The following is a 56,662-nucleotide window of genomic DNA, read 5'->3' as shown; positions in this document are numbered from 1 at the left end:
CAAGCGCTGGAACGAAGCGACCGGAAGTTGATCCGCAAGGGAAACCTGGAGGACCACGCCATGTCGGCCGCAGCCTTTACTGGTACCAGTGTCATGGACATCGACGCCGCGAAGGTTCGCGGCGCCGGCTCCAACGTCCATTTCGACAAGGTCAGCGTCGCCTATGGCGCACATGTCGTCCTGCATCCGCTGACCCTGGATATCGCGCCGGGCGAAATCCTGGCGATGATCGGCCCGTCCGGCTCCGGCAAGACCACCGCCCTGCGCGCCGTGGCCGGCTTCGTGCGGCCTGCAAGTGGTCGCATCCGCATCGGCGCCACCGATGTGACCGACCTGCCGCCTTATGAACGCGGCCTCGGCATGGTGGTGCAGAACTACGCACTGTTTCCGCATATGCGGGTCGAGGACAACGTCGCCTTCGGCCTCAGAGCGCAAGGCGCCGACAAGGCGCTGATCGGCGAACGGATCAAGGATGCGCTCGGCACGGTCGGCATGTCGGCCTACGCCAGGCGTTATCCGCGCGAGCTTTCGGGCGGCCAGCAGCAGCGCGTCGCGATTGCACGCGCTCTGGCGGTGCGGCCGCGCGTGCTCCTGCTCGACGAGCCGCTTTCGGCGCTCGACGCGCAGATCCGCCGCAACATGGTCGAGGAGATTGCCCGGCTGCACCACAGCCTGCCGGGCCTGACGATCCTCTATGTCACCCATGACCAGACCGAGGCGCTGACGCTGGCCGACAAGATCGCCATCATGCGCGACGGCAGGGTCTGCTCGCATGGACCGACGACCGAACTCTACCGCCGCCCGCCAAACCGTTTTACGGCCGAGTTCCTCGGTCGCGCCAACCTTTGCCGGTAACGATTGCCGAGGCCGTAGGCTCGAAGGGATTTGCCACGGCAAGGCATGGCGACGCGCTGCTCACCGGCGCGGGCCGCGACGAGAAGGCCGGCGACAAGAGCCTGCTCTGCATCAGGCCGCAGCATCTGAGCCTGACCGCCGACATCGACCATACCAACCGCATCGTCGGCACGCTCCGGGAAGTGCACTGGCAGGGCGAACTGACCCACCTCGTACTTGATGTCGACGGCACGCCTGTGCGTGTCTCGGCGACCAGGCTGCCGATCGCCTTGCCCGAACCCGGCACCAAGGTGCCGCTGTTTTTCGCGCCCGCCGACACCTCGCTCCTTTCGGAAGATTCCGGTGTCTGAGGCCGTCGCCATCCGTGCGCCGACGATGAAGTTCTCGTCGGGAAAATTGTGGATCGTACCGCCGGCGGCGCTGCTGGCGCTGCTGTTCTTCTACCCGCTGGCGCTGATTGCCCGCCAAGCCTTCCTCGACGACAGCGGCGTCGCCAATTTCGCCGAAGTGATCCGGGTGCTGCATTCGCGCTTCTTCCTCAACGCGCTGATCAACACCGTGTCGATCTCGGTCGCGGCGACAGCCGGATGCCTGATTGTCGGTCTCGTGCTGGCGCTGATCCTGGCCTTCGTGCCGTTCCCCGGCAGCGGCTTCATCGCCCGGCTGATCGATACCTTCATCGCGCTGCCGACATTCCTGGTGACGCTTGCCTTCACCTTCCTCTACGGCTCCGCCGGCATGCTCAATGCCGGGCTGATGGAGACCTTTTCGCTGCCGCTGCCGCCCGTCGATTTCCTCTATTCGGCGTGGGGCGTGATCCTGGCCGAGGTCACTGTCTACACACCCTTCATCCTGCGGCCGCTGCTTGCGGCCTTCTCATTGGTCGACCGTGGTCAGATCGAAGCGGCAAGCGTGCTCGGCGCGCGGCCGTTTCGCATCGTCCGCCAGGTCATCCTGCCGGCGGCAATCCCGGCACTCATCGCCGGCGGCAGCCTCTGCCTGCTTTTGACCGTCAACGAATTCGGCATCGTGCTGTTCATCGGCGCCAAGGGCGTCATCACCCTGCCGCTGCTGATCTATGGCAAGGCGATCCAGGAATCGGCCTATCAGGTCGCCTGCATCATCGCCATGATCAACATCGCGCTGTCGCTCGGCCTGTTCGGCCTCTACCGCTTCGCCGCCGGCCGGTTGGGAGCCTAGCCATGCTGGTCTGGTCGCGCTCCGGTCGTCTTGTCCTGTGGGTGCTTTTCGCGCTGCTGTTTGGCGTGCTGTTCCTGGCGCCGCTCGCGGTCATCCTCTTGTCCAGTCTTGCCGACCAGTGGAACGGCGTGCTGCCCAACGGCCTGACGACAGAGCATTATACCGACGTCGTTCGAGGTTCGGCGTGGAACGCGGTGAAGGCGAGCCTGATCACCGGTTTCCTGGCCAGCGCACTGGCGCTGGTCAGCGGCACCTGGGCGGCACTGTCGCTGCGCCTCCAGGGTCATGCCTTGCGGCGCTTGCTCGGCCTCTTGTTCTTCATCCCAAGTGCGGTGCCTTCGGTGTCCGTCGGCCTTGGCTTGCTGGTTGCGTTCAGCCATCCACCGCTGCTGCTCAACGGTACGATCGCGATCGTCATGATCGCGCATTTCGTGCTGATCTCGGCTTTCACCTTTGGCAATGTCTCGGCCGGGCTGGCACGGCTGTCACCCGACTTCGAACAGGTGGCGTCAAGCCTCGGCGCGCGGCCGGCTTACCGGCTCTGGCATGTCACGCTGCCGTTGCTCGCCCCCTATCTCGTCGCCGCCTTCGGCCTCAGCTTCGCGCTGTCCATGGGTGAGCTTGGCGCCACCGTCATGGTCTACCCGCCGGGTTGGGTGACACTGCCGGTCTCGATCTTCAGCCTCACCGATCGCGGCGACATCTTTGCCGGTGCGGCACTCACCATGATCCTGGTCGTGGCGACGCTGGCCCTGCTGCTTGGGCTGGAACGCATCACCAAGCGAGCTACCGGCGCATAGGAAACGGCCCCTGTCTCAGCCTTGTACCGGCCTGCGCTCGACGATGTAGATGTGGTCTGCCGCGAGCACCACTTCGCCGCGCTGGTTGATCACCTCGCAGCGCTCGATCACCCGTCCCGAACCCGGCCGCTTGGGATCGTCCTCCCTGGCCGCGATGGTGGTGCGGGTGCGGATCGTGTCGCCGATGAACACCGGCTTGATGAAGCGCAACCGGTCATAACCATAGGAAAAGGCGACGGGATTGACGATGCTTGCCGTCAGCCCGATGCCGACCGAGAACACCAGCGTGCCGTGCGCGATGCGCTGGCCGAACGGCGTCGTCTTCATATATTCGGCGTCCATGTGGTGCGGAAAGAAATCGCCGGTGTGCCCGGCATGGACGATGAAGTCGGTCTCGGTGATGGTGCGGCCGCTGGTCAGGCGCGACGCGCCGATCTCATAGTCCTCGAAATACTGGATCTGTTCCATCAGGGTCTTTCCGCGATCGGCGTCGCCGGTGCCGCACTTGACTGATACGCCGCCTCGACCAGCGCCATCGTGCCCCACGCATCCTCGGCGGGGCTTATCAGCGTAGCATCTTCGCCAGCGGCAAAGCGCTGGACATTGGCCATGCGGCCGACAAAGGCGTCGGGAAACCACTCGCCGGCAAGCGGTACAGCAATCCAATCCGTCCCGCCCTTCGGAAAGATTTCCAGAATATCCGGTTCGCCTGTGGGATAGTCGAGATTGAGACCCAGCTTGAGGTAGGCGGCACCCTCTGTGCCGCAGATGCGGAACTCGCAGGCCTGGTGCCGGCGGCCGAATTTGTGGTCGTGGTTGATCGACAGGGCGCAACGCAGGGTGTCGCCATAGTCGAGGATGGCGCTGGTGCGCGTCTGCGCCACCTTGTGATTGGGGTGGCCGAGCGTCTTGGCGTGGACACCTCTGGGGTCGCCAAGCAATTGCCTGATCAGGTCGAGATAGTGGATCGAATGCATGGCGATCTCGACGCGCGGCGCCTTGAGCAGGAACTCCCAAAGCTCCCACGGCGTCGCCAGCGCCAGCCAGGCGTCGAAGTCGACGATCTCGCCGAGCCAGCCCTTGCCGATGGCGTCTTTGAGCGCCAGCATCATCGGCGCGAAGCGCAACTGGAAGTTCACCGCCGCGTGGAGCTTTTTGGCACGGCAGATCTCGAGGATCGCGGTCGCCTCGGCAAGGTTGCTGCCCATCGGCTTCTGGATCAGCGCGACCGCGCCGTCGGGCAGGGATTTCAGCACATCGGCATGACGCGACGGCGGCGTGGCAAGGTCGAAGATCGCCCCCTCGACGGCAGCAGCCTCCTCGGCCGAGCGAAAAGCTGTCACACCCCATTGGCCGGCCAGTTTTTCAGCCCGGGCATGATCCGGATCGTAAAGGCCGGCGACCGGAAAGCCCGCCTTCCTATAGGCGGGGAAATGCGCGTCGCCGACGATCGATCCCGCGCCGAAGGTGACGATCGGCCTGGGTTTCGCGGGCTTGGGCCAGGACTGGACGAGCAAGGCAGGGTCGAAACCGCCTTCAGTCATGATGGAAGACTTCATCCATCTCGGCCCACCATTCGCCCTCCTTGCGCGTCGCCAGCGGCTCCTGGCAAGGCATGCAGACGGCCCACCATTCCTGCGTCTTCGGGTCGGCCGCCATCTTGGCCATGTCGGCTTGGTAGTCGGTGCCGTGGTATTCGAAAGTGCTGAACAGCAGGTTCTCCGGCCGCTTCAGGTAGATCGAGTAGTTCTTGATGTTGCAGGCCGAGATCATGGTCAGCACGTCGGGCCAGACGGTGGCATGGAGGCGGACATACTCCTCGACTTTTTCCGGCTTCAGCCCCAGAACCATACCCATCCGCTGCATATCAGTTCCCCTGTTTCGTGATCACCGTGGTGAATTCGGCGATGCTCATGGCCTTGACCGCGTCCCAGTCCCAGTCGATGCCGATGCCCGGTTCGTCGGGCGCCAGCGCCTGGCCATCTTCGATGCGCATGCGCTTGCCGGTCAACTGGTCGAGCTGCGGAATGTACTCGACATATCGGCCGTTCTGAACAGCGCAAGTCAGGCTGACATGCAGCTCCATCAGGAAATGCGGACAGACCGGAATGTCGAAGGCTTCCGCCGCATGCGCGATCTTGAGCCAGGGCGTGATGCCGCCGATGCGGCCGACATCGACCTGCACGATCGAGCAAGCGCCCTTCTGCATGTATTCGCGGAAGTGACGGATGGAATAGAGCGACTCGCCGATCGCGATCGGCGTCGGCGTCGAGTTCGACAGGCGCACATGCCCGTCGATATCGTCGGCCGGCAGCGGCTCCTCGATCCAGGCGAGGTCGAGTTCGCGCAGCCTCGCCGCGCGCCGGATCGCCTCGTCGACTGAAAACCCCTGATTGGCGTCGGTCATGATTTCGTAGCCGTCGCCGACCGCCTTGCGCACCGCCGACAGGCGGGCAAGATCCTCCGAACCGTGCGGCCTGCCGATCTTCACCTTCGAACCGCGAAAACCCTTGGCCTTGGCGGCCAGCGCATCGTCGACCAGCGCCTGCGTCTCGATGTGCAGCCAGCCGCCCTCGGTCGTGTAGAGCGGGCAGCGGTCCTTGGCGCCGCCCGCCAGCTTCCACAAAGGCAGGTTCTGCTTCTTCGCCCGCAGGTCCCACAGTGCGGTATCGATCGCGGCGATGGCGATGGCGGTGATGGCGCCGATCGTCGTGGCATGGGTGGCGAATTCGAGATCGTGCCAGATCGCCTCGATCCTATCGGGGTCGCGGCCGATCAGGCGCGGCACCAGATGGTCCGAGAGCAGCCGCATCACCGACGAACCGCCGGTGCCGATCGTGTAGCTGTAGCCGGTGCCGACCGCGCCGTCGGAATCGGTGATGGTGACGATCGGCGTTTCCTGGCTGACGAAGCTCTGGATGGCGTCGGTGCGCTTGACCTTGGGCACGAGGTCCACCATCCGCAGCTCGACTTTCTCGATTCTGGCCATGTCGATCAGCTCCGCAACGTCTTTCCGGTCTCGGTGGCAAACAGATGCGCCTGCGACATGTCGAGGCTCATGGCGACCCGCTCGCCCGGCCTCAATGGCCTCGGGTTCAGCATGCGCGACACCCAGTCGGTGCCGTTGAATTCGACGAACACCAGCGTCTCGTTGCCGAGCGGTTCGGTCACCGTGATCGGCAGTTCGATCTGGTGTACGTCGGCAGCACCCCCGGAGCTGATGCCATGGCCGGTCGGATAGATGTCGTCCGGCCGCAGCCCGAACACGATCTTGTCGCCGGTCGCGACATTGGCCTTGAACTGGCCGGGCAAGGGTAACTTCTCGCCGCTGGCGAAAACCATCTGGCCATCGTCGATCGTCGCCTCGTGCAAATTCATCGGCGGCGAGCCGATGAAGCCGGCGACGAAGCGCGTCACCGGCCGCCGGAACACCTCGTCAGGCGTGCCGACCTGTTCGATATGGCCGTCGCGCATGATGACGATGCGGTCGGCCAGCGTCATCGCCTCGACCTGGTCATGGGTGACGTAGATCACCGTCGACTGCACCTTGGCGTGCAGTTTCTTGATCTCGGTGCGCATCTGCGTTCTGAGCTTGGCGTCGAGGTTGGAAAGCGGTTCGTCGAACAGGAACACATCGGGGTCGCGCACGATGGCGCGGCCCATGGCAACGCGCTGGCGCTGGCCGCCCGACAGTTGCGACGGGCGGCGGTCGAGCAGCGTGTCGAGGCCGAGGATGGCCGAGGCCTCGGCGACGCGGCGCTCCATGTCTTCCTTAGCGGCACCTGCGATCTTCAGGGAAAAGCCGAGATTCTCGCGCACCGTCATGTGTGGGTAGAGCGCGTAGGACTGGAACACCATCGAGATGTTGCGTGAGCGTGGCGGCAGGTCGTTGACGACGCGCCCGCCGATCTCGATCGAGCCGGCGCTGATCTCTTCCAGCCCGGCGATCATGCGCAGCGTCGTCGATTTGCCGCAGCCGGACGGGCCGACCAGCGCGATGAATTCGCGGTCGGCGATGTCGAGATCGATGCCGTGCACGATCCCGATGTTGCCGTATCGCTTGGTCAGCTTGGTGAGGGTAACGGTTGCCATGGTATCAGCCTTTCACCGCGCCGGAGGTCAGGCCGCCGACAAGGTGTTTCTGGACGATGTAGGTGAGGGTGAGCGCCGGAATGATCATCACCACGGCAAGCGCGCACATGCCGCGCCAGTCGATGGTGAACTCGGCCGTGTAGTCGAGCAGTCCGACCGGCAGCGTCTTGGCGCTCACCGAACGGGTCAGTTGCGAGGCCAGCGCGAACTCGTTCCAGCAGGTCAGGAAGGCAAAGATCGCCGCCGACGCGATGCCCGGCCCGGCAAGCGGGAACTCGACCTGCCAGAACGCCTGCCAGCGCGTGCAGCCGTCGATCTGCGCCGCCTCCGCGAGATCCTTGGGCACCTGACGGAAGAAGCCGTCGATCAGCCAGATCGTGAACGGCACGTTGAGCGCGACATAGGCAAGGATCAGCCCGAAATGCGTGTCGATGATACCGAGCCGCACATAGAGGAAGAACAGCGGCAGCGAGAGCGCAATGCCCGGCACCGTGCGCGTCAGCATCAGGCCGAGGAAGACGCTCGATTTGCCGCGGAAGCGGTAGCGCGCGAAGGCATAGCCGCCGGCCATGCCGATGGCCACCGCAATCACAGTCGAGGTCACCGAGATGATCAGCGAGTTGCGGAAATATTCGATGACAGGGATGCCGCCCTTGCCGATGCCTGAGAACATGGCGACATAGGCGTCGAACGAAATCTCCTGCGGGATCCACACCGGCGGCTTGGCCATGATCTCGACGGTCGGCCGCAGCGACGAGATGACGATCCAGAGGCCCGGCAGGCAGATCGTCAGCATCGCCAGGAACAGGCCGATGCGATAGACGACGCCCGTGAGCCGGCGCTTCAGGCGGGCGGAAGAATTCTCGTCCATTCTCACCACTCCGCACCGATCTGCGTGCGCGCCGCGGCGAGCTTGTTGAAGAAATAGACGGTGAAGGCGATCGACAGCAGGATCGAGAAATAGGCCATGGCGTTGGCCATGCCCATGCGGCCGTCGCTGTAGGCGGTGCGCGCCACCAGCGTCCACAACAGCTCTGTGCGGCCCGCCGGGCCGCCATCGGTCATGATCTTGACGATGTCATAGGCGCGCGCCACGTCGAGCGAGCGGATGGTCATGGCGATGTAGGCGAAGGGCATGACGAACGGCCACGTCACATAGCGGAACGTCTGCCACGGTGTGCAGCCGTCGACCCGCGCCGCCTCGATCGGTTCCTTGGGCATGGCGAGCAGGCCGGCGAGGATCAGGATGGCGAAGATCGCCGTCGACGACCAGATCTCGGCGATCGAAATGGCGATGAAGGCGAGATGGCCTTCGATCAGCCACGGTATGGCGTCCTGCGTGATGCCGAGCGACTGCATGGCATTGTTCACCAGGCCGATATTGTCGTTGAACATGAACTTGAACTGGAAGCCGACCAGGATCGGCGAGAACATCATCGGGAACATCATCAGCGTGCGCAGGATTCGCTGGCCGCGCGTTGCCTTCTCGACCAGCATGGCAAGGCCGAGGCCAAGCAGCATTTCGAGATTGAGCGCTATGGTGAGCAGCAGCACCGTACGGCCGAACGCCCACCAGAAATCAGTGTTGGACAGGATCGAAAGATAGTTCCGGATGCCGATGAAGACGTAGAATGTCTCGGGCTTGGTCAGGCGGAACGGCGTGAAGCTGGAGTAAAGGGACAACAGCAACGGCACGACGACAACCGCCGCCAGGACAATCATGGCCGGAAGCAGCAGCAGGAATGGCGCGGATGGCTTGAAGCCCTTCATCAGAATCCTGTGAGGCGTTGCATTAGGTTGTCGGAGCCTGTCGAGGCGAGGGCCGGGCGACGGAAGAGTCAAATTGGATCGGCCAGCGCTCTTGCCCGGCAAAGACGCGATCGCCTCCCCCATTCATGATGGGGGAGGCGGCCTTGGGAGCCGTTGCTAGAGCTTGCCGGCGTCCTGGAGGATTTGCGTCGCCTTGGCAGCCGCTTCGTCCAGTGCCTGCTTCGAGGTCTTGTCGCCGAGGATCGCCGCCTGCAGTTCGGGATAGACGGCGTTCGAGATCTCGATCCATTCAGGCGTCTGCGGCACGGCAAAGGCGTGCTTGGCTTCTTCCTGGAAGGCGGTAAGAACCTCCTTCTTGTAAGGATCGTTTTCGGCTTGCTTCAGGTCCCAGTCCCACACAGCGGTGCGGGTCGGCAGCGGGCCAGCGGCGGCCTCGAGCTTCTGGCTGTCTTCGTTGGTCAGCCACCACACCAGGGAAGCCGCGGCCTCCTTGTTGGGGCAGTTCTCGGTCACCGAGAAGCCATGGAAACCGGACCAGCCGGTGCGCTTGCCGGACGAGCCCTTCGGCGCGACCTTCACGCCGACATTGCCGGCGACCTTCGACGACTTCGGGTCGTTGAAGAAACCAGCCCAGCCCGGCCAGTCCAGGTTGATGGCGACGGTGCCGGACGCAAAGCCCTGGCCGAGATCGTCCCAGAGATAGTTGGTGGTTCCGGCCGGCACGGCCTTGGCCTTGTAGAGGTTGACGAACCAGTCGAGCGCCCGGATGCCGGCCTCGGAGTTGAAGACCGGCTTGCCGTCCTTGTCGAGATACTCGCCGCCCTCTGCGACGACCATTTCGTAGAAGCGGCCGTTGATGGCCTCTTCCTTGCCGGCGAACTGCGTGCCGTAGAAATTGGGCGGGTTGGCGAAGAACTCGGCCTGGTCGGTGACTTCCTTCCAGGTGTCCGGCGGCACCAAATCATAGCCGTATTTCGCCTTGAACTTGGTCTTGTTGTCGGCGTTCTCGTACAGGCTCTTCTGGTAGTAGAGCGCCGAAACGTCGAACTGCGCGCGCGGCAGCATCTCCAGCTTGCCGTCGATGGTTGCAGACTTGATCGTGGACGGCACGAAGGCGTCAATCTCTGCCTTGGGCAGCAATTTGCTGAGGTCGGTGTAGAGGCCCGTATATTGCGGCGCGAAGGACGAATGGTTCCAGCCGACGCACCAGTTGGTGCTGCCCGAGGCGATGTCGGACTTGAGCTCCTTGTCGATGTCGAAGCCGTTCTTCTTGGTCAGGATGTTGACCTTGGCCCCGGTTGCCTTCTCCCATTCGGGAATGCGCTCGTAGAGTTTTTCATATTGCTGGCCGCCGATCAGCTTCACGTCGACGGTCACGCCTTCGAACTTGCCGGGCAGGTCGCCGGCAAGAGCAGCGCCTGCGCCTGACGCAAGCATCAATACGCCGGCGGACACGCCGGAAAGCAGTCTGTTCATTGGTATCCTCCCTTGGTGCCGCCTCGACGGCGACCGCAACTCGTCTGATGACAAGAAGTGCTACATTCATATACAAACAAAACATTCACGGATACGTCAAGGCGAAATTTGTTTCCGCCAGGCGTGTTCCTGCGTATATGAAGGGTGAAATTCACTGGAGGGATGAGCCATGGACGACAGCGAAGACGAGCGCTATCGCGCGCCGGCGCTCGACAAGGGGCTCGATATCCTCGAACTGCTAGCGGGCGTTGACGGTGGTCTGACGCAGGCCGAAATCGCCAAGAAACTCGACCGCAGCCCCAACGAATTCTACCGCATGCTCGACCGGCTGGTGCGGCGCGGCTACGTCACCAGGCTCGACGGCGACCGTTATTCGCTAACGCTCAAGCTGTTCGGCCTGGCGCAGTTGCATGCGCCGGTGCGGCGGCTGGTTTCTTACGCCACGCCGCTGATGCGCGAACTTGCCGAGACATCACAGCAGGCCAACCAACTCGTTGTTTTTGATCGTGGTTCCGCCGTCGTCATCGGTCAGCAAGAGGCACCGAACTATTGGGGCATCTCGATCCGGGTCGGCTCGCACATCAGCCTGTTCGACACCGGTTCGGGCCATGTGTTGCTTGCCTTCCGCTCACCGGAAGAGCGGCAGATGATGATATCGGAACACGTCCGCAGCACCGACAAGACGGCGCAATCGGCTGAGTTCTTCACCCGGCTCGACCAGATCCGCGACCGCGGCTACGAGATGATGGCCTCGATGCAGACCGCCGGCGTCTTCAACCTGTCGGCCCCGGTGCGCAGTTCCGATGGCAAGGCGATTGCTGCGCTGTCGATTCCCTACATCACCGTCGTCAACGCGCCTTCGGCGCCCGACATCACAAGGACGATCGAGCTGCTGCTGGTCACGGCTGAGAAGCTGTCGCACCTCGCCGGCTCTGCAGTCGGCTCATCGGCGTAAATTCTTATTTGAATGAAGAATTCCTCCGTGAGATGATTTGAAAAAGCCCGAGGAGGAAGCCAGCCATGATCATCGACACCCATCTGCATCTCATCGACCGCTCGACCCTCCGTTACCCGTGGCTCGCCGGCGTGCCGGCGCTCAACCGCGATTTCTCCTATGAGGACTACGCCGTGGAGGCGCGGCGTGTCGGCGTCGAGCGCGTGCTGCATATGGAGGTCGATGTCGATCCGGCCGACATCGAGGCCGAGACCGCTCGGGTCGAAGTTCTGTCGCGACAATCCGGCAGCATGCTGACCGGGGTGATCGCGTCCTGCCGGCCGGAAGAGGCGGATTTTCCCGCCTATCTTGAGCGCCAGCGAGCAAACCCTTTCGTCAAAGGCTTCCGCCGCGTGCTGCATGTGATGCCCGACGAGCTCTCGGAAGGCGCGCTGTTTCGCGATAACATCAAGCGGCTTGGCGGCACCGGCCTGACCTTCGATCTCGTCGTGCTGCCGCACCAGATTCCCAGGGCGATCGCGCTGGCCGACCTGGCGCCCGATGTGACGTTCGTCCTTGACCATTGCGGCGTCCCCGACATCAAGGGCGGCGTCGAGCATCCGTGGCGCGAGCATATGAGCGAGATCGCGCGGCGCCCGAATGTCGTGGCCAAGATTTCCGGTGTCGTCGCCTATGCCGATGCGGGCAGCTGGACGGTCGGGACACTGCGGCCTTACGTTGAGCACACAATCGCAGCGTTCGGCTGGGACCGCGTCGTCTGGGGCAGCGACTGGCCGGTCTGCACGCTTGGCGGCGGCCTGTCGACCTGGGTGGCGGCGACCCATGCGCTGCTTTCAGGTTGCAGCACTGCGGAGCGCGACAGGCTTTTGTCCGGCAATGCCCGCAAGCTCTGGCGGCTCGATTAAGCCGGGTACATTCACGCCTTACCGGCAGCGCCGGGCGCCGGAAAACGTTCCCGAAACAGGCGATTGAGATCGGCAACGACCGCGGCGGCTTTGTGCCGGGAGGTCATGCCGGAAAGGATGCGGTCGGACGCCGCCTGTTGGAACGCCATGTAGCCGTCATGGCGCGGCCGCACCCATGCGCCTTCCAGCGTCGCGCGAGTATCGCGATAGAAATTGCCGGTCGCGTCATTGACGGTCTGGTCCTCCCAGGCCGCGGCATGGCCGGGCTGACCGCCGGCAGCGGCATAGGCGCCGCGCTGGACATCGCCGCTGGCAACCCAGTAGGCGAAATCGGTTGCGGCATCTCTGGCTTTGGAAAAGGCCGAGACGGCTATGCCGGTACCGCCGAGCGCCGAACCGACCGGGCCGCCGGAACCGACCACCGGAATGTCGGCAAAGGCCAGGCGGTTCGAGCGAAACCCGGCCATCGCATAGGAGACATAGCCATAGATGAGCGGCGCGCAGACGATCCGGGAATCAGCCTCTGCCATGCGCTCCGAGACGGCGATCGGATCCATCTCGAAACACGCCGGTTCGACCAGCGCTGCAATCTCACGCATCGTCTCGAAAACGTCGCCGCCGGCCTCGATATCAATGAGGTCCTGGGACGGATCAGTTGCACAGGAATGTCCGAGGTTGCCGGCAAGTGTGTAGAACACCATCAGCACATGCGGCGGCCGCAGTGGCAACAGCACGCGGCCCTGGCGGGCGAGGTCCAGCACTTCGCTCCACCGCGCCGGCGGTGCTTCGAGCGCGTCCGGCCGCCAGGCCTGGACCTGTGTTGCCGCATCGATCGGGAAGGCCCATTGCCGTCCCTGCCAGTTGTAGCTCGGATAGGACTGGCCGACGCTGCCCGAGGCAAGTGCGGCAAGCTCTGCCTCGCGGCCGACGATATCCAGCGGCTCGAGGCAGCGCTCCGCCGTGATCTGGCCGACATGCGGATGGTCGATGACGATCAGATCATAGGCGCGGGCCAGTTCCTCGACCGGGAAGGATTCGAAATCTTGCAGCGAGCGCTTGTCCCATTCGATGGCAATACCGGTCTTTTGCTGCCACAGCGCCGAGCAGGCGACCATCGGATCGTAGCCGCGCGGATGGCTCCAGGTCATGCCCTTGAGCGTGGGCAGGCTCACAGGCCGAACTCCTCGCGGATCGCAGCACTGTGCTCGCCGATGCGCGGTGCTGCCCGATCGACCTTGGCTCTGATGCCATCGACCCGGAGCGGCGAACTGGTGGTGAGGATCGAGACGTCGTCCTCGCGCGTCACTGTCTGCAGCATGTCGAGCGACTGGAAGCCTTCGCTTGCCAGCATCTCCGGCCAGGTCAGCACCTTGGCGCACCAGATGTCGGCAGGCTCGAGAATGGCAAGCCACTCGTCGATGCTTTTGGTGGCGATCCTCTGCGCGATGATCGCCTTGATGTCGTCGCGCGCGGTGAACCAGGACGCCGGTTTGTCGCGATAGGGCGCCAGTTCGCCGAGCGACAGCAGGTCGGCCAGTTTGGGGATCGGCGTCATGGCGATGGCGAGATAGCCGTCCTTGGCTGGATACACACCGTAAGGCGCCGACAGATAGGCATGCGCGCTGCGGAAGTTGGAGCGTTTGGGCAGGCGGCGACCGTCATTGAGATGCGTGGTCAGCACCTCGAACTGGAAGTCGACCAGCGCCTCCAGCAGGCTGGTTTCGATATGGCTTCCCTGGCCGGTGATGCCACGCCGCACCAGTGCGGCCAGAATGCCTTGCGCGCAGGCAGCACCCGCCAGCATATCGCCGATGGCGAGGCCGAACGGCACCGGCCCCTGGTCCTCGTCGCCGTTCAGCCACATCACGCCGGAGCGCGATTGCGCCAGCAGGTCCTGGCCCGGCCGCTTGACCCAAGGGCCGTCCTCGCCATAGCCGCTGATCGAGGCGTAGACGAGCCTCGGGTTGATCTTGCGGACCGCCTCGTAGTCCAGGCCGAGCCGCTCGATGACGCCCGGCCGGAAATTCTGGATCAGCACGTCGGCCTTCGCCAGCAGGCCGCGCAGTGCCGTGAGATCTGCCTCGTTCTTGAGATCGATGGCGAGACTTTCCTTGGCCCGGTTGATGGCGTGGAAGATGGTGGAATCGCCGCCGATCTCGGTGTCGCTGAGGTAGAGCCGGCGCGACAGGTCGCCGCCATCGGGACGCTCGATCTTGATGACGCGCGCGCCGAGATCGAGCAGCCTGAGTGAGCAATAGGGTCCGGACAGGAACTGGCTCATGTCGACGACGACAAGACCGGCGAGCGGCAATTCGGCTGCTGCCGGCATTTCTATTTCTCCGTCTTGCCGACAAAATCGGCGGGGTTGCGGTACTTCACCGTCTGCAGGTGCTCGCAGTAGAGAACGAGTTCGCCTTCGCCCTTGAACACCTCATAGCTGGCGCGGATCAGCCCCATTTCCTTGTAGCGGGGCTTCTTGTCGAGGTTGGAGCGGATCGAATAGATCGTGTCGCCAATGAAGACAGGCTTTATGAAACGCAGTCTATCGTAGCCGTAGGAAAAGGCGTTCACGCAGTTGGTGGCGACCAGCCCCAGGCCGGCTGAAAAGACGAAAGCGCCGGCAATCAGCCGCTTGCCGAAAATGCCTTCGCTCTCGGCAAACATCTGGTCCTGCACATAGGGGTGGATGTCGAGCACCAGCGTGTTGAACAAATGGCTGTCGCCTTCGGCCATAGTGCGCCGCAACGAGCGGATTTTCTGCCCGACCGGCCAATCCTCGTAGAACCAGTTTTCAGCGTTCCACACCGGCAACGCAGCGTGGTCCTCGGGCATGTTTTTTGGGTGCGTCGAGGCGACGCCTATGGTGGGTGCGAAGTCGTTCATGGCTGGCTCCTGCGATCTTGCGGCAGGTTCCGGGCAACCGTTTGAACACGCAGCAAAGCGCCTGATTGCACGACGTTTCCTCCCGTCAATCTTCTTTTGTAAATAGTATTTTCACATATGGGGTTGTGTTGCAAGCGTGAACAGGCGAAATCTTGCCCGGTCCCACAGCACTCAAGCGCCGGCGGTCAGGGAGGAAATCATGCGCAAGGATTGTCTGGTCTTTGTCGGCAGCTTGAACCGCGAGGCGCCGTATTTTCAGGGCGCGCGCGGCGTCGGTCTCGGCGTCTACAGCTTCGACGAGAGAACGCTGGAAACACGAAAGCTGGCCGAGACCAACGACGTCGACAATCCGACCTTTCTGTCGGTGACATCAGACGGCTCGCGGATCTACGCCAACTCGGAAGTGTTCACCTGGCGCGAGGGCACTGTCTCAGCCTACGGCTTCGATCGAGCTTCGGGTATGCTTACCTATCTGAACAAGCAGCCATCGCTTGGCAGCATCACCGCCCACAACACCATCACTCGCGACGGGACAAAACTGCTGGTCGCCAACTACGGCATGGGCGAAGGCGGCCCGGATCGCGCGGTGGCGGTCTATGGCTTCGACAAGAACGGCGCGCTCTCGGCGCCGCTCGCCAGCGTTTCGCATTCCGGCACCGGCCCGAATGCGGCGCGCCAGGAACGCTCGCACGCCCATAGCGTCACCGAAACCATCGGAGGTGGGACAGCCATCGTCGCCGATCTCGGCATCGACCGGCTGGTGTCATACCGCATCGAGCGCGACGGCAATCTGGCCAAGCTAGCCGAATCCGCTTTGCCGCCGGGCGCTGGTCCTCGCCATCTCGCACTGCATCCGAACGGACGCTTCGTCTTTGTCATGAACGAGCTGGATTCGACCATCGTGTCGATGGCGCTGGACGAGGCATCAGGCAAGCTGTCCATCATCGACACCAGGCCGGCGGTGCCGGCCGAGGCGCGCAACAGCAACCACTGCGCCGACATCCAGATTTCGCCGGATGGCCGTTTTGTCTACGGCTCCAACCGCGGCCATGACAGCGTCGTCATCATGGCGGTCGATCAGCAGACCGGTGCGCTGAGCCTCGTCGGCTACGTCCCTTGCGGCGGTGCGACGCCGCGCAACCTGGCGCTGACGCCGTCAGGCGGCCATCTGTTCTCGGCCAACCAGAATGCCGATCGCATCTCTATCTTTGCGCGCGACGCCGACAGCGGCATGCTGACCGACACTGGGCGCGCCATCGAGATCGGCACGCCGATGTGCGTCAGGATCGTGCGCTGAACGACCGCAACTCCGCATCGAAGCTTCGGCCAAAACCGGCCGGGCTTAAGCCTGTTGTATTGCCGAGAGCTTCCAGTCCGAGCCATTCTCACGCACGAATGTCCACAGCTCGGTCGTCTCTGTCGGATGGTCCTCGTCACCCGCGACGACCTTGCCGCTGGCCCGCTCGCGCGTCACGTCACGAGACTCGTAGCGCAATGCGGCCGTGGCGTAGTCGCGCTCATCCTCGCGCCAGCTTTCCGCGACGTCGGCCTGCAGCAAACTGATATCAGTCACCTCGTTCCTGAGGCCTTTCTGGGCGTTGTCGGCCAGCTCCTCGGACAGGTAAGACACCATCTCGGGGGTAACAGCCCGGCGCAGGGCGGCATGGTCCTCGCGCCCGAATGCTTCCTGGACATCGGTCAGCAGCTGCTGGAATGCGTCGAGGTCGGTCTGGGCCAGCGTGATCTCGTCGGAACCGGTGGCCGGAGAGCCTCCGCCCGAACCGCCGCCGAAACCGGGAATTGTAAAGGAGCCTGCAGTCTGCTGCTGTGCCGTCGCGCGGTTCTCAAATCGCGACGCCTGGGCATTGCCGGCACCGGCGAGCGCCGGGGCGGGGCCACGCGCGGATTGCGAGCGGAAAAACCTGATAGCCAGCATGATCGCGCCGCCGATGAGCAGGGCCTGAAGCAAGAAACCGAACATGCCGGCCAGGCCGCCGAAGCCTTGGCCCACAAGCAGGCCGATCAGGCCGCCGAGCAGCAGGCCGCGCATCATTGTCCCACCGAAGCCGCTCATGAAACCAGGCCTCTGCAGGCCGGCCTGCGGCTGCCGCGCCGCATTGTTCACCCCGGTGTTGGGCGTCATCGAACGCTCGACCGGAGCGGTCGGCGCCGGCGCGGTTCTGGTCGGCGGTGCCGATTGGAACGTACGCGTGCCGCGACTGCCGAAACTGCCGCCGCGACGGGCCTCGGCATGATCCATCGCGACCATCGAGAATGCCAAGAACAGTCCGGCAAAGAGGGCGGCAAATCGGCTGGTGCGAGACATCATCGGGGATGACCTTTATCGATGTGGTTTTCGGGAATTTTCAGCAAACGCCGGCACGGGTACCGGGCGTCATGCGGTCAATCGAACAACTCTTCGAAGAATGATTTCTTCCGCTTCGGATAGCGGTGGCCCTGCGAACGGGAATATTCGTCATCGCGACCCTGGCCATGTTGCGGCGGGGAGAATGCTGCCGGCTGTGGCTGCGGGGGAGGCGACACCTCCCTGCCGGAACGCTCGATGATCTTGTCGAGTTCGCCTCGATCAAGCCAGACGCCGCGGCACTGCGGACAGTAGTCGATTTCGATACCCTGGCGTTCGCTCATCACGAGCGCGACGCGACAGGAGGGGCAAGTCATACCAAGGAGAGAAGACGTCATACGGGGCTCCAAACCGAAAGGAATGAGCCCGCTTGACCGAAAGAATGGAAACGGGCCCGTTAAAGCGGTCCGACATCACAATCGCCAAAAGCGACAGTCAGAGGGGCCCGGCCCGCACCGAACAGTTAGGAATGCAGAGCCGCGCCTTCAAGGGCGATCTTTTCAGCAAGAACGATTTGTTCGCCATCTCTGCTCAAACCGTCACCACGATCTCAGATCGTCACCACGATCTCAGATCGTCACCACGATTTTGCCGAATTGCTCGTTCGACTCCAGGTAGCGGTGCGCCTCGACGATCTCGTCGAACACAAAGGTCCGGTCGATGATCGGCTTCAGAGCCCCTGTCCCGAGTCCTTCGAGGATGAACGCCTTGGCGGCCTCCAGTTTGACCGGGTCGCCGGTGATCTCATGGACGAGGTAGCCACGCAGCGTCAGTGTCTTGCCCAGGACAGCAGCCAAAGGGAACGGCGTCGGCTCGCGGCTGAGGCCGCCATATTCGATGAGGATGCCGCCACGCGACATAGCAGCCGTGAGCGGCTCGAAGATCGGGCCGCCGATCGGATCGAACACGACGCGCACGCCTTCGGGCCCTGCGATCTCATTCAGCCGTGCCGCCAGATCCTCCTCTGCCGAGGCCACGACATAAGCCGCGCCGGCTTCGAACAGGGCCTGCCTCTTGGCCGATGTTCGCGTCACCGCAATCGTCGTCGCGCCGATCCTGTTGGCGATCTGGATCGCCGCAAGCCCGACGCTGCTTGAGGCCGCCGTGATGACGACGGCGTCTCCACTTCCAAGCCTGGCGATGTCGATCAGCGCGCCATAGGCGGTGAGATACTGCATCCAGACGGCTGCTGCCGTTTGCCAGTCGAGCGATGGCGGATGCTTGACGACAAGTCCGGCGGGATAGGTGACAAGCTCGCCATAGGCCGGCCAGCGGATCATCGATTGCGGCGGGATGACACTGACGCTGTCGCCTGGCGCGAAATCCTCAACACCTTCGCCCACCGCCTCGATGACGCCCGCCGCCTCGAGGCCAAGCCCGGAGGGCAGCGTCGGCGTCTCGATATAGGCGCCAGCACGCAGCAGCGCCTCGGCGCGATTGAGGCCGAGCGCCTTGACGCGGATCTGAACTTCACCCGGACCCGGTGGGGCAAGCCTAACATCCTCGATGCGCAGAACCTCGGGGCCGCCATGTTGGTGGAAGCGAACCATGCGTGTCATTCGGGATACTCCAAATCATCTGAACCGAATGAGCTATGCAACCAGGTTTGCCGGGGATAAATGGCTGTAGGAGAAGAACAGTAGAAACCAGGAGTTCTGAATATGGATCGGCTCGAGAGCATGGCCGTGTTCGTCAGGGCGGTCGACCTCGGTTCGTTCGCGGCGGCGGCAGTGGCGCTCGATCTGTCCGGACCGATGGTCGGCAAGCATGTCCGCTTTCTCGAAGAGCGGCTGGGCGTGCGGCTGCTCAACCGGACCACGCGCCGGCAGAGCCTGACCGACTTCGGACGCGCCTACTATGAGCGCTGCCGGGTGGTGCTGGCCGAGGCCGAAGCCGCCGATGCGCTCGCCGCTGACCAGTTTTCGGAACCACGTGGCAAACTGCGCGTCACCATGCCGGCGCATTTCGGCCGCCACTGCGTGACCCCCGTGCTGCTGAAGCTTGCCCGGCAATATCCGATGCTGGAGCTCGACCTGTCGCTCAGCGACCGCTTCGCCGATCTCGCCGAGGATGGCTACGACCTTGCCATCCGCACAGGTGATCTGGACGACAAGGCTGGCGTGATCGCGCGCCGCGTCGCGCGCCAAGGCATGGTCGTCTGCGCGGCACCCTCCTATCTCAGAATTCATGGCGAACCGCGACTCATCGAGGATCTCGCCGATCATCAGGCCATCGTCTACCGCCGGCTCGGCCAGGTCGTTCAACCATGGCTGTTTGCGCGCGAAGGGCAACCCACACAAGAGATCACGCCAACCGGGCGGCTGCGGCTCGACGATCTCGACGCCATCGCCGATGCGGCTGTTGAGAGCATGGGCCTTGCCTGGTTGCCCTACTGGCTGGTCCGCGAGCGTATTGAAGCCGGCGCGCTGGTGACGCTGCTGCCGGATGAGCCACGCTATCTCTACGACTGCCATGCCCTTTGGCTGCAGACGCCGCATCTGCCGCTGAAGGTGCGGCTGGCGGTCGATGCACTGGCGGCCGCCTTGCCGAAATCGATGGCGTGATCGCGGCCTCAGTTGAGATCGCGCGGATACTCCTTGACCTCACTGCGGTCGACGATCAGTTCATCGCCATCATGGGCGGTGATGTGGGTCTCGATCCGCCAGACTTTTCGCAGCGCCCTTACCGTCGCTTTCACCGAAAGACGTGCCTGCCAGTCGCCACGGCCATAGGATTTTTCCCAGGTGCAGGTGCCGACCGCCGAGTTCGGATCGTCGGGGTGGATGGTGAAGCGATCGACGTGTCTTGCCGAGAGCACCATTCCCGTATGCGGATGCCGCACCGTGCCGCCGTGATTGACCACCTGGTAGACGGTCTCGCCGCTGATCTGGTCCGTCGACACCGAGCGCTGGAAGCCGTCGCCCTTGGCCAGAACCTCCTGCTCCATCGGCGCGGCGCTTTCCGGAGCCAGGAAAGCCCCTAGCGTGTCGTCCAGCTTCTGCGGCGCGCGCACCGGCAGGATCAGCCGGCTATCGCCGCAATGGATCGACAACGTCGCCTGCTCGGCGGTTGGAAAGACGATCGGCCAGTGCGATGTCGCCAGCGCCAGCCGGATACGCTCGCCGACCTCGAAACGCTGCCCACAGCAGCGCAGCTTGATGCGCACGGTTTCCGCCTTGCCCGGCACCATTGGCGCGATGTCCAGATCATCGTTGCGATGGCTCAGATTGAGGATGCCGTAGCTGATGCGCGAGGCAGCACCTTCCGGGAACACTTGCGACAGCGTGGCGGACAGAAGGGCGACGGGCTTGTCGGAGGAGAGCTTGACCTCGAATTCGGGGAAGCCAAGGATCTCGACCGCTTCGGTCAACGGCGCCGTCTCGAAGATCAGGGCATTGCCTTCTTCCGTGCGCTGATCGACCGGCAAGGTCGGCATCACACCATAGCCGCACCAGGCGCCGGACGACAGGCCGGCCGTCTGCGGCGACGAAATCTCCAGGATCGCGTCTTCGCCCCCGGCCTCGCTCAGCACATGGGGGCCAAGGTTCAGCACCTTTTGGCCGACGCCCGGTCCCGGCCATGACGGTTCCGCCACCCAGCGGCCGGGTCGCTCGTCATAGATCGCCGCCGGCCGTGCGGGGTCCTGAATCCAGGCGCGCAGCATCGGCTCGTCGGCAATGCCGGTGTCGATGCCCTTGAGATACTGATCCCACCAGCGCAGGCACTCCTGCAGGAAGCCGATGCGCGGCCCAGGCATCGCGAAGTGGGGATATTTGTGGCCCCAGGGACCGATCAGCCCTTTGCGGGGGCCGCTTAGCTTTTCCAGCATCCGGAAGATCGGATTGGGGTAGCCGTCGGCCCAGCCGCCCACCGCATAGACCGGGATTTCGACGTCAGAATAATCCTCGCAGATCGAGCCGTGCCTGTAGAAATCGTCGCGGCGCTGGTGTTCGAACCAGTCCTGCATCCAGATGCCATTGCCGTTAAGCCGTTGCTCCCAAAGATCGCGCCAGCGGTCGCCGACGATCAGCGGATCCGGCGGTGTCATGGCGATTGCCCAGGCGGTGGTTCCCCACATCAGATTGTCGCACATCATGGCGCCGCCGAGATAATGCACGTCATCATTGTAGCGGTCGTCGGTCGAGCACAGCGAAACGACGGCTTTCAGCGCCGGCGGCCGGCGGGCGGCGACCTGCAGACCGTTGAAGCCGCCCCAGCTGATGCCGATCATGCCGACGCTTCCCGAGCACCAGGATTGCCGGGCCAGCCATTCGATGACCGCCAGGCAGTCATCCTGTTCCTGCTTCAGGTACTCACCCTTGCACAGCCCTTCGCTGTCGCCCGAGCCGCGCATGTCGACACGCACGCCGGCATAGCCGTGACCGGCGAAATAGGGATGCGTCAGCGCATCGCGTTCCACCGTTCCATCGCGCTTGCGGTAAGGCAGATATTCGAGGATCGCCGGCACCGGGTCGGCCTCCGCGTCTTCCGGCAGCCAGACACGCGCCGCCAGCTTGACGCCGTCTGGCATCGGAATCCACAAATTCTCGATCTCGCGGACTTTTCGCGGGAAATCGGTGACGACGCGGATATCTTGCATGGCGGCTCCTCTCGACGCCCCGGCCAACACTTGCGCCGGTGACGATCCTTATGTGTTCAGCGGGAAATGGCAGGTCAGGCGGCTGTCGCCGACCGTGGCCGGGACGGGGACATCCACCGTGCAACGGCCCTGGGCCTGCGGGCAGCGTGTGTGGAATTCGCAGCCTGAAGGGCGCGCCAGCAAGGACGGAACGTCAGCCGGCAGCGTGATGCGCTGGTGAACCCGATCTGGGTCGGGCTCGGGATTGGCGGACAGAAGTGCCGCCGTATAGGGATGGTGCGGGGCGCGGAAGATCGCTTCGGTTTCGCCCTGCTCGACGAAGCGTCCGAGGTACATCACCGCCATACGGTCGGCAATCTGGCGCACGACATGCAGATTGTGCGTGATGATCAGCATCGACAGGCCCATGCGGTCGCGCAAATCGTTGAGCAGGTTCAGCACCTCCCCCTGCACGGAGACGTCGAGGCCGGCGGTCGGCTCGTCGGCGACCACCAGCACCGGGTCCAGCGCGATCGCCCGCGCCACGCCGACGCGGCGCGCCTGGCCGCCGGAAAGCTGGTGCGGGTAGCGGTCGGCGAAATCGCGCGGCAGCCCGACCAGCGCGAGAAGCCGTGTGACTTCGGCGTTGAGATCGCGATCCGACAGCCCGTGAATGACGAAAGGCTCCGACAGCAGCGACCGCACGCTGAGCCGCGGCGACAGCGATCCGACCGGGTCCTGGAACATCATCGGCATGCGCCGCCGCACGGGCTTCAGGGCGGCGTTGGACAGGCCTTGCAGTTCCTGCCCTTCAAACAGGATCGTGCCCGCCCTCACGGGCTGAAGACCGTTGAGCGTGCGCGCCAGCGTCGTCTTGCCCGAGCCGGATTCGCCGACCAGCGCGAAGGTGCTGCCTCGTTGAAGGGTGAAGCTGACGCCGGAGACAGCTTCGATCTCGGTGGCCCGCCCGGCAAGCCTGGCGGACAGGCCGCCGACCCGGAACGAGACGCGCAGGTCACTGACGCGAAGCAGGTCGTCGTTCATGCGCTCATCGCCCCCTGGGGAACGTCCGCGTGCCAGCAATGGGCGATATGAGATCCGCCGATAGCGGCGTTGGGAGGCACGGTCAGGCATTGGGCGTCGGCGCGGTCGCAGCGCGGCTGGAAGACGCAGCCGCTCGGTCGGCGGCGCAGGTCCGGCAAGGTCCCGGCAATCGTCGGCAGGCGAGCAACCCGCTGCGACAGCCGCGCGGGATCGCAGGCCAGCAGCTTCTGCGTGTAGGGATGGCGCGCGTCGTGGAAGATCTCGCGGGTCGTGCCGCTCTCCACCACCTCACCGGCATACATCACGATCATCTCGTCGCAGAGTTCGGCGATCACGCCCAGATGATGCGAGATGAACAGCACCGAGCAGCCGATGTCGCGCTGTAGATCCTTGAGCAGTTCGATGGTGGCCACTTCCAGCGTCGCGTCGAGCGCCGTGGTCGGCTCGTCGGCGATCAGCAGCGCCGGCTCCATCATCAGCGCCATGGCGATGGCGATGCGCTGCTTCATGCCGCCGGAGAATTCGTGGGGAAACTGCGTCAGCCGGCTTTCCGGATCGGGAATGCGCACCTTGCGCAGCATGGCGACGGAGCGTGCATCCTTGTCCCGCTTCGACAGACCCGAGCGATACTGGATGTCGCGCATCTGGCGCCCCACCGACAGCACCGGGTTGAGCGCGCCCATCGGATCCTGGAAGACGGTGGCGATGCTTTGGCCGCGCAGGCCGCGCATCGCGGTGGGGTCGAGCCGTGCGAGGTCCTTGTCGCCCTCGAAGATGATCTCGCCCGATGTGATTTCGCCATTGTCGGCAAGCAGGCCGAGAATGGCGTTGATGAGCGTCGATTTCCCGCAGCCGGATTCGCCGACAACGCCAACGCTGCGGTTGGCTGGCACGGAAAAGCTCACCTGCTTCAGCGCTTCCAGCCGGCCGCTCTTGGTGTGGAAGGCGACGCTCAGATTGTTGACGTCGAGAACCGTCATGACCGCCCCTTCAGCCTGGGATCGAAGAGGTCGCGCAGCGTCTCGCCGAAGAAGGTGAAGCCGAGCGTCGTCAGCACGATCGGCAGGCCGCCGGCAATCACGATCCAGTAGGAATCGCGGATGTTGGCGAAGCCGTCATTGAGGATCGCGCCCCAGCTCGGTGTCGGCGGCCGCACGCCGAGCCCGAGGAAGCTCATTCCGGCCTCGATCGCCACCACCACGGGGATGTCCATCGATATCAGGATCAGGATCGGGCCGATGATGTTGGGCAGGATATGGACACGCAGGATGCGGCCCGCACTTGCGCCCATCGAGCGCGCCGCCATGACATGTTCGGCCGACTTCAGCACCAGCGTCTGGGTTCGGATGATGCGGGCATAACCCGGTACGTTGACCAGCATCACCACCAGCACCACCGCGTAGAGCGAGGGGCCGAACAGGGTGACCAGGGTCAGCGCCAGCATCACGGTGGGAAAGCTCTTCACCGCATCGAAGATCAGCAGCAGCACATTGTCGAGCCAGCGCGGCCCATAGCCGGCGATCAGCCCCAGCACGACGCCGACAACCAGCGACACCGCTGTCGCGCCGAGCGCGATCAAAAGCGCGACGCGTCCGCCGTACAGCACGCGGGTCAGAAGATCACGGCCGAGATGGTCGGTGCCGAGCAGATGCAGGAGGCTTGGCGAAGCGAAGCGTTCGGCCGGCGATATCTTGCTCGGCGCATAGCTGGTCAGGGCGCTGGCAAACACCGCAGACAGCACCACGACCGTCACCAGCGTCAGGCCGACGGCGCCGAGCGGCTCGCGCATGATGCGGCGTACGGTGCGCCACATCATGCCGAGACGACTGCTTGCGGAAGACAGCTCAGTTGAAACTTGATCTGACACGGGGATCCAATAGGCCGACCAGGATGTCGGCCGCTACGTTGACGAGGACGAAGAAGACCGTGGTGACCAGCACGGCTCCCGAGACGATGGGGTAGTTGCGCACCGAGATCGCTTCGTAGACCAGCTTGCCGATGCCGGGGCGGGCGAAGACGATTTCGGCGAAAACGGAAGACGACAGCATGTGGCCGATGCCGACACCGAGCAGGGTGATCGTCGGCAGCACGGCGATGCGCAGTGCGTAGGTGTAGACGATCCGGTGTTCGGTCAGGCCGAAGGCACGCGCCGTGCGGATATGGCTGGCCTCGAGCGTCTCCAGCATCGAGGCGCGCACCATGCGCGAAATGTAGCCGATCCAGCCAAGGCCGACCGCCAGCGACGGCAATATGAGGTGCTGGAGCCGGCTGGCGAGGTCGCCCGGTTCGCCGGCGCCGATCGCCGGCAGCCATTGCAGGGCGACCGCAAACACCAGCAGCGAATAGATGGCGACGACGAAGGACGGCACGGCGATCATCGCCACCGACAGGACCCCGATCACCTGATCGACAAAGCCGCCGCGCCGCACCGCCGCGATGCAGCCAAGCGGGATGCCGAGCGCCACCGACCAGGTGATGCCGCCGACCACCAGCGCGAGCGTGAACGGAAGCTGTTCCATCACCACGTCCAGCACCGGCCGGTTCGACAGCACCTCTGTGCCCAGATCGCCGCGCAGGACCGATCCGTAGAAATGCAGGAACTGCCGCCACACCGGCTGGTCGAGGCCCATGCGCACACGCAGCGCCTCCATCATCTCCGGTGTCGCGCGCGGCCCCAGCGCGACGGAGGCCGGGTCGCCCGGAATGAGGTAAACCATGGCGAACATCATCATCATGGCGACGCTGATGATGATGGCGCCAAGCCACAGACGCTTGAGGGCGTAGCGGATCATTTTCGGTACCTGTCGGACGGTCTTTGGCGGGGACGAGCCCCGCCCGCCGATATCATGCCGGTTTGAAGTCGGTGAACACTGGTTCGCCGTTCGGCTTCAGGCCGGCCACAAGCGTGTCTCGATTCATGATGCCGGTGACCTCGTGGGTCAGGAAAACGTAATTGCCGTTTTCCTCCATCAGGTCCTGCAGCTTCTTGTAGATGACGTCGCGTTTTGCCTGGTCGAGTTCGACCATGCCTTCGGCATTGAGCTTGTCGAATTCCTCACTGGAAAAACGTTCCCAGTTCCAGACGCCGATCTGGTCGCGGGTGAACCAGGCGGTGGCCCAGCTCGGGTCCGGCTGCATGGAAAAACGGCTGATGATCATCTGCAGCTTTTTCCAGTAGTCGCCTTCCTTGGCGCCAAGCGTCCAGAAGGTGCCGCTGTCGTTCTGCTTGATCTCCACATTGAGGCCGACGTCCTGCAGGTTCGACTGCACGACCTGGGCCGCGGTCAGGCGCTCGGTCTTGTTGAGGATGTCGAGCGTGATCGTCGTGCCGGCCAATCCCTCCTTGGCGATCATGTCGCGGGCGCGGTCCGGATCGAAATCGAACAGGTTCTTCTCGCGATGGCCGGGCAGGCCGGGCGCGATGATGCCGGTGGCGGTGGCGGCGGCGCCGAAATAGGCAGCGTCGACCACCGCCTTGCGATCCACGGCGTACTGAACCGCGCGGCGCATGTTGGGATTGCTGAAAGGGGCGACATCCTGGTTCATGCCCAGCCAGACAAAGGCCAGCGAAGGCTTTTCGACCACTGTCGTCTTCGGCGGTGGTGTCTGCTTCAGCCGCGAGATGGAGGAGACCGCGGTCCAGGTATAGTCGAGGTCGCCCGCCTCATAGCCGAGTTCGGCGGTCTTCTCGTCTTCGATCGGATGGATGTGGATTTCCGCGAAGGCGCCTTGCTCGTACTTCCAATCGGGATTGCGGACCAGCACGGTGCGCTGCTTGGGCAGCCATTCCTTCAGGATGTAGGGCCCCGACTGGGCTACCGGCTTGACGCCCATCTTGCCACCGAGCTCGGTGATGGCGCGCTTCGACAGGATGGTGCCGGACGGCGTCGGCAAGGTCGACGTCCACAGCGGCGCGAAGGCCTGCTTCAGGTGGATCAGGCCAGACAGCTTGTCCTTGACCTCGACCTCCTTGAGCGTTGCCCAGTCGCCGGAATAGGGGCTCTTGTTGGCGGGGTCGGCGATGCGTTCGATCGAAAACTTGACGTCTTCAGCCGTCATCTGGCCGTAGCCATCGGTGAAGCCGATATTGTCGCGCAGCTGGAAGGCGACGGTCAGCGGATCGAGCTGCTTGATCGTTTCCGCCGCCATCGGCCGCCAGCCCCAGCTGTCGCCCGGCGTGGTGACGACGAGGCCAGCGAAGATGACGCTGGTGATGTCGCCTTCGGGCGCCGCCAGCCGGAAGCAAGGGTCGAGCGTCTGGATGTCGGCATAGGAGCGCACCTTCAGGATCGGACCGTCGCTCGACCAGGAAATTCTTGGATTGACCATCGAGGCGAGGCCGAAAGCGCCGGCTCCGGCAAGCAGGCTGCGGCGCGAAACCCTGGTGTCGGCTAATATGGACATGCTCTACCCCTCTGCTGTTTTCGTTGTCTTGTTTTTCAGGCCGCTGGCCATTCTCCAAGCCGGGCCGAATGTGTCGGTTGGCTAAAACTGCTAATAATAGACACGTATGTCTAGCGAAAATTTTGCCGACATGTCCGAATCTTGGATACAGGCGATCTTGCGGGAAATCTCGACATCTGTTCCGACCCCGCCGATGCGTCGGCATGGGCGGGTAGGCAGGGTGAAATGAGGCCGCACCAGATGGCGCGGCCTGGCCCGCTATTCGGTGGGACCTGGATCAAGTGCTGGCGCGGAGATGCTCGTCTCCGCTTCCCCTCACTTCCAGATTTCAGCCGCCAGGCGCATGAAATTGCCGCCCAGGACATCGCGCACGGTCTGCTCTGACTGCCCGCGGCGCAGAAGTACGTCGGTCAGTTCGCGCATCTGACCTGGAGCCGCGTAGGTCGTCGCGCCCTCCGGATATTCGCTCTTGGGCCAGAATTGCGGGTTGTCGGAAATGATGCGGTCGATGCCTTTGAAGTCTACCGGAAAGGCGTAGTCCAGTCCGATGCCGACATGATTTGGGCCAACCAGATCGACGAGATATTCGATGTGGTCAGCCAGCCTGTCCGAGTCCGTCCGTCCTTCTCCCAGGAAACGATTGAGCCCGACGATCGCGACGATGCCGCCGGTGCGCGCGCAGGCCTTGATCTGCTCGTCGGTGATGTTGCGGCCATGACCGCACAAGGCCTTGGCGTTGGAGTGCGAGAAGATGACCGGCCTGTTGGAGTACTCCATCACCTCCATCGAGGTGCGGTAGCCGGTGTGGGTGACATCGACGAACATGCCAAGACGGTTCATCTCGTCGATGACCTGGCGGCCGAACGCCGTCAGGCTGGTCTCGACATCGTGACAACCGCCGCCGGCGAGGTTGTTCCTGTTGTAGGCAAACAGGATCTGGCGGACGCCCAGATGGTGATAGAACTCCACCATCTCGATGCGGCCGTCGAGCGCGTTCATGCCCTCGATATCGAAGGTGATCGCCAGTTTGCCTTCAAGCTTGGCCTTGCGGATTTCCGCCACGGAGGAGACCAGCGTGTAGTGCTCAGGATTGGCAAGGATCCAGTGGCGGAAATTCGCCAGGGTCCGCACTGTCTGCTCCCAAGGCAACAGGTCGAAGCCGACATCGATCGACAGATAGTCGATGCCGGCGTCACGCCAGATCTGCAGATTGTTCAGGTCCGCAGCCGGGTCCGGCATGAAGCCGGAATGCGCGTCCCATATGATTTCACTGTCGAAAATGGCCCGGGCGGCAGTCGAAACGCTCACTTTTTCCTCACTCTCTCGGTGACACCAACACGACGGAAGGCCGGATGAAGCGGCGTTCCGAACGTGTGATCCAGATGCAGTGCGCATCAAGTATCAGGCCACAGACACATGTGTCTAGACAGCTCCGAACGGGCCTGTATGGTCGCCGTCGCTGCATGTCGCTCCGACCGGACCATCGGCAAAAGGGAGATCAAATGATGCGTTCAAACGGCAACCATGGCGAGGGATATAACAGGCATATCGCCGTGATCGGCGGCGGCATCATCGGCTGCAGCGCGGCTTTCCATCTGCTGCAATCGGGCGTGCGCCAGGTGACCGTCATCGATGCGGGCCAGCCGGGTGCTGCAACCACCAGCGCCGGCGCTGGCTTCGTCTCCCATTGGTCCGCCGGCATGATACCGCTTGGCGAAGAGGGTTTTCAGCTGCAGCAATATGGCCTCGATTTCTATCGCCGGCTGCACGAGGTCGGCGTCGAGATTGGCTATCGGCCAAACGGCACCTTGATCATGGCGCTGACCGAGGACGGGCGCGAGCGTTTTGTCCGCCCTGTGCTGGACTCTCCCTATGCGCCGCAGGAAATGCAGGATCTGAACGCCGCGCAGATCGGGCAGAAGATGCAAGGTCTCATCGATCCGGCGCGGGTCCATTCGGCAGCCTACAATCCGCATGGCATCCAGCTCGACACCAAGCTGGCGATGGGTGTGCTGACCGGCCAGATCAGCGAGCTCGGCGGCATTTTTCGCAGCAAGACACGTGTCACGGCCGTCCATGACGCCGGCGACCGGGTGACGATCGAGACCGATCAGGGCAGCCTTGAGGCCGATGGCGTGATCGTTGCAGCCGGCGCCTGGAACAACCAGGTCATATCGGGCCTCGGCTGGCAATTGCCGCTGCTGCGGGTCGTCGCGACGCGCATCGTCACCGACGATCGCGGCCTGCCGTCGACCATTCCCACCGTCCAGTGCCGTGAATTGCGGCTGTGGTTGCGCGAAACATTCGGCGCCGTCATGTGGGGAACCGGCCGGCACTACAAACCTCTGTACAAGACTGATGACAGCGAAATCGAACCCGGCCAGCCACACAATATGGAACTGATGCGGGAGACCTCCGAGCAGGAGCTTGCCGAGCTGCAGACGGTGTTCCCTCCGCTGCGCGGTTCGACGATCGCGAGCTGGGCACAAGGCGTGCCGTGCTACACACCCGACAACGGCCTTATCGTCGGCAAGGTCCCCGGCAGCGACAATATCGTGGTTGTCGGCGGCGACAATGAAAGCGGCGTCACCCATGGACCGGGTCTTGGCCGGCTCTCCTGCGAACTGGTCCTCGGGCAGACTCCGTTCGTTTCGGCCGAGCGGTTCCGTGTCGATCGCTATGCATCCGACGCCTTCAGGTCGGAAGCCGAAATCGAAGCCGCCATGCCGGTCTGGGGCGCGCGTCATGAGGCGTCGCGGTTTGGCCGCGAGGCCTGATCGTCAGCTGTCCCGACGCTTGCCTGCAAGCTGTCGCCGACGCTGCCGAGCAGCGCCTGCGCCACCGCCCTGACCACCGGGCCGGCATTCTTCCTCATGACGATGTGGAAGGAGCCGGCGTGGCGCCGCGAGGTCTTGGTCAGCCGGACGAGCTGGCCGCGACGCAGATGCTCGTCGGCAAATCCCGCCCAGGCGAGTGCTGCGCCGCGCCCGGCGATGGTTTCGTGGATCATCGACATGTAGCCGGTGAACCGCGGTCCATCGAGCTTCCGGTCGGTCCCGATCCACGATTGCCAACTGTCGATCGCGCCCGGCGGCGTCACCTGATGCAGCAGCGGCACCGCCATGAAGGCCTCTGGCTCTTCCGAGGCGAGCGCCGGATAACGCGCCAGGAATGCCGGCGCGCAAACCGGGAACCATTCACCGTCGAGCAGTTTTTCGGTCACGAATTCGGGCCATTGCCCGGCTTCGCCGAACCGGATCGACAATGCCACTTCAGGCTGGTCGAAATCCCTGTAGTCGGTGGATGTCTGCAGCAGCACCCGGCCATCGGCTACCCGCGACGTGATGAGGTCGAAGCGTGGCATCAGCCATGCCTGCGCGAAGTCGTGGCTGCAGCCGACCACGAATGTATCGCTGTCGTGCGCGGTCAAATCCTCGACGGCTTGCCTGATGGTGCCGAGACCCTCGCGGATCGCTTCGGCCAGCGTGTTGCCGGCCCCGGTGACAGCGACGCGGTTGCCTCTGCGTGTGAACAGCTCGACCGACAGCTGGCGCTCGAGATTGGCGACATGCCTGCTGACCGCCGATTGTGCGATGTTCAGCTCCTGTGCGGCCAGTGTCAGCCCGCCATGCCTGGCGGCAGCCTCGAAAACGACCATGGCGTTCAGCAGGGGAAGCGATGTCTTGAGAGTTTTCACGATCCGAACCTACCTTCATGCCTTTTCGATATGAAGGTCTATCATATCTGTATTTGCCGCAAGCCTTTCCGCATCGCACACTCTATCGAAACATCATCCTAACGCCAGCGAGCAGAAAGGTGTTTGCCGTGCAGGCCTACACATCGAACAGCCAGCCTATCGACAGAAGCGAGACCGTCAGGCTGATCGACCGGCAACGTCCGGACTGGTCGCTGGAACAGGCTTTCTATACCGACCCTGCCATCTTCGCGCTGGAACGGGACTTGTGGTTTCCGCGCCAATGGATGCTTGTCGCCCATACCAGCGAAGTCCCCGAAAAGGGCCGCTACATCGTGCGCCAGCTGTTCGACGAGGAGATCATCGTCGTGCGCTTCGGCGACGGCGAGGAGGACATCGCGGCCTACTACAATGTCTGCACCCACCGAGGCTCGCGGCTCTGCGCCAAGGATGGTCGCGGCAAGCTTCTGGTCTGCCCCTATCATGCCTGGTCGTTCAGGCTCACCGGCGAACTGAAGTCACGGCAGGATCTTCCGGCAAGCGTCGATCCGGAGGCGCTGGGACTGCACGGCGTGCCCTGCAAGCATTTCGGCGGCCTCGTGTTCTGCGGCCTCGATGCCAATTCGTTGCCCGATATCCAGCCTGTCGCGGACGGGCTGACCGGCGGCTTGCGCGAAAACGGCCTCGACCGTGCGCGCATCGTCGCGCGCAAGAATTATCTCACCAAGGCGAACTGGAAGCTGGTGCTCGAGAACTTCCTCGAATGCTATCACTGTCGGCCGGCTCATCCCGAATACTACCGCGTCAACGGCCATGTCAAAGTGACCGCGACCCGCGACGCCGACAAGGCAGTCGAGTGGCAGAACGAAATCGAGGCTTGGCACAGCGTCATCGGCGATACCGAGTTCCACAAGGGCGCGTGGCAGGCGGGCGATCTCGACACGATGCCGTTTGCCATGCATCGCAAGCCGATCGGCTCCGGCCGCAACACGCTGTCCAATACGGGCCAAGGGGTCTCGTGCCTGATGGGCGGCCGCCATGCCTATGATGGCGGCGAAAGCGGCTTCCGCCTCGGACGCCTGTCGTTTGCAAGTGCTGCCAACGACTATGTCACGCTGTTCCAGATGATACCGCGCAGCGCCACGGAAACCGACGTCATCCTGACCTGGCTCGTCGACAAGGATGCCGAAAGCGACATCGACGCCGATGCGATCAGCTGGATGTGGGACGTCACCACGGTGCAGGACAAGAAGATCACCGAGGACAATGCCGACGGCATCATGTCGCGCGCCTACCGGCCGGGACCCTACACGCCGCTGGAAAGCCAGACCTCGTTCTTCGTGCAGACCTATCTTTCGGAACTGCGTTCGCTGATCACCGGCACGCGCGGCGCGCCGGTCAGCCAGTGGTCCGCCCCGAAGGAGCTTTTCGCGTCGCCGAAGGCGGCGAGCTGCAATACGCGGCTCTGACCTGCGGCCGAAGACGCCTCTTTGAGGCGTCGCGTTCCGATGCCATATGAAGGTGGCCGACGGAATGTTGCAGGAGAGGTGGTCATGACCAAAGGTTCGGATCTGTTCGTCGCGGCCCTCGAGAACGAAGGGGTCGAACGGATTTTCGGCATTCCGGGCGAGGAAAACCTCGACATCGTTGAATCGATCCGCCGCTCGTCGATCCAGCTGATCCTGACCCGTCACGAGCAGGCGGCTGCCTTCATGGCCGCCACCTATGGCAGGCTCACCGGCAAGGCAGGCGTGTGCATCACCACGCTAGGCCCCGGCGCGCTCAACCTTTCGACCGGTTCGGCCTATGCGCTGCTCGGCGCGATGCCGATGATCATGATCACCGGCCAGAAGGGCATCCTGTCATCCCGGCAGGCGCGCTTCCAGATCGTCGACATCGTCGCGGCGATGAAGCCGCTGACCAAGCTGTCGCGTCAGATCGTCTCGCCGAAGATGATCCCGTCACTGGTGCGCGAAGCCTTCCGTGTCGCCCAGGAAGAACGCCCAGGCCCCGTGCATCTGGAGCTGCCGGAAGACATTGCAGCGGCGGAGTGCGAAGCGGTCGCGCTCGTGCCGACGCATCCCGTCGAATTGCCCCTAGCCAGTGCGGTCGCGCTCGATCGCGCCGCCCGGATGATCATGGAGGCCAAGCGCCCGCTGTTGATGTTCGGCGCGGCGGCGTCGCGGCCGCGCTCGACCTCCGACCTCGCGCAGTTCGTGTTGCGCACGCAAATTCCCTACTTCACCACGCAGATGGGCAAGGGCACCGTGCCTGGCGGAACCGAGCTCTACATGGGAACGGCGGCACTTTCGGAGCGCGACTATGTGCACGAGGCCATAGAGCAGGCCGATCTGATCATCACCATCGGCCACGACACGGTCGAGAAACCGCCCTTCATCATGGGCGCGAAGGGGCCTGAAGTCATCCATGTCGGCTATCAGTCCGCGGATGTCGAGCAGGTCTATTTCCCGCAAGCGGAGATTGTCGGCGACCTCGGCCCTTCGCTCAAGCTGCTGGCGGACCGCATCGAGGGCAACATCCCCAACGCGCAGGCTTTGCTGCCGCTGCGTGAAGGTATTTTGAGTCGGATCGCCGCGCGCGCCACCGAAGATCGCTTCACGCCGCAGCGCATCGTGCATGACGTGCGCGCCGTGATGCCGGCCGACGGGATCCTCGCCCTCGACAATGGCATGTACAAGATCTGGTTCGCGCGCAATTACCGCACGCGCATGGCAAACACGTTGCTGCTCGACAATGCTCTCGCCACCATGGGCGCGGGCCTGCCGTCGGCGATGATGGCGTCACTGCTCTATCCCACACGCCGCGTCATGGCCATTTGTGGCGACGGCGGCTTCATGATGAACAGCCAGGAACTGGAGACCGCCGTCCGGCTGAAGCTCAACCTCGTCGTGCTGCTGCTCGAAGATCATGCCTACGGCATGATCCGCTGGAAGCAGGCGGTCGACGAATTTCCGGATTTCGGCATGACCTTCGGCAATCCCGATTTCGTCAAATATGCCGAGGCCTACAGTGCCAAAGGGACGAGAGTTGATGCGATCGCCGACTTGCGGCCGGCACTGGAACGGGCCTTCACCGGCGGCGGTGTGCATCTCGTCGTCGTGCCCATCGACTATTCCGAAAACACCAGGGTGCTTGTCGACGAATTGCGCGAGCGGCTGCCGGCGCCGCAGACATCCTGACGGCAGCGGCAAAGCCGCCGTCAGGATGGTTGGATGTAAGGATCCTATACCTTGCAGTAAGGCGTCACCGGCGCGATGGTGCCGAAATCCTTGACGATCTCGTAGCCGATGCCATCGGCGGCCGCCTTGCCGACATAGGAATGGCACAGCGTGTGGTTGTTGGTGGCGTCGACGCGGATCTTGCCTTGCGGCGCGTCGAACTCGATCGACGGCAGCGCCGCCAGCACATCGTCGTCCTTCAGCGATCCGGCCTTCTCGGCGGCCAGCGCGTAGAGATGCAGGCCGTTGTAGCCGGCCTCGCCAATGCCGTTGACCATCTTCTCCTGGCCGAACTTTTCGCGGAAGCTCGAGATGAACTTCTTGTTGACCGGGTTGTCGAGCGCCATCCAGTAGGGCTGCGGCGCGTAGGTCCCGGCCGCCACGCCGGGCGGCAGCGCATCCTTGTTGAAGACCTCGTCGAGCGGCGCGATCAGCGGCTGCTTGATGTCGAAGCTGCGATACTGCTTGAGCTGGGTGACGGCGTCGTTGCCAACCACCATGGACCAGACGACATCGGGCTTCAGCGACTTGATCTTCTGGAAGGCCGGGCCGAAATCGGTGGTTCCGAACGGATAGTAGTCGGCGCCGATGATCTTGCCGCCGGCCTTCTCGTAGGCCGCCGTGATCGCTTCGGTCATCTTCTGTGGCCAGGCGTAGTCGGAAGCCATGACATAGATCGTCTTGCCGAGGGTCTCGGCCACCCACGGCATCATCGGGTCGACCTGCTGCATCGGGATCGGGCCGGTGGCGACGAAGTAGCGGTTGCATTCGCCGCCTTCGAAATTGGTCGGGTAGAAGAACAGCTTCTTGGCCTTCGAGGTCACCGACAACGTAGCACTCCGCTCTGGCGAAATGATCGTGCCCATGATCACGTCGACCTTGTCTTCGTTGATGAGCTTGCGCGCCTTGTCGATGGAGCCCTTGGTCGTGGTCTGGTTGTCTTCGATGATGAGCTCGACCTGGCGCCCGCCAATGCCATTGGCGGCGTTGAGTTCGGCGGCGGCGAGCTTGTAGCAATTGAGCAGCGTCTCGCCGAGGATCGCCTGCAGCCCGGTGATCGGGATCGACAGGCCGACCTTGACCGTGTCTGCGGCCCGCAGGATTGACGGCGCGCCGACGATGGCAAAGGCGGCCGCGGCGCCGCCGGATTTCAAGACAGTTCTTCTGCTTATCATTGTTGTGTTCCCTTCCAGTCCCAGGCGCGCCCCATGCACGCCTTACAAGTCAACAAGCTCCCAGGCGCGCTTCAGGCGCGCCTTATAGGGCCAACAGGTCCTTCAGCAGGGTCTCGTCGGCGAACGCCTCCGGCGCGCCTTCATGGACGATCCTGCCCTTCTCCATCACCAGGCAGCGGTCCGATGCCTTGAGAACGAGATCGAGATTCTGCTCGACCAGAACGATCGCGATGCCGCGCTCGCGGGCGATGCGCGGCACCAGTTCGGCGATCGACTGCACGATGTTCGGCTGGATGCCTTCCGAGGGCTCGTCGAGCAGCAGCACCGACGGCAGGCCACACAAGGCGCGGCCGATCGCCAGCATCTGCTGCTGGCCACCCGAAAGCGTGCCGGCGACCTGCGCTTCGCGTTCGCGCAGGATCGGAAAATAGCCGAAGATGTCGGCCGGGATGCCGCCGTCGCCACGGTCCTTGGCGGCGCGGGTGCCGACTTCCAGGTTCTGCCGCACGGTCAGCTGGTTGAAGATGCCGCGTCCCTGCGGCACATGCGCGATGCCCGCCCGCGCGCGGCGGAAGGCCGGCGCGTTGGTGAGGTCCTTGTCACCGAGAACCACCGCGCCACCGCTCGCCCGCAAGCCGCCAGCGATGACGCGCAGCAGCGTCGTCTTGCCGGCGCCGTTACGGCCAAGCAGGCCGACGACTTCGCCGGGCGCGACGCTGAGGTCGATGCCGTTCAGCACCGGGAGCAGGCCGTAGCCGGCCGAAATGGCCATTGTCCGCAGCATGGTCAGCGCCTCCCCAGATAGACATCGCGGACCATCTCGTCGGTCTCGATGTCGTGGAAAGGACCGCTGCGCAGCCGGCGTCCCTGATGCAGCACCAGCGTCTCGCAGTTCAGCGCCCGCACGAAGCGGATGTCGTGCTCGACCGCGACGATCGAGAATTCGCCCTTGAGCCGCAGCAGCATCTCGGCCGTCGCCAGCGTCTCTTGTGGCGTCATGCCGGCGGTAGGCTCGTCGAGCAAAAGCAGCCGCGGCTCGATTGCCAGCGCCATGCCGATCTCCAGCCATTGCTTCTGGCCGTGTGCGAGTTCGCCGGCCAGCGTGGCGGCGCGATTGGTCAGCGCGACCAGTTCCAGCAATTCGCCAACCGGGCGCACAGGCGAGGGCGCGCCCCAGCGCGCGACCTTCAGATTGTCCTCCACCGAGAGGCTCGGGAAGACCGACGGGATCTGGAATTTTCGCGCGATGCCGAGCCTGGCGATGCGGTGCAGCGGCAGGCCGGCAATGTCGTGGCCAAGGAAGCGCACGCTGCCGCTGGTCGGCCGAAGCGTGCCGGTCAGCACATTGAGGAATGTGCTCTTGCCGGCGCCGTTCGGTCCGATGATGCAGCAAAGCTCCTTGTCGCGCACGGTGAGGTTCAGCGCCTCCAGCGCCTGCAAACCGCCAAAGCGGATGCCGACATTTTCGGCCTGCAGCAGGACGTCGCTCATTGCGCCCGCCTCCCGCCTTTGAACAGGCTCTTCAGCCGCGCGTAGATCGACAGGATGCCGTCGGGCAGGACGAAAACGATGATGACGAAGACGCAGCCGAGCAGCAGCGGCCACAGGCTCGGGTTGAAGCTGCTGATCGTCTGCTGCGCACGCTGGATGAAGATGGCGCCGAGCACCGGCCCAAGCAGCGTGCCGCGCCCGCCGACCGCCACCCAGACGATAACTTCGGTCGACAGCAGCAGCCCGGACAGATCGGGCGCCACCAGCCCTGCCATGCAGACATAGAGCGCGCCGGCAAGCCCGGCGATGGCCGCCGACAGGACGAATGTGACGAGCAGCCGCAACGGCGCATTGTGGCCGAGCGCTGCCGCACGGACTTCATTGTCCTGGATGGCGGTGAGCACCGTGCCCCAGCGGCCACGGCTGATCGACCACAGCGCCAGCACCGTCACGGCGACGATGGCCGAGACGAAGATATAGGAGGGCAGATCCTGGCTCAGATCGACATGCAGGCCGCCAAGATCGAACGCGATCGGCGGGATGCCGATCAGGCCGCTGTCGCCGCCGGTGACAGAGCTCCAGGAAACCGCGGCCTGCTGGCAGATGACACCCATGGCCAGCGTGACGATGGTGAAATAGCTGCCACGGATACCGCCGAAGAACAGGAAATAGCCGATGATGGCGGCGACGAAAGCCGCGCCGGCCACCGCACCGATGATGCCGAGCAAGCTTCCGAAGGGGATGGCGTCGTTGAGTGTGATCAGCGCCATGATGTAGCCGCCGATGCCGAAAAAGGCGGCGTGGCCGAAACACAGGATTCCGGTGCGGCCCCAGAAGAAGTCGAGGCTTGCCGCGAACAGGCCGAAGATCAGCGCATCGCGGATCACCGTCAGCCGATAGCCGTCGGCAAAGAGAGGATAGAGAACCGCGAGCACCACGCAGACGGCGAAGATCAGCAGCCAGTTACGGTCACGGGCGATCATCGCGATGCTCCGTTGAACAGGCCGTTGGGCCGCAGACGGACAGCGACGATGGCCGCCAGCAGCACGATCGCCTGCGCCAGCGACGGCGAGATCTGGTAATTGAGGACGCTGGTCAGCCCGCCGACAAAGACGCTGCCGGCGACAAGGCCGCCGATCGAGCCGACGCCGCCGACAATGACGACGAAGAAGGCGTTGGCAAGATAGTTCACCCCCATCTGCGGCAGCACGATCGCCAGCGGCGCGACCAGTCCGCCGGCAAGTCCTGCGATGGCCGCGCCGAAGGTAAAGGCAATGGCGTAGGTGCGCCGCGTGTTGATGCCGACGCCCTCAGCCATTTCGCGGTTCTGGATGACGGTACGGATGTCGAGACCGAAGGACGTCCGGCTGATCAGCAGGACGACGCCGAGCAAGGTCAGCATGGCAATGCCGATCAGAATCAGCCGATAGGCCGGATAGACGGTGAAGACGAGATCGAGCGTACCCTCGATCGGCGGCGTCACCGGCTTGGCGCCGAGGCCGAAGGTCAGTTCCAGCCCTTGCTGCAGGATCAGGCTGACGCCCCAGGTGGCAAGCACCGTCGAGACCGGCCTGGAATAGAGATGGCGGATGATGGCGAATTCGAGGATGCAGCCGACCACCGCGCCGGCGATGGGCGCCGCGGCCAGCCCCAGCCAGAAAGAGCCGCCCACGCTCTGGACGAAATAGACCGCAAAGGCGCCGACGGTGACGAACTCGCCATGCGCCAGGTTGGTCACGTTCATCAGCCCGAAGCTGATCGCCAGCCCGAGCCCGACCAGCATCAGGATGCTGATCAGCGTCAGCGCATTGAGCAGCGTGGTGATCAGAAAATCCATCGCGTCAGGCTGCACTGGCGAGACGTTGGCGCAGGCCGGCGAGCAGGGCTTCGGCGGCATCGATCACAGCGGCCTGATGCGACTGCAGATCCTGCCCAGCCCATTCGTCGATATGCTCCGACAGCGGGTCGACCACCTCGGTGCGGTGATTGGCCAGGGTCTCGATGACGGCATGGCCGCAGAACGGCACATAGCCTTCGGAGTAGCCGCCTTCATGGGTCATGATCAGACGCCCCTGCGAGGTCTCGGCGGCCAGCGCCACCATCCGCGCGGCCAGGCGCCGGAAACATTCGCTGTTGAGCATCATGCGGCCGAGCGGATCGAAGCCGGACGCATCGAAGCCGGAAGCGACGATAACGAGATCCGGTCTGTAGGCGCGCAGCGCCGGCGCGACGACGCGGTCGAAGGTTGCTTCATAGGCGCCGGTGCCGCTGCCGGCCGGCAGCGGGATGTTGATGTTGTAGCCTTCGCCGGCATCTTTCCCGTTGTCGGCCAGCGCACCGCGCCCGGTCGGGTAGAGATTGTCCTGATGCAGGGAAATGGTCAGCACCGAGGGGTCGGAATAGAACACCGTCTCGGTGCCGTTGCCGTGATGCACATCCCAGTCGACTATCGCCGCGCGCCCGAGCAGGCCTTCATGCTGCAGCCGGCGCACAGCGACGCCGATGTTGGAGAACAGGCAGTTGCCCATCGCCTGGTCGGGCTCGGCATGGTGTCCCGGCGGCCGTGCCAGCGCATAGGCATTGTCGACGCGGCCGGTCAGCACGGCGCGCATGGCGGCATAGGTGGTGCCGGCCGACAGCAGCGCGATGTCGAAACTGTTGAGGCCGATCGGCGCCTGTGGCCCGGCGAAACCGGAGCCGCGCTCGCTGAGCATGCGGATATCGTCGACATGGCGTTGCGTGTGCACGCGCAGCAGGTCCTCGATCGAGACCGGCTCGGGGATGATCGGCACCAGATGGCGCGACAGGCCGCTGACCTGGATCAAATTGTTCAACCGGCGCTTCGAGCCGGGAGATTCCAGATGCCGGCCGGGTTCCACGAAACGGCCGGGAGGCATCATGTCGGCGCTGGAGCCGGTGTCATGCCACATCAGCTGTTCGTGAAAAACGTAGCCTGTCGCCATCCGCAGCGTCCTTTAAAAACCAGGTGACGCTAGCAGGCTAACGATCATGTGGCCCGACCCGAAAGAGGGGTTGTGCCTGTTATCTATGCCCCTCCTTTCGGAGGGGTATGGGCGCCTGCGGACCCTTGCGCGGCGCGCACGGCCTGGACCCGGTTGGTCACCGCCAGCTTGCCGAAAATGTTCTTCAGGTGCCATTTCACCGTGGTTTCGCTCACCGACAGCGCAAAGGCGATATCGCGATTGGACATGCCCTCGGCGAGATAGCGCAGCAGTTCGGCTTCGCGCTGGGTGAGCTGTTCCTTATCGACGGCTGGTGCGGCCAACTTGCGCGTCGAGACGGGCATCGCCTGCGCTGCATCGATGATGCGCGTCGCATAGGCCGACAGCGCGGGATCGGTCTTTGCCTGGGCCGCACGCAGCCGCATCAACGCTTCGACGACAGGCCTTCCCTCGTCGACGAAGGAACGGATGAAGCCAGAGGGTTGAGCGAGGCGCAGTGCTTCGAGGAGACAGCGGTCGGCCTCGCGTGGATCGTGGGCGGCGCTGGCCGCCTTGGCGCGCAGGATCAGCGCCAATATATGGCGGCGCATGCGCCCGCTGGTTCTGGTGCGCTCCAGAAGCGCGTCGAAGACCCCCGCTGCATCGGCATAGGATTTCTCGGCCGTCAGCAGACGGCCCTCGGCGAAGAACTCGAACTCGTTGGCGGTGGTGATGGCCATCGAAGCCTCGGTCCCTTCGCCGCGATGCTCGGTCAGCAGCGCCCGCGCTTCGGCAATACGGTTCTGGTCGAGCAGCACACGTATGCGGTCATGCATGATCATCGATGCCAGGCGGCGATAGACCGTGCCGCGCACGCGTTGATAGACGCGCTCCAGCATATCCAGTGCCGCTTCGGTGCGACCGGTCAGCTGTAGCACGCGGGCATAGGTCGGCACGCTGGCCAGGGGATAGACGATGACCGCCGCGCCTTCGATCTGCGGTCCGAGATTCTCGACCAGCGTCAGCGCTTCACCCGACGCATTGGTCTCGTAGGCAAGTTCCGCAAGCAGCGTTCCGGCCAGGGCCTCGGCATAGGAATTTGCGCCGATCCGCGCCCTGGCCTCGATGATCGCGTTGCGCAGCAGCCGCTCGGCGGCGGGCAGGCGGCCCGCCGAACGCTCGATCACGGCCATGTAGCAATTGGCGATGGTGACGCCGAGCAGGCTGCCGCTGCGTTCGTGCGCCCGGCGTGCCGCATCGATCGCGGCGCGCGCGCCTTCGAGGTCACCCAGCGCATAGAGGTTGTAGCCAATGACATTGGCGGTCGCGCCCTCCATGAACCAGGCATCGGGCGCGATGACGCGCAGGGCCGCAAGGGCTGTGTCGCGCGCCTGATCGAACTGCTCCAGCGTGCTGTGGACGGCAGCGTCGAGAACCATCAGCTCGGCCTCGATCGTGGTTCCGGTCATGGTGCCCGGGTCATTGCTGTCGGTCGGTCCGGTCTCGGCCAGCTTGCGCGCATTGCTGAGCGTCTGCTGGGCAATCTCGGGTTGGCTGCTGTGCACCGCCAGCCACAGCACGACGAGTTGCAGCCGGATGCGCTGGTCGATCAGCTTCCTCGGCAGCAGCGCCAGCAACTGGCGCACATAGAGAAGCTGGCACTGGGCGATGAGGTCGAGCGCGTTGTTTTCGACGAACACCGCCGCGCGTGCCTGGTCGCCTGCGGCGAGCGCGTGGCCGATCGCCTCGGTCAGCATCTTGCGCTCGCCGAACCATTCGGCTGCCGCCAGATGCAGCGGCGCGATCATCTCCGGTTCGCGCCGTTCCATTTCGCGGCTGAGGAAATCGCGGAACAGGTGATGATAGCGGAACCAGCGCCGTTCTTCGTCGAGCGGCACGAGGAAGAGGTTGCGCGTCTCGATCTCGGCGATGTCAGCCTCGGCATCAGTCGCCCGCATCACCGCCCGGCAGGCTTCGGCGCTGAAGCGTTCGAAGATCGAGCTGTAGAGCAGGAACTTCGCGATCGCCGGCGGCAGTTCCAGGAACACTTCCCCCATCAGGAAGTCGGCGACGTTGCGGTTGGCGCCGGTGAAATTGCCGATCACGGTTTCGGGTGCATGCGCGGCACTCAGCGAGAGTGAGGCCAGTTGCAGGCCGGCGGCCCATCCTTCGGTGCGCGAGCACAAGGTTTCCACCGTGCCGCTGCTGACGCTCAGGCCCAGCTTCTCGTTGAAGAACGCCTCGGCTTCGGACGAGGCGAAACGCAGATCGTCGGGCCCGATTTCGAAAACGTCGCCTAGCACTCTGAGCTTGCCGAGCTGCAGGTCGGGCAGGCTGCGCGAGCCGATGACGAAGGCAACGTTTGCCGGCGCCTGCCGGGTCAGGCGCTCCATGAACCGCTTCACCGCCGGCGCCTCGATGGCGTGGTAGTCGTCGAAGAACAGTGTGATGTCGGCCTCGCGCGCCGCCAGTCCCGCCACAAGTGCCGAGAGCACGACATCGAGCTGCGGAATGGGGCTCGACTGGAAGGCAAGATCGAGTTCCGCCGGGCTCTGGACGAGTTGGCGCAGCGCGCCCACCAGATGCGACAGGAAGGCGCCTTCGTCATTGTCCGTCGCCTCGCAGGACAACCATGCGGTCAGCCGGCCATGGCGCGCGACTTCCGCGGCCCATTGCGCCATCGTCGTCGATTTGCCGAAGCCGGCGGGCGCGGCGAACAGCACGATGCGCGTGTCGATATGGCGCTCCAGCGTCGACAGGATGGTCTCGCGACGAACCCATCGGCGATGGTGCGGCGACGCTTGGCTGACGGATTGCGGAGTTGCTCTCATCTAGGTCCGCGCAGCCTGTCGCTTTTCCGGGGAGAGTGAGGCTCCCTTCCCATTGCTCCACTCCGTATCGATCAGGGGAATCTGCGGTGCGGCATGGCGCGGCAAGGTTCCCTTGATCCGGGGATCGTCGACGATTTCAAATCCTGTCGCGAAGGTCACGAACCCGCAGGCACTGTAAAACCCAATGACGCTGTGATGGTCGAAGCTGCTTGTATGCAGCCAGATACGGTTAGGGTTGAGGCGCCATGCGAGATCCAGTGCGCCGGCCATCAGCCGCTTGCCGAAACCTCTGCCGGTCAGGGACGGGAACAGGCCGAAATAGGTGATCTCGATCTCGCTGCTGTCGGCGACGAAGAATTCGACCATGCCGAGATGGGCGCCGGTTTCGTCATGGCCGTAGTAGAGATGCTGGCGCGGGTCGGCGAAATGCTTGGTGATTTCGGCATCGGACATTTCGGAAACGCGGTCCCAAAGCCAGGGCGCGCCGATCTCGAGGAAGATCGCCCGGTAGGAAGCGCAGTCGGGCGTCGTGATCCGTGTCATGGCCAAGGGGTGCGCGAGACCGGGCTGCGGCGCGCACGCCTCCATCCACGTCACCGCATTGGCGAGCTTGCCCGCCGGTAGGCGATAGTAGCCAATGGCGAGATCGGTGATTTCGGCCGGCATCGTGTCTTCGGTGATCAACGCATTCCTCGTCATGTCTTCCAGAGATAGCAGTATCGGCTTGCTGCATCCGATGCCAACTCCCCAAGACCATGGCAGCATCGAACGGCAAGTCCTGGACTGAAAGTTTGGCGCGTATGCCTCTTGCATTTCACAGGAATGGCATATGAGATATGATACACCATCCAGATGAAAGTGAAATATGATGCCTGAGCGGATTGCGGACGAGGCCATTCTGAGCGCGGTCGATGACGGCTTCGCGCGGCAGGTCGCGTTTCTGCAAGACCTAGTGCGGTTTCCTTCGCAGCGTGGTGAGGAACATGCCGCGCAATCGTTCATGGCGGCTGCCTATGAGGCTGACGGCTACGCGGTCGATATGTGGCGTGTCGACGTCGATGCAATTCGCGACCTGCCGGGTTTTTCTCCTGTAGCCGTCTCCTATGACGACGCCTTCAATGTCGTTGCCTCGCACACGCCGCGAAACGCGACCGGCCGCTCGCTGATCCTCAACGGCCATATCGATGTCGTCCCGACCGGACCGATCGACCGCTGGGTGCGCGACCCCTACGATCCGGTGATCGAGGATGGCTGGATGCATGGCCGCGGCGCCGGCGACATGAAGGCCGGCCTGTCCGCCTGCCTCTATGCGCTGGCCGCGTTGCGCAGCCTCGGCTATCAGCCGGCCGCGAACGTGTATCTCCAGTCGGTGGTCGAGGAAGAATGCACCGGCAATGGCGCGCTCGCCTGCCTGCAGCGCGGCTACCGCGCCGACGCCGCTTTCATTCCCGAACCGCTGGAGCCGAGGCTGATGCGGGCGCAGGTCGGGCCGATCTGGTTCCGGGTCGAGGTCGACGGCGATCCGCAGCATGCGTCGGGTGCATTCTCGGCCGGCGCCAATGCCATCGAAAAGGCCTTCGTCATCGTCCAGGCACTGAAGCAGCTCGAAATCGTCTGGAACGCGCGCAAGGTCGACGACAAGCATTTCCACGATCACCCGCACCCGATCCGCTTCAACCTCGGCAAGATCGAAGGCGGCGAATGGACATCGAGCGTTCCGGCGCGCTGTGTCTTCGAGATGCGCGTCGCCACCTATCCCGGCCAGAAACTCGAGGATGCGAGAGCCGAGCTCGAGGCCTGCATCGCCGATGCGGCGCGCGCCGACCCGTTCCTGGCCAATCGCCCACCGAGCCTCACCTACAATGGCTTCATGGCCGAGGGCTATGTGCTGGAGGGTGCCGACGAGATGGAAGCCGTACTGCGCCGCAGCCACACCGCCGTCTGGGGCGAGCCGCTGACGGAACACGTCACTTCGGCCACCACCGATGCGCGCTTCTTCGGCCTCTATGCCGACACGCCGGCGATCGTCTATGGCCCGATCTGCCGCATGCCGCATGGCTATGACGAGGCCGTCGATCTCGACTCGGTGCGCAAGGTCACCCAGACGATCGCGCTGTTCATTGCCGACTGGTGCGGCCTCGAACCTGTCGAGGCCAAGCCATGAATGCGGCCGTCCCCGATGCGTTCGGCGAAACGCTCGCCGAGGACGCGCCTGATGTCCCCACGGCCGACGCGCTTGCCATCCTGCGCCAGCACTATGGGCTCACCGGCACCGCGCGTCCGCTGCCTGGCGAACGCGACCACAATTTCCATATCCAGACCGGCGGCGAGGGCGAGTTCGTTCTGAAGATCTCCCATCCGGCGGAAGACGCCGGCTTCACCGATTTCCAGAACAAGGCGCTCGACCACATCCTTGCGGTCGATCCCACCTTGCCGGTTCCCTCGGTGCGCAAGAGCCTCGAGGGGGAGGCGCAGTTCGCGATCTGCGTCGGTGGGTCAGCGCCGCGCATCATCCGGCTAGTGACCTATCTGCCCGGTCAGCTGCTGTCGCGCTCACCGACTTCCGAGGCGCAGGATCGCAATCTCGGCATCTTCCTCGCCCGCCTTGGCCGGGCGCTGCGCGGCTTCTTCCATCCGGCCGCCGGCAGCGACCTGCTCTGGGACATCCGCAAGGTCGCCAAGACACGGCCGATGATGGCCCATATCACTGACGTTGGTCGGCGAGCGATGGTCGAACGCGCGATCGACTCCTTCGAGGAGCATGCGGCGGCGGTCATCCCGACGCTGCGCGCGCAAATCGTCCACAACGACATGAATTCCTACAATGTGGTGATGGACGCATCGCGGCCGGAGGTCGTGAGCGGCATCCTCGATTTCGGCGACATGATCCATTCGCCGCTGATCTGTGACCTCGCCATCGGCGCGGTCTACCGCTGGCCGGCGGAAGGTCATCCGCTGGCGCCGGCCGCGCGCTTTGTCGCCGGCTATCAATCGGTGCAGCCACTGGAGGCCGAAGAGATCGGCATTCTTTTCGATCTGATCCGTGCCCGCCTTGCGCTCATCGTCAACATCGCCAGCTGGCAGGCCGAGCGCTTTCCGGCCAAGCGCGACTATGTGCTGCGCCTCGCCACCGAGGTCTGGGCTTCGCTCGAACGGCTGAATGGCCTGTCGTCCACCGATGCCCGCCGCTATTTTCTCGACCATTCCAATCCGGAGTAGATGCTCGTGTCCCAGTCCTCGCCTTACCCTGCAAATGCCGACGCGGCATCGGAGCGCGCGCTGCTTGAACGCCGCGCCAGGCTGCTCGGGCCGACCTACCGCGCCTTCTACCGCAACCCGATCCATCTGGTGCGTGGCAGCGGTGTGTGGCTCTATGACGCCCAGGGCCGCAGATTCCTCGACGCCTACAACAACGTCGCCTCGGTCGGGCACTGCCATCCGCGCGTCGTCGAGGCGCTGTCCGGGCAGGCCGCCACGCTCAACACCCACACACGCTATCTCAGCGAAATCATCCTCGACTACGCGGAAAAACTCCTCGGTACCGTTCCGGCCCATCTCGGCCATGCCATGTTCACCTGCACCGGCAGCGAGGCCAACGACCTCGCCATCCGCATCGCCCAGCATTCCAGCGGCGGCACCGGGGTGATCATCACCGACTTCGCCTATCACGGCGCCACGATCGCGACGGCGCAGCTGTCACCGGCGGCTGTCGGGGCAAAGGGTGTGCCCGCGCAGCATCGGACCGTGTCGGCGCCGGACACGTTCCGCGACCATGGCCGGGCCGCGCATGAGTTCGCGAAAAATGTCGCGGCCGCCATCGAGGACATGCGCGCAAGAAATATCAAGCCGGCAGCGCTGCTTCTCGACTCGGCTTTTTCCAGCGACGGTATTTTCTTTCCCGATGCGAAGGTGATGCGCGAGGCGGCGGACCATGTGAAAAAGGCCGGCGGCATCGTCATCGCCGATGAGGTCCAGTCCGGCTTCGGCCGGCTTGGCCAGGGCATGTGGGGCTTCGCCAATTATGGCATCGAGCCCGATATCGTCACGATGGGCAAGCCGATCGGCGACGGGCATCCGATGGGCGCCGTGCTGGTGCGGCCGCAGCTTGTCGCCTCGTTCGGTTCGAACACCGGCTACTTCAACACATTCGGCGGCAATCCGGTCGCTGCCGCCGTCGGCCTTGCCGTTCTGGAGGTGATCGAGGGCGAAGGGCTGATCGAGAATGCGCGCATGGTCGGCGCCTATACGAGTGAACTGCTGCGCGCCCTGCAGGGCCGGCACGGCGCGGTCGCCGACGTCAGGCACAACGGTCTTTATTTCGGCGTCGAGCTGACGGCGGATGGCGACGAGGCTCTGGCTGCCACCAAGACATCGGCGGTCGTCGAAGCCATGCGTGAGGATGGCGTGCTGATCTCGTCCTGCGGTCCGCGCGGCAATGTGCTCAAGATCAGGCCGCCACTGCCGTTTGCCAGGGACAATGCCGAGCAACTGGCCGAGACGCTCGATCGCGCGCTGTCGAACTGGTGATCGGAGCGGGCCGCGCATGCTGAAGCTCGAACATCAAACCCTGAATGACCGCGCCTATGGCGCGCTCAAGCAGGAGTTGATTTCAGGCGGCTTCAGCCCGGGCCAGACACTGGTCATCCGCAAGCTCGCCGAGACGTTCGGCATCTCCACGACACCGATCCGCGAGGCGCTGCAGCGGCTTGTCGCCGAACGGCTGCTCGAGATGCAGAACAACCGCTCGGTCATCGTGCCCCTGCTGTCCGCGTCGGCCTTTGAGGAATTGGCGCGCATCCGCATCGCCGTCGAGGGACTGGCCGGCGAGATGGCTGCCTCGCGGATGAGCGAAAGCGGGCTGGTCGACATACAGGCGACGCTCGCCGGCATGCAGCGAGCCATCGAGGCGGGCGATGCCAGAACCTATCTCTCGTTGAACGAGGCTTTTCACTTCGCCATCTACCAGCATGCCGGCGCGCCGATCCTGCTCAACATGATCCGCGACCTCTGGGGTCGGGTAGGACCTTATCTCAAGCTGCTGATGCAGGCCGACCGCTACATTCCGCGGTCGAACGACGCCCACCGCAAGATCGTCGCCGCGCTGGAGCAGCGCAACGGTGTCACGGCGCGGATGTTCATAGAAGAGGACATCATCATGGCAGCCGCCGTGCTGTCGGCAAACCTTGACGCTGCCGGCTGACTATCCGCCTATCGCGCCTCGTCCAGCTGGTCGCGCAGCATGCTCCAGCCCAGCAGCATGTTGGGTGCGTGCCGCAGCACCGCGTGGAACGGGATCGGCGCCGGCGCCGCGAAGGGCAGCGGCAGGTCGCGGGCGTCGGTTCCAGCGGCCCACCCGGCGAGCACCTTGCCCATCGCCGTGGTCATGGCAATGCCGCGTCCATTGCAGGCACGACCGGCGATCAGGCCCGGACCGAGGTCGATCAGGTGCGGCAGGAAATCGGGCTCGACCGCTGCCATTCCCGACCAGCTGCAGGCAAGCGGCGGCAAGTCGGGCAGACCGAGATGCCGGCCAAGCCGCCGCCAGATCGTCCGCGGCATGCGCGTATCAGCACCGGCGCCGAGTATATGCATGCCGCCGCTGATCAGCCGGTTTTCGGCATCGAAGCGGAAGGTGAACAGATTGCGCCTGGTGTCGCCGACGCCTTGCCCGCCGGGAAGCAGCCGGCTGCGGACTTCACGAGGCAATGGCTCCGTCGCGATCTGGAAAACCTTGAGCGGAAAATAGGTTCGCTGCAATGTCGGATTGAGGGACCGGCCATAGGCGTTGGTGGCGATCAGCACCTTGCCGGCGCGCACCGAGCCCGCCGGTGTCTTCAGCATCCAACCATCGGCCATGCGATCAACCGAGGTGGCGCGCGTCTGCTCGAAGATTTTCGCGCCGGCCTTCTCCGCCGCGTCGGCGAGCCCGCGCGCATAGGCGACCGGATTGAGCACGCCTCCAGAACGATCCATCCAGCCACCGACATAGCCTGGCACGCCCGTCAGGGCTTCGATTTCCTGCCGATCCAATGTGACGGCCGGCCGGCCACGCTGTGCCCATTGCCCGGCACGTGATTTGACCTTCTCGAATGCGGCAGGCGAATGCGCCGGCTGGATCCATCCGTTCCGCACGGCGTCGCAGTCGATGCCGTGCTGGCGGATCAGGCGGAAAACCAGGTCGGCGCTGCCGGCGGCGAAATCGATCAGCCTTTCGCCGCGCGAAGGCCCGAGATGGGCCAGTATGTCGACCGGATCCAGCTTGGCGAAGTTCGGCACGACGAAGCCGGCATTCCTGCCGGTCGCGCCCCAGGCGATGAATTCGGCTTCGAGAACGGCGACGGAAAGGCCTTTCCCGGCAGCGTGCAGCGCGGTTGAAAGGCCGGAAAAGCCACCACCGACGATGGCCAGGTCGACATCGAGCCCGCTCTGCAGCGCCGGCCGCTCGCGCCGGTTGCGGCTGACGGCATGCCAGAGCGAAGCGCCTTGTGCCTCCTGCCGGATCGCGGCATTCATGAGCCGGAACTGCTCTCGCCCGCAGCGACCTTCGCCCGCTTGCTGAAGCGGGGCCGCCGCGGCCTGTCGCCGAAGAGGCCGTTCGGCCGGATCAGCAAGATGACGCAGAGCATGACGCCGATGGCGGCGATCTGTAGTGCGGCGGCGCGAGCCTGCTGTTCCGGCGGGAACAGGATGCTGGTCAGCGTGCCCGATCCGGCCCATATCGCCCACACCAGGATGCTGCCGATGACGGCGCCGAGATTGCTTCCCGAGCCGCCGACGATCAGCATCACCCAGACCTGGAAGGTCAGGATCGGCAAATAATTGTCCGGCGCGATGAAGCCGGTGAAGTGCGCCTGCAGCGCGCCGGCCAGTGCCATTATGGCGCCGCCGACGGCAAAGGCCTGGACGCGATAGAAACGCGCGCTCTTGCCGAGCGAGATCGCCGCCCGCTCATCCTCGCGCAACGCTTTCAAGACACGTCCCCACGGGCTACGCGACAAATGTTCCAAGGCGAGATAGGCGATCAGCGTGACGACCGAGACCACGGCAAGGTTCGAGAGGTTGAACAGCAGCGGCGTCTCGGCGAGGCTGCCGAACGGGCGCGGGATGAAACCGATGCCGAACGGGCCGCCCGTCAGCTTTTGCGCGTTGAGCGCGACCAGTTGCACGACGACGGCGACGCCGAAGGTGGTGATCGCCAGATAGTCGGATCTGAGCCGCAGCGTCGCCATGCCGGTAAGCGCCGCGGCGATGCCGCCGACGACCATGGCGCCCGCCCAGCCGACAAGGATCGGCAGGCCGAAGCCGCCAAGCCGCGCGGCATCGTCCGGTGTCGTAAGCAGCGCGGATGTATAGGCACCGATGGCAACGAAGCCGGCGAGGCCGACATTGAACAGGCCGGTCAGGCCCCACTGCAAATTGAGCCCCAGCGTGACCAGCGAGAAGATCAGCGCGGTGGTCAGGAAGAAGGCGCCGTAGCCGAGCAGGTCCATCAGCGTTCCCTCACACCAAACAGGCCGATCGGCCGCACGAACAGCACCGCCATCAGGATGATGAAGGAGACGGCGGCGCGCCATTCAGCGCCGATCAATTGCACCGCACCCGCTTCGGCCAGCCCGATGATCAGGCCGCCGAGCACGGCGCCGGGGATGCTGCCGATGCCGCCGAGAATGGCGGCGGCAAACATCGGCAACAGCATGTCGAAGCCCATGAACGGGCGGATCTGCACCAGAATGCCGATCATCACGCCGGCGACGCAGGCCAGCGCCCCACCGATGACCCAGGTGACACGCACCACGCTGGCGACGTCGATGCCGACGATGCGGGCAAGTGCCGCGTTCTGGCTCAGGGCCTGCATCGAGCGGCCGGTCTGTGTGCGCGTCATCAACAGATGCACGCCGAGCACCAGCACGGCGGTCAGCAGCAAAAGCGCGATCTGGTCGGGCGTGATGCGGATGCCGAAACCGACCGGCATGGCGATCTGGATCGCCCGGCTGAAATAGGTCGGCCGCGATGTGAAGGTGAATTCGAGCAGGCTTCTCAGCGCCATCGAGGCGCCGAAGCTCGCCATCACCACGATGATCGCCTGGCCTTGCGAGCGCAGCCGCGAAAACAGCACTCTGTCGAGCAGCAGCGCCAAGAGGGCAGTGAACGCCATGCCGACGACCAGGGCGACAATCAGCGGCCAGCCGAAGGACAGCGGCGCGATCGGCGCCACCTTGCCAACCATCGCGCCGATGGCGCTGACGACGGCCAGCGTCGCATAGGTGCCCCAGGCCATGAAGTCACCGTGGGCAAAGTTCGAGAAGCGCAGGATCGAATAGGTGAGCGTCACGCCGATGGCGCCGAGGCCGATCATCGAACCCGTCAGCAGCCCGTCGACGACAAATTGCAGGCTCATGCCGCGCTTCCTCCTTCGGACTTGAGCGGACGCTGGCCGAGATAGAGTTCAGCGACCACCGGATCGTTCCACAGTTCGGAGGCGATGCCCTCGTGCCGGTCCTTGCCTTCGACCAGCACATAGGCGCGGTCGCCGATGGCGAGCGCCGCCTTGGCGTTCTGCTCGACCAACAGGATGGTGACGCCGGACTTGCGGATGTTTGCCAGCATCTCGAACACCATCGAGACGAATTTCGGCGACAGGCCGGCCGAGGGCTCGTCCAGCACCAGCACCTTGGGGTGGACGATCAGGGCGCGGGCGACGGCGAGCATCTGCCGCTGTCCACCCGACAAATTGCCGGCGGCGGTGCGACGCTGGCGGATGAGATCGGGAAAGGCTGCGTACATTTCCTCGATGCGGCCGGGGACCTCGCGCCGTTCGAGGATGCCGCAGGCGACTTTCAGATTGTCCTCGACCGACATTAGCGGGAAGATGTTTTCGGTCTGCGGCACGAAGGCCAGGCCGAGCCGCACCATCGTGTGCGCCGGTGCGGCGGTGATGTCCTTGCCGTCCAGAAACACCGTGCCGCCGGTGATCGGTACGAGGCCGGCGATGGCCTTGATGAAGCTCGACTTGCCGGCGCCGTTGGGGCCGAGCACGACGACGATCTCGCCCTTTTTGACGGTGATCGAGGCGCCGCGCACGATCGGCACGCCGGGCTCGTAACCGGCTTCGAGGTCGCGGACATCGAGAACGATCTCGCTCATACGGCGCCTCCGAGATAGGCCTCGATGACGCGCGGGTCGCGAGCGACCTGTTCGGCAGTGCCTTCGCTGAGCAACTGGCCGCTCGCCATGACGAGGACGCGATGGCAAAGCCGCGTCACCATGTCGATGTTGTGCTCGATCAGCAGGAAGGTGATGCCGCGCGCGTTGATGTCGCGGATGCGGTCGATGATGACTTCGAGCAGCGTTGCGTTGACGCCCGCCGCCGGTTCGTCGAGCAGGATGATCGCCGGGTCGGCCATCATGACGCGGGCGAGTTCGAGCAGCTTGCGCTGGCCGCCGGAAAGCACGCGCGCCGGCTCATGCGCGAGATGGGTGAGGGTGACCAGTTGCAGCAGTTCGAGCGCTTTTGCCCTGGCGGCTCTCTCCTGCGCCGCCACCCGCCATGGCGTGACGAAGTTGGCGAGCAGCTTTTCGCCGGCCTGGCCCTGTGCCGCCAGCATGATGTTTTCGATCAGCGTCAGATTGGGCAGCGGGCGCGGGATCTGAAAAGTGCGGCCAAGGCCACGACCGATGCGCAGATGCGCGGCTTCGCCCGAGACGGCCGTGCCGTTGAGCAGGATCTCGCCGCTGGTTGGCAGGATGCTGCCGGCAAGCAGGTCGAACATCGTCGTCTTGCCGGCGCCGTTGGGGCCGATCAGGCCAAGGATTTCTCCCGCTTTGACCTCAAACGAGACATCGTTGACCGCGACAAGGCCGCCGAACCGCCTGACGACATTTCTTGCCGTCAGAACCGGCGCGCGGGTTTCCCCTTGCCGTTTGGTTGCCTCGCTCATCAAACCCTCTGGCCGAAGACGATCGTTGCCGTCTCCTGATTATTGATTTGTGATCACACTTGCTTTGATCACGCTATTCGGCTTTAATTTCCTCCGCAAGCCGAAAACCGGCCACGAACGGAATTCCATGCAAAAGGCTGCCATCGAAAAGAACAACGAGGCGATCGCTGCCCAGCTTGCGCCGGTCGGCCGCGAAACGGTGCAGGACCGCGTCTACTCCGAACTGCGCCGTGCCCTGATCGGCGGGCTGTTCGAACCAAGCCAGGTGCTGACCATCCGTGGCTTGGCCGATGCGCTGGTCACCTCGACCATGCCGGTGCGCGAGGCGCTGGGCCGGCTGATCACCGAAAAGGCGCTGGAGGCGTTGCCCAACCGTTCGGTGCGCGTGCCGCCGATAACTCTGGAGCGGCTGGATGATCTCTTGCGTGCCCGCATCCTGATCGAGGGCGAGGCGATCGCGCTGGCTGCCGCCCGCATGGGTCCGCGCCAGATCGCCACCATAGAGACCATTCTCGGCGAATGGGACGAGATGCGGGCGCTGAAACACAAGAAGGACGTCGATCGCGAAGTGACGCTCAACCAGAGCTTTCACTTCGAAATCTACCGCTCCTGCGGTTCGGCCGTGCTGATCCCGATGATCGAGAGCCTGTGGCTGCAATCGGGTCCCTGCATCCGTGTCGCCATCTACGCCTTCTCGGAAGCCGGCGAGGTCGACACCGCCCAGTATCACCGCCGCATCGTCACGGCGCTGTCCACGCAGGATGCGCAGGCGGCGCGCGAGTCGCTGGTCGCCGACATCAGCCGCCCCTTCACCTTCCTGCGCAGCAAGCTGCAGGCTGCCGCCGCGAAAGACCAGACATGACCGCCATCAGGATCACCGAGCCGCGTTCGAAGCTTTCCGTCACGGCATTGTTGCTGCCCGAGAAGGCACCGGAAAACGCTGCCTTCCTCTTGGCCTATCTCGGCACGCCACGCGTCGTCCCTGGTATCCATGCGATGTGGACAGGGCCTGAGATTTCCTGTCCGGTTCCATCAGCCGATCTCGAGGGCCAGGCCTATGCAAAACCGTTGCCGGCCGAGAACGCGACGCTGAACCCGCAGCCGGGCGATATCGTGCTGTCCTATGTGCCGCCACGCATGTGGGGCGGCAATCCCAATGCGATCTTCGACATCGGCCTCTATTACGGGCAGGGCGCGCGGCTGCTGTTTCCGATCGGCTGGCTGGCCGGCAGCGTGGTGGCGCAAGTACGCGTCGAAGAGCGTGATCAGTTCGCCGCCGCTTGCGGTGTCATCCGGCGAAACGGCGCCTGCGATATCACCTTCAGCCTGGTGGAGGCCTGAAATGACCGACGACAGTTTCGAGCTGTTCGATCTTCGCGTCGAGGTGGTCATCCCGGAGGGCAAGCCGATCTATTGCGGCGCGAAGGCCGGCGACTATTTCGAGCTCAAGGGCGAGATGCTGTCGATGCCGGCAGGGCAGGGCTTTTCGATTTATTCGCTCGCCGCCGTGTTGCCGCTGCTGGCGGCCAAGCAGCGCCCGACCCACCCGAACGACTGGATGACCTCGGACGCCGAGATCGCTTGTCCCGATCCCAATTGCGCCAGCCGGCTGCGGATCGTCAGGGTGGCCAAGCGACGGTTCAGCCACGCCGAGACCACGGCGGTGCCGCTGCCGAAGGAGGATGACCTGACATGACCGCCAAGACCTTCGAACTCGGCCCCGGCTACACCATCTCGCGTGTCATTCGCGGCGGCTGGCAGTTGGCCGGCGGCCACGGCGCCATCGACCGCAGCCAAGCGGTGGCCGACCTGATCGCCACTTTCGATGCCGGCATCTGGACCTATGACTGCGCCGACATCTACACCGGTGTCGAGGAACTCATCGGCGCCGCGCGCCTGCGGCTGGCCAGCGGGCGCGGCCTCGACGTCGCGACCCGGATGAAGGTGCACACCAAGCTGGTGCCCGACCTAGAACGGCTGGCCACCATCAGCCGCGACTACATCAGGGGCATCGTCGATCAGTCGCTGCGGCGGCTGAAGACCGAGCGGCTCGATCTCGTGCAGTTCCATTGGTGGGACTATGACCAGCCACGCTATGTCGATGCGATGGGCTGGCTCGACGAGCTTCGGCTGGAAGGCAAGGTGCGCAATCTCGGCACCACCAATTTCGACACGCCGCGGCTTGCCGAAATCCTCGCCGCCGGCATCCCGCTGGTCAGCCAGCAACTGCAATATTCCGTGCTCGACCAGCGGCCGGGCAACAGCCTAGCCGCGCTTGCAAAACAGAACGGCGTCAGCTTCCTCTGTTACGGCTCGGTTGCCGGCGGCTTTCTCAGCGACAAATGGCTTGATGTGGCGGAACCGGCCACGCCGCTCGAAAACCGTTCACTGGTCAAATACAAGCTGATCATCGATGATTTCGGCGGCTGGGACCTGTTCCAGCACCTGCTTCAGGCGCTGAAGGCCGTTGGCGACCGCCACGGTGTCGACATCGCCACCATCGCCAGCGCCTGGGTGCTGGAGCAGCCGCAAGTGGCGGCCGTCATCGTCGGCGCCCGCAACCAGGCGCACGCCATTGCCAATGCGAAAATCATGGACGTTGCGCTCGACGCCGAGGACCGGGCGCGGATTGCTGCCGTCATCGCGCAAGGCACCGGCCTCGAGGGTGACGTCTACACGCTGGAGCGCGACCGCCACGGACGCCACGGTTCGATCATGCACTACAACCTCAATGCGGGGAAGAAATGAGCGGCGAACCCTCCCTGTTTTCACGCGCCAGCGCCGAAATCATCGACCTGCACCGCTTCTTCGTCGACTGGTTCGTCGCCGCGCGCGCCAACACGGTGGACTTCAGCCGCTTCGAACGCGCCATGGGCAAGGACCTCAGCATGGTGGCGCCGGACGGGCAGGTCCTCGATCGCGAAGCGGTCGTCGACCATGTCCGCTCAAGCCGCGCCTCTTGCGACGACGGTTTTGCCATTTCGATCGAGGACATCCGGCCCGGCTGGCAGGACGCCGATACCATCGTCGTCCTTTATGTCGAGGCGCAGCTGCGCGCGGGCAAGCACAGCCGTCGTCAGTCGAGTGCCGTCTTCACCACCAGTTCATCGGCGCCCAACGGCGTCGAATGGCGACATCTGCATGAGACCTGGCTGCAGGTGCCGGAACTCTGAACAGGCCACAGAATTCAAAATACAGTCGAGTAACGAAAGGGGAACAACAATGACAAAGACGATACTCCAACTCACCACAGCACTTGCCCTCGTCACGCTGGCGGGTGCCGCGCAAGCCGCCGACTGCAAGATCACCGTCGGCCTCGTCATGGAACTGACCGGCCCGGCCGGCGAATACGGCCAGGCCGGCGCCAAGTCGGTCGAGATGGCCTTCCGCGACATCAACGACGCCGGCGGTGTGCGCGGCTGCGATCTCGTCACCGACACGCGCGACAGCCAGAGCCAGGGCAACATCGCGGTGGACGCCGCGACCCAGCTGGTTCAGGTCAAGAAGGTGCCGGTCATCATCGGCGGCATCATCTCGTCAGTGTCGATCCCGATCCTGACCTCGGTCACGGCACCCGCCAAGATCGTCCAGGTCTCGCCGGCTTCGTCCTCGCCGACGCTGACCGCGCTCGGCCGCGACGGCAAGACCAACGGCATCTTCTTCCGCACCATCACCTCCGATGCGCTGCAGGGCGTCGCCGCCGCCAAATACGCCATCGACAAGGGCTTCAAGAAATTGTCGATCATCCACGTCAACAACGATTTCGGCGTCAACATGGTGGCGGAATTCTCGCGCGCCTACAAAGCGCTCGGCGGCACCATCGTCTCCGACACGCCTTACAATGAAAAGCAGTCGAGCTATGCCTCGGAAGTCACGGCGGCGATGGCTGGCGAACCGGACGGGCTCTATCTCGTCAGCACGCCGGTCGACGGCGCCACGGTTGCCCGCACCTGGATTTCGCAGGGTGGCGTGCAGAAATTCCTGCTCAACGACGGCATGAACAGCCCGGACTTCATCGAATCCG

Annotated in this window: 55 protein-coding genes and 1 pseudogene (2 of these 56 cut by a window edge); 21 read left to right on the top strand and 35 right to left on the bottom strand. The window is 64.1% G+C overall.

The genetic code is table 11. The features are described 5' to 3' along the window. The 4 genes and pseudogenes from HB777_20750 to HB777_20735 form a co-directional block, all read left to right on the top strand. A protein-coding gene (locus tag HB777_20750; protein ID QND66098.1) for a 2-aminoethylphosphonate ABC transporter substrate-binding protein crosses the window boundary here: on the top strand, positions 1–31 show its final stretch. The gene continues 1,001 nt to the left of window position 1, outside the view; 31 of the gene's 1,032 nt are visible here — the last part of the coding sequence; its start codon lies beyond the left edge, outside the window; it ends in the stop codon at positions 29–31. 29 nt (positions 32–60) lie between these two features. After that, positions 61–1,205 (top strand): annotated as a pseudogene (locus tag HB777_20745) (ATP-binding cassette domain-containing protein). Positions 1,206–1,230: 25 nt separating this feature from the next. Further along, positions 1,231–2,055, top strand: coding sequence for a 2-aminoethylphosphonate ABC transporter permease subunit (locus HB777_20740; GenBank protein ID QND68846.1), 825 nt, complete (start codon positions 1,231–1,233; stop codon positions 2,053–2,055). Positions 2,056–2,057: 2 nt separating this feature from the next. Continuing rightward, positions 2,058–2,855, top strand: coding sequence for an ABC transporter permease subunit (locus HB777_20735; GenBank protein QND66097.1), 798 nt, complete (start codon positions 2,058–2,060; stop codon positions 2,853–2,855). Positions 2,856–2,870: 15 nt separating this feature from the next. Here HB777_20735 and HB777_20730 read toward each other — a convergent pair whose 3' ends face one another. From HB777_20730 to HB777_20695, 8 genes are all read right to left on the bottom strand, one after another. After that, the gene (locus HB777_20730) at positions 2,871–3,326 is read right to left on the bottom strand and encodes a dehydratase (GenBank protein QND68845.1); all 456 of its coding nucleotides are present in this window, start codon (positions 3,324–3,326) and stop codon (positions 2,871–2,873) included. Beyond that, positions 3,323–4,399, bottom strand: a complete 1,077-nt coding sequence (locus HB777_20725) for a Gfo/Idh/MocA family oxidoreductase (protein QND66096.1) — start codon at positions 4,397–4,399, stop codon at positions 3,323–3,325. Before HB777_20725 ends, HB777_20730 begins: the two co-directional genes overlap by 4 nt. Continuing rightward, positions 4,392–4,721: an L-rhamnose mutarotase gene (locus HB777_20720; GenBank protein ID QND66095.1), complete on the bottom strand. Its 330-nt coding sequence runs from the start codon at positions 4,719–4,721 to the stop codon at positions 4,392–4,394. Before HB777_20720 ends, HB777_20725 begins: the two co-directional genes overlap by 8 nt. A 1-nt stretch (position 4,722) precedes the next feature. After that, a complete protein-coding gene (locus HB777_20715) occupies positions 4,723–5,844 on the bottom strand; it encodes a mandelate racemase/muconate lactonizing enzyme family protein (protein ID QND66094.1) in 1,122 nt (373 codons plus the stop codon). 5 nt (positions 5,845–5,849) lie between these two features. Further along, positions 5,850–6,947, bottom strand: a complete 1,098-nt coding sequence (gene ugpC, locus HB777_20710; GenBank protein QND66093.1) for a sn-glycerol-3-phosphate ABC transporter ATP-binding protein UgpC — start codon at positions 6,945–6,947, stop codon at positions 5,850–5,852. A gap of 4 nt (positions 6,948–6,951) precedes the next feature. After that, on the bottom strand, positions 6,952–7,818 hold the full coding sequence (locus HB777_20705) for a carbohydrate ABC transporter permease (protein QND66092.1): 867 nt from the start codon (positions 7,816–7,818) through the stop codon (positions 6,952–6,954). A gap of 2 nt (positions 7,819–7,820) precedes the next feature. After that, positions 7,821–8,717, bottom strand: coding sequence for a sugar ABC transporter permease (locus HB777_20700; protein QND66091.1), 897 nt, complete (start codon positions 8,715–8,717; stop codon positions 7,821–7,823). A gap of 156 nt (positions 8,718–8,873) precedes the next feature. Then, the gene (locus HB777_20695; GenBank protein QND66090.1) at positions 8,874–10,193 is read right to left on the bottom strand and encodes a sugar ABC transporter substrate-binding protein; all 1,320 of its coding nucleotides are present in this window, start codon (positions 10,191–10,193) and stop codon (positions 8,874–8,876) included. A 169-nt stretch (positions 10,194–10,362) separates the two neighbouring features. Here HB777_20695 and HB777_20690 point away from each other — a divergent pair, with 169 nt between their 5' ends. Together HB777_20690 and HB777_20685 are read left to right on the top strand one after the other, a co-directional pair. Continuing rightward, positions 10,363–11,148: an IclR family transcriptional regulator gene (locus HB777_20690; GenBank protein ID QND66089.1), complete on the top strand. Its 786-nt coding sequence runs from the start codon at positions 10,363–10,365 to the stop codon at positions 11,146–11,148. A gap of 65 nt (positions 11,149–11,213) precedes the next feature. Next, complete coding sequence (locus HB777_20685; GenBank protein ID QND66088.1) at positions 11,214–12,053, top strand: amidohydrolase family protein; 840 nt, start codon at positions 11,214–11,216, stop codon at positions 12,051–12,053. A gap of 11 nt (positions 12,054–12,064) precedes the next feature. Here the strand turns inward: HB777_20685 and HB777_20680 are convergent, their stop codons facing one another. Genes HB777_20680 through HB777_20670 form a run of 3 tightly spaced genes read right to left on the bottom strand, consistent with a single transcriptional unit; the run spans position 12,065 to position 14,936 of the window. Then, positions 12,065–13,225 (bottom strand): extracellular solute-binding protein, encoded by a 1,161-nt coding sequence (locus HB777_20680; protein QND66087.1) that lies wholly within the window; start codon positions 13,223–13,225, stop codon positions 12,065–12,067. Then, entirely contained in the window at positions 13,222–14,382 is a 1,161-nt protein-coding gene (locus HB777_20675; GenBank protein QND66086.1) for a CoA transferase, read from the bottom strand. The genes HB777_20680 and HB777_20675 overlap by 4 nt, the downstream gene beginning before the upstream one ends. A gap of 2 nt (positions 14,383–14,384) precedes the next feature. Then, entirely contained in the window at positions 14,385–14,936 is a 552-nt protein-coding gene (locus HB777_20670; protein QND66085.1) for a MaoC family dehydratase, read from the bottom strand. A 199-nt stretch (positions 14,937–15,135) separates the two neighbouring features. Between HB777_20670 and HB777_20665 the strand changes: the two genes are divergently transcribed. Continuing rightward, positions 15,136–16,233 (top strand): lactonase family protein, encoded by a 1,098-nt coding sequence (locus tag HB777_20665; protein ID QND66084.1) that lies wholly within the window; start codon positions 15,136–15,138, stop codon positions 16,231–16,233. Positions 16,234–16,278: 45 nt separating this feature from the next. Here HB777_20665 and HB777_20660 read toward each other — a convergent pair whose 3' ends face one another. From HB777_20660 to HB777_20650, 3 genes are all read right to left on the bottom strand, one after another. Continuing rightward, complete coding sequence (locus tag HB777_20660) at positions 16,279–17,265, bottom strand: Tim44 domain-containing protein (protein ID QND66083.1); 987 nt, start codon at positions 17,263–17,265, stop codon at positions 16,279–16,281. 74 nt (positions 17,266–17,339) lie between these two features. Next, positions 17,340–17,639 (bottom strand): hypothetical protein, encoded by a 300-nt coding sequence (locus HB777_20655; GenBank protein ID QND66082.1) that lies wholly within the window; start codon positions 17,637–17,639, stop codon positions 17,340–17,342. A 231-nt stretch (positions 17,640–17,870) separates the two neighbouring features. Beyond that, on the bottom strand, positions 17,871–18,860 hold the full coding sequence (locus HB777_20650) for a zinc-dependent alcohol dehydrogenase family protein (GenBank protein ID QND66081.1): 990 nt from the start codon (positions 18,858–18,860) through the stop codon (positions 17,871–17,873). A gap of 102 nt (positions 18,861–18,962) precedes the next feature. Between HB777_20650 and HB777_20645 the strand changes: the two genes are divergently transcribed. Continuing rightward, positions 18,963–19,865, top strand: coding sequence for a LysR family transcriptional regulator (locus tag HB777_20645; protein QND66080.1), 903 nt, complete (start codon positions 18,963–18,965; stop codon positions 19,863–19,865). An 8-nt stretch (positions 19,866–19,873) separates the two neighbouring features. On the opposite strand, the gene HB777_20640 is transcribed toward HB777_20645, so the two are convergent. The 7 genes from HB777_20640 to HB777_20610 form a co-directional block, all read right to left on the bottom strand. Next, positions 19,874–21,892, bottom strand: a complete 2,019-nt coding sequence (locus HB777_20640; protein QND68844.1) for a CocE/NonD family hydrolase — start codon at positions 21,890–21,892, stop codon at positions 19,874–19,876. Between the two features lie 57 nt (positions 21,893–21,949). After that, the gene (locus tag HB777_20635; protein ID QND66079.1) at positions 21,950–22,924 is read right to left on the bottom strand and encodes an ATP-binding cassette domain-containing protein; all 975 of its coding nucleotides are present in this window, start codon (positions 22,922–22,924) and stop codon (positions 21,950–21,952) included. Beyond that, positions 22,921–23,904, bottom strand: a complete 984-nt coding sequence (locus HB777_20630; GenBank protein QND66078.1) for an ABC transporter ATP-binding protein — start codon at positions 23,902–23,904, stop codon at positions 22,921–22,923. Before HB777_20630 ends, HB777_20635 begins: the two co-directional genes overlap by 4 nt. Further along, positions 23,901–24,737, bottom strand: coding sequence for an ABC transporter permease (locus HB777_20625; protein QND68843.1), 837 nt, complete (start codon positions 24,735–24,737; stop codon positions 23,901–23,903). The genes HB777_20630 and HB777_20625 overlap by 4 nt, the downstream gene beginning before the upstream one ends. Before the next feature lie 31 nt (positions 24,738–24,768). Further along, complete coding sequence (locus HB777_20620; GenBank protein ID QND66077.1) at positions 24,769–25,716, bottom strand: ABC transporter permease; 948 nt, start codon at positions 25,714–25,716, stop codon at positions 24,769–24,771. 52 nt (positions 25,717–25,768) lie between these two features. Then, the gene (locus tag HB777_20615; protein QND66076.1) at positions 25,769–27,328 is read right to left on the bottom strand and encodes a peptide ABC transporter substrate-binding protein; all 1,560 of its coding nucleotides are present in this window, start codon (positions 27,326–27,328) and stop codon (positions 25,769–25,771) included. A gap of 315 nt (positions 27,329–27,643) precedes the next feature. After that, positions 27,644–28,636, bottom strand: coding sequence for a peptidase M19 (locus tag HB777_20610; GenBank protein ID QND66075.1), 993 nt, complete (start codon positions 28,634–28,636; stop codon positions 27,644–27,646). A gap of 197 nt (positions 28,637–28,833) precedes the next feature. Here HB777_20610 and HB777_20605 point away from each other — a divergent pair, with 197 nt between their 5' ends. Next, entirely contained in the window at positions 28,834–30,105 is a 1,272-nt protein-coding gene (locus HB777_20605) for an FAD-binding oxidoreductase (GenBank protein ID QND68842.1), read from the top strand. On the opposite strand, the gene HB777_20600 is transcribed toward HB777_20605, so the two are convergent. Next, complete coding sequence (locus HB777_20600) at positions 30,072–31,025, bottom strand: LysR family transcriptional regulator (protein ID QND66074.1); 954 nt, start codon at positions 31,023–31,025, stop codon at positions 30,072–30,074. The genes HB777_20605 and HB777_20600 overlap by 34 nt on opposite strands. Positions 31,026–31,144: 119 nt before the next feature. Between HB777_20600 and HB777_20595 the strand changes: the two genes are divergently transcribed. After that, positions 31,145–32,491 (top strand): aromatic ring-hydroxylating dioxygenase subunit alpha, encoded by a 1,347-nt coding sequence (locus HB777_20595; GenBank protein ID QND66073.1) that lies wholly within the window; start codon positions 31,145–31,147, stop codon positions 32,489–32,491. Positions 32,492–32,575: 84 nt separating this feature from the next. Continuing rightward, positions 32,576–34,222: an acetolactate synthase large subunit gene (locus tag HB777_20590; GenBank protein ID QND66072.1), complete on the top strand. Its 1,647-nt coding sequence runs from the start codon at positions 32,576–32,578 to the stop codon at positions 34,220–34,222. A gap of 44 nt (positions 34,223–34,266) precedes the next feature. Here the strand turns inward: HB777_20590 and HB777_20585 are convergent, their stop codons facing one another. The 8 genes from HB777_20585 to HB777_20550 form a co-directional block, all read right to left on the bottom strand. After that, positions 34,267–35,436 carry an ABC transporter substrate-binding protein gene (locus HB777_20585; protein QND66071.1) on the bottom strand — a complete coding sequence of 390 codons (1,170 nt, stop codon included), beginning with the start codon at positions 35,434–35,436 and terminating at the stop codon, positions 34,267–34,269. Positions 35,437–35,518: 82 nt separating this feature from the next. Continuing rightward, positions 35,519–36,220 carry an ABC transporter ATP-binding protein gene (locus tag HB777_20580; protein ID QND66070.1) on the bottom strand — a complete coding sequence of 234 codons (702 nt, stop codon included), beginning with the start codon at positions 36,218–36,220 and terminating at the stop codon, positions 35,519–35,521. A gap of 2 nt (positions 36,221–36,222) precedes the next feature. Further along, positions 36,223–36,927 carry an ATP-binding cassette domain-containing protein gene (locus HB777_20575; protein QND66069.1) on the bottom strand — a complete coding sequence of 235 codons (705 nt, stop codon included), beginning with the start codon at positions 36,925–36,927 and terminating at the stop codon, positions 36,223–36,225. Then, complete coding sequence (locus tag HB777_20570) at positions 36,924–37,910, bottom strand: branched-chain amino acid ABC transporter permease (GenBank protein QND66068.1); 987 nt, start codon at positions 37,908–37,910, stop codon at positions 36,924–36,926. Before HB777_20570 ends, HB777_20575 begins: the two co-directional genes overlap by 4 nt. Further along, entirely contained in the window at positions 37,907–38,764 is an 858-nt protein-coding gene (urtB, locus tag HB777_20565) for an urea ABC transporter permease subunit UrtB (GenBank protein QND66067.1), read from the bottom strand. The genes HB777_20570 and urtB overlap by 4 nt, the downstream gene beginning before the upstream one ends. Before the next feature lie 4 nt (positions 38,765–38,768). Next, a complete protein-coding gene (locus HB777_20560; GenBank protein ID QND66066.1) occupies positions 38,769–39,890 on the bottom strand; it encodes a class II histone deacetylase in 1,122 nt (373 codons plus the stop codon). 83 nt (positions 39,891–39,973) lie between these two features. After that, entirely contained in the window at positions 39,974–42,700 is a 2,727-nt protein-coding gene (locus HB777_20555; GenBank protein ID QND66065.1) for a LuxR family transcriptional regulator, read from the bottom strand. Then, entirely contained in the window at positions 42,701–43,465 is a 765-nt protein-coding gene (locus HB777_20550) for a GNAT family N-acetyltransferase (GenBank protein QND66064.1), read from the bottom strand. 103 nt (positions 43,466–43,568) lie between these two features. Here HB777_20550 and HB777_20545 point away from each other — a divergent pair, with 103 nt between their 5' ends. The 4 genes from HB777_20545 to HB777_20530 are packed head-to-tail and all read left to right on the top strand — an operon-like array spanning position 43,569 to position 47,900. After that, positions 43,569–44,864, top strand: coding sequence for an ArgE/DapE family deacylase (locus HB777_20545; protein ID QND66063.1), 1,296 nt, complete (start codon positions 43,569–43,571; stop codon positions 44,862–44,864). Further along, positions 44,861–45,919: a phosphotransferase gene (locus HB777_20540; GenBank protein ID QND66062.1), complete on the top strand. Its 1,059-nt coding sequence runs from the start codon at positions 44,861–44,863 to the stop codon at positions 45,917–45,919. Before HB777_20545 ends, HB777_20540 begins: the two co-directional genes overlap by 4 nt. Next, positions 45,920–47,227 (top strand): aspartate aminotransferase family protein, encoded by a 1,308-nt coding sequence (locus tag HB777_20535; protein QND66061.1) that lies wholly within the window; start codon positions 45,920–45,922, stop codon positions 47,225–47,227. A 16-nt stretch (positions 47,228–47,243) separates the two neighbouring features. After that, a complete protein-coding gene (locus HB777_20530) occupies positions 47,244–47,900 on the top strand; it encodes a GntR family transcriptional regulator (protein QND66060.1) in 657 nt (218 codons plus the stop codon). Between the two features lie 8 nt (positions 47,901–47,908). Here HB777_20530 and HB777_20525 read toward each other — a convergent pair whose 3' ends face one another. From HB777_20525 to HB777_20505, 5 genes are read right to left on the bottom strand one after another with little or no spacing between them, the layout of a single operon-like run. Further along, complete coding sequence (locus HB777_20525) at positions 47,909–49,213, bottom strand: FAD-binding oxidoreductase (GenBank protein QND66059.1); 1,305 nt, start codon at positions 49,211–49,213, stop codon at positions 47,909–47,911. Further along, positions 49,210–50,193, bottom strand: a complete 984-nt coding sequence (locus HB777_20520; protein QND68841.1) for a branched-chain amino acid ABC transporter permease — start codon at positions 50,191–50,193, stop codon at positions 49,210–49,212. The genes HB777_20525 and HB777_20520 overlap by 4 nt, the downstream gene beginning before the upstream one ends. Next, positions 50,190–51,098: a branched-chain amino acid ABC transporter permease gene (locus tag HB777_20515; protein QND66058.1), complete on the bottom strand. Its 909-nt coding sequence runs from the start codon at positions 51,096–51,098 to the stop codon at positions 50,190–50,192. The genes HB777_20520 and HB777_20515 overlap by 4 nt, the downstream gene beginning before the upstream one ends. Further along, complete coding sequence (locus tag HB777_20510) at positions 51,095–51,844, bottom strand: ABC transporter ATP-binding protein (GenBank protein QND66057.1); 750 nt, start codon at positions 51,842–51,844, stop codon at positions 51,095–51,097. The genes HB777_20515 and HB777_20510 overlap by 4 nt, the downstream gene beginning before the upstream one ends. Continuing rightward, entirely contained in the window at positions 51,841–52,638 is a 798-nt protein-coding gene (locus tag HB777_20505; protein ID QND66056.1) for an ABC transporter ATP-binding protein, read from the bottom strand. Before HB777_20505 ends, HB777_20510 begins: the two co-directional genes overlap by 4 nt. A 64-nt stretch (positions 52,639–52,702) precedes the next feature. Here HB777_20505 and HB777_20500 point away from each other — a divergent pair, with 64 nt between their 5' ends. The 6 genes in view from HB777_20500 to HB777_20475 are tightly spaced (at most 49 nt apart) and all read left to right on the top strand, a layout consistent with a single transcriptional unit that may run on beyond the window. Next, positions 52,703–53,500 (top strand): GntR family transcriptional regulator, encoded by a 798-nt coding sequence (locus HB777_20500; protein ID QND68840.1) that lies wholly within the window; start codon positions 52,703–52,705, stop codon positions 53,498–53,500. Next, positions 53,497–53,979 (top strand): DUF3830 family protein, encoded by a 483-nt coding sequence (locus tag HB777_20495; GenBank protein QND66055.1) that lies wholly within the window; start codon positions 53,497–53,499, stop codon positions 53,977–53,979. Before HB777_20500 ends, HB777_20495 begins: the two co-directional genes overlap by 4 nt. Before the next feature lies 1 nt (position 53,980). Next, positions 53,981–54,334 carry a TIGR04076 family protein gene (locus HB777_20490; protein ID QND66054.1) on the top strand — a complete coding sequence of 118 codons (354 nt, stop codon included), beginning with the start codon at positions 53,981–53,983 and terminating at the stop codon, positions 54,332–54,334. Continuing rightward, a complete protein-coding gene (locus tag HB777_20485; protein QND66053.1) occupies positions 54,331–55,386 on the top strand; it encodes an aldo/keto reductase in 1,056 nt (351 codons plus the stop codon). Before HB777_20490 ends, HB777_20485 begins: the two co-directional genes overlap by 4 nt. Further along, positions 55,383–55,811 carry a DUF4440 domain-containing protein gene (locus HB777_20480; GenBank protein ID QND66052.1) on the top strand — a complete coding sequence of 143 codons (429 nt, stop codon included), beginning with the start codon at positions 55,383–55,385 and terminating at the stop codon, positions 55,809–55,811. Before HB777_20485 ends, HB777_20480 begins: the two co-directional genes overlap by 4 nt. 49 nt (positions 55,812–55,860) lie before the next feature. Then, positions 55,861–56,662, top strand: the 5' portion of a protein-coding gene (locus tag HB777_20475) for an ABC transporter substrate-binding protein (GenBank protein ID QND66051.1). The gene runs 458 nt beyond the window's last position; 802 of the gene's 1,260 nt are visible here — the first part of the coding sequence; the start codon lies at positions 55,861–55,863; its stop codon lies off the right edge, out of view.

The organism is Mesorhizobium loti (genome assembly GCA_014189435.1).
Taxonomy (GTDB): Bacteria; Pseudomonadota; Alphaproteobacteria; order Rhizobiales; family Rhizobiaceae; genus Mesorhizobium; species Mesorhizobium loti_G.
This window is presented reverse-complemented; position numbering and strand designations above follow the sequence as displayed.

Excerpts from the sequence above, each read along its gene's own strand:
- HB777_20740 (QND68846.1), top strand. The coding sequence starts at position 1,231 with ATGAAGTTCTCGTCGGGAAAATTGTGGATCGTACCGCCGGCGGCGCTG.
- HB777_20735 (QND66097.1), top strand. The coding sequence starts at position 2,058 with ATGCTGGTCTGGTCGCGCTCCGGTCGTCTTGTCCTGTGGGTGCTTTTC.
- HB777_20725 (QND66096.1), bottom strand. The coding sequence starts at position 4,399 with ATGACTGAAGGCGGTTTCGACCCTGCCTTGCTCGTCCAGTCCTGGCCC.
- HB777_20720 (QND66095.1), bottom strand. The coding sequence starts at position 4,721 with ATGCAGCGGATGGGTATGGTTCTGGGGCTGAAGCCGGAAAAAGTCGAG.
- HB777_20715 (QND66094.1), bottom strand. The coding sequence starts at position 5,844 with ATGGCCAGAATCGAGAAAGTCGAGCTGCGGATGGTGGACCTCGTGCCC.
- ugpC (QND66093.1), bottom strand. The coding sequence starts at position 6,947 with ATGGCAACCGTTACCCTCACCAAGCTGACCAAGCGATACGGCAACATC.
- HB777_20705 (QND66092.1), bottom strand. The coding sequence starts at position 7,818 with ATGGACGAGAATTCTTCCGCCCGCCTGAAGCGCCGGCTCACGGGCGTC.
- HB777_20700 (QND66091.1), bottom strand. The coding sequence starts at position 8,717 with ATGAAGGGCTTCAAGCCATCCGCGCCATTCCTGCTGCTGCTTCCGGCC.
- HB777_20695 (QND66090.1), bottom strand. The coding sequence starts at position 10,193 with ATGAACAGACTGCTTTCCGGCGTGTCCGCCGGCGTATTGATGCTTGCG.
- HB777_20690 (QND66089.1), top strand. The coding sequence starts at position 10,363 with ATGGACGACAGCGAAGACGAGCGCTATCGCGCGCCGGCGCTCGACAAG.
- HB777_20685 (QND66088.1), top strand. The coding sequence starts at position 11,214 with ATGATCATCGACACCCATCTGCATCTCATCGACCGCTCGACCCTCCGT.
- HB777_20675 (QND66086.1), bottom strand. The coding sequence starts at position 14,382 with ATGCCGGCAGCAGCCGAATTGCCGCTCGCCGGTCTTGTCGTCGTCGAC.
- HB777_20670 (QND66085.1), bottom strand. The coding sequence starts at position 14,936 with ATGAACGACTTCGCACCCACCATAGGCGTCGCCTCGACGCACCCAAAA.
- HB777_20665 (QND66084.1), top strand. The coding sequence starts at position 15,136 with ATGCGCAAGGATTGTCTGGTCTTTGTCGGCAGCTTGAACCGCGAGGCG.
- HB777_20660 (QND66083.1), bottom strand. The coding sequence starts at position 17,265 with ATGATGTCTCGCACCAGCCGATTTGCCGCCCTCTTTGCCGGACTGTTC.
- HB777_20655 (QND66082.1), bottom strand. The coding sequence starts at position 17,639 with ATGACGTCTTCTCTCCTTGGTATGACTTGCCCCTCCTGTCGCGTCGCG.
- HB777_20650 (QND66081.1), bottom strand. The coding sequence starts at position 18,860 with ATGACACGCATGGTTCGCTTCCACCAACATGGCGGCCCCGAGGTTCTG.
- HB777_20645 (QND66080.1), top strand. The coding sequence starts at position 18,963 with ATGGATCGGCTCGAGAGCATGGCCGTGTTCGTCAGGGCGGTCGACCTC.
- HB777_20635 (QND66079.1), bottom strand. The coding sequence starts at position 22,924 with ATGAACGACGACCTGCTTCGCGTCAGTGACCTGCGCGTCTCGTTCCGG.
- HB777_20630 (QND66078.1), bottom strand. The coding sequence starts at position 23,904 with ATGACGGTTCTCGACGTCAACAATCTGAGCGTCGCCTTCCACACCAAG.
- HB777_20625 (QND68843.1), bottom strand. The coding sequence starts at position 24,737 with ATGTGGCGCACCGTACGCCGCATCATGCGCGAGCCGCTCGGCGCCGTC.
- HB777_20620 (QND66077.1), bottom strand. The coding sequence starts at position 25,716 with ATGATCCGCTACGCCCTCAAGCGTCTGTGGCTTGGCGCCATCATCATC.
- HB777_20615 (QND66076.1), bottom strand. The coding sequence starts at position 27,328 with ATGTCCATATTAGCCGACACCAGGGTTTCGCGCCGCAGCCTGCTTGCC.
- HB777_20605 (QND68842.1), top strand. The coding sequence starts at position 28,834 with ATGCGTTCAAACGGCAACCATGGCGAGGGATATAACAGGCATATCGCC.
- HB777_20590 (QND66072.1), top strand. The coding sequence starts at position 32,576 with ATGACCAAAGGTTCGGATCTGTTCGTCGCGGCCCTCGAGAACGAAGGG.
- HB777_20585 (QND66071.1), bottom strand. The coding sequence starts at position 35,436 with ATGATAAGCAGAAGAACTGTCTTGAAATCCGGCGGCGCCGCGGCCGCC.
- HB777_20580 (QND66070.1), bottom strand. The coding sequence starts at position 36,220 with ATGCTGCGGACAATGGCCATTTCGGCCGGCTACGGCCTGCTCCCGGTG.
- HB777_20575 (QND66069.1), bottom strand. The coding sequence starts at position 36,927 with ATGAGCGACGTCCTGCTGCAGGCCGAAAATGTCGGCATCCGCTTTGGC.
- HB777_20570 (QND66068.1), bottom strand. The coding sequence starts at position 37,910 with ATGATCGCCCGTGACCGTAACTGGCTGCTGATCTTCGCCGTCTGCGTG.
- urtB (QND66067.1), bottom strand. The coding sequence starts at position 38,764 with ATGGATTTTCTGATCACCACGCTGCTCAATGCGCTGACGCTGATCAGC.
- HB777_20560 (QND66066.1), bottom strand. The coding sequence starts at position 39,890 with ATGGCGACAGGCTACGTTTTTCACGAACAGCTGATGTGGCATGACACC.
- HB777_20555 (QND66065.1), bottom strand. The coding sequence starts at position 42,700 with ATGAGAGCAACTCCGCAATCCGTCAGCCAAGCGTCGCCGCACCATCGC.
- HB777_20550 (QND66064.1), bottom strand. The coding sequence starts at position 43,465 with ATGCTGCCATGGTCTTGGGGAGTTGGCATCGGATGCAGCAAGCCGATA.
- HB777_20545 (QND66063.1), top strand. The coding sequence starts at position 43,569 with ATGCCTGAGCGGATTGCGGACGAGGCCATTCTGAGCGCGGTCGATGAC.
- HB777_20540 (QND66062.1), top strand. The coding sequence starts at position 44,861 with ATGAATGCGGCCGTCCCCGATGCGTTCGGCGAAACGCTCGCCGAGGAC.
- HB777_20535 (QND66061.1), top strand. The coding sequence starts at position 45,920 with ATGCTCGTGTCCCAGTCCTCGCCTTACCCTGCAAATGCCGACGCGGCA.
- HB777_20530 (QND66060.1), top strand. The coding sequence starts at position 47,244 with ATGCTGAAGCTCGAACATCAAACCCTGAATGACCGCGCCTATGGCGCG.
- HB777_20525 (QND66059.1), bottom strand. The coding sequence starts at position 49,213 with ATGAATGCCGCGATCCGGCAGGAGGCACAAGGCGCTTCGCTCTGGCAT.
- HB777_20515 (QND66058.1), bottom strand. The coding sequence starts at position 51,098 with ATGAGCCTGCAATTTGTCGTCGACGGGCTGCTGACGGGTTCGATGATC.
- HB777_20510 (QND66057.1), bottom strand. The coding sequence starts at position 51,844 with ATGAGCGAGATCGTTCTCGATGTCCGCGACCTCGAAGCCGGTTACGAG.
- HB777_20505 (QND66056.1), bottom strand. The coding sequence starts at position 52,638 with ATGAGCGAGGCAACCAAACGGCAAGGGGAAACCCGCGCGCCGGTTCTG.
- HB777_20495 (QND66055.1), top strand. The coding sequence starts at position 53,497 with ATGACCGCCATCAGGATCACCGAGCCGCGTTCGAAGCTTTCCGTCACG.
- HB777_20490 (QND66054.1), top strand. The coding sequence starts at position 53,981 with ATGACCGACGACAGTTTCGAGCTGTTCGATCTTCGCGTCGAGGTGGTC.
- HB777_20485 (QND66053.1), top strand. The coding sequence starts at position 54,331 with ATGACCGCCAAGACCTTCGAACTCGGCCCCGGCTACACCATCTCGCGT.
- HB777_20480 (QND66052.1), top strand. The coding sequence starts at position 55,383 with ATGAGCGGCGAACCCTCCCTGTTTTCACGCGCCAGCGCCGAAATCATC.